The 55,417-nt window shown below is 55.8% G+C and carries 56 protein-coding genes, 2 tRNA genes and 1 pseudogene (2 of these 59 cut by a window edge); 32 read left to right on the forward strand and 27 right to left on the reverse strand.

The annotated features are described in order from the left end of the window. Positions 1-960, forward strand: the 3' portion of a protein-coding gene (locus ACFIO0_RS02300; protein ID WP_390913206.1) for an AMP-binding protein. Its footprint begins 525 nt before the window's first position; the window shows 960 of its 1,485 coding nt (coding positions 526-1,485); its start codon lies off the left edge, out of view; the stop codon is at positions 958-960. A 6-nt stretch (positions 961-966) separates the two neighbouring features. On the opposite strand, the gene ACFIO0_RS02305 is transcribed toward ACFIO0_RS02300, so the two are convergent. Next, on the reverse strand, positions 967-3,954 hold the full coding sequence (locus ACFIO0_RS02305) for a hypothetical protein (RefSeq protein WP_390913208.1): 2,988 nt from the start codon (positions 3,952-3,954) through the stop codon (positions 967-969). Positions 3,955-4,200: 246 nt separating this feature from the next. On the opposite strand from ACFIO0_RS02305, the gene ACFIO0_RS02310 reads away from it, so the two are divergent. After that, positions 4,201-6,792 carry a methyl-accepting chemotaxis protein gene (locus ACFIO0_RS02310; protein WP_390913210.1) on the forward strand — a complete coding sequence of 864 codons (2,592 nt, stop codon included), beginning with the start codon at positions 4,201-4,203 and terminating at the stop codon, positions 6,790-6,792. 39 nt (positions 6,793-6,831) lie between these two features. On the opposite strand, the pseudogene metG reads toward ACFIO0_RS02310, so the two are convergent. The 4 genes and pseudogenes from metG to ACFIO0_RS02330 form a co-directional block, all read right to left on the reverse strand. Further along, a pseudogene (gene metG / locus ACFIO0_RS02315) lies at positions 6,832-8,589 on the reverse strand (methionine--tRNA ligase); the annotation flags it as partial. Positions 8,590-8,642: 53 nt separating this feature from the next. After that, complete coding sequence (locus tag ACFIO0_RS02320) at positions 8,643-9,866, reverse strand: MFS transporter (protein WP_390913212.1); 1,224 nt, start codon at positions 9,864-9,866, stop codon at positions 8,643-8,645. A gap of 70 nt (positions 9,867-9,936) precedes the next feature. Beyond that, positions 9,937-10,524, reverse strand: coding sequence for a YceI family protein (locus tag ACFIO0_RS02325; RefSeq protein ID WP_390913214.1), 588 nt, complete (start codon positions 10,522-10,524; stop codon positions 9,937-9,939). Positions 10,525-10,581: 57 nt separating this feature from the next. Further along, the gene (locus ACFIO0_RS02330) at positions 10,582-11,211 is read right to left on the reverse strand and encodes an ImuA family protein (protein WP_390913216.1); all 630 of its coding nucleotides are present in this window, start codon (positions 11,209-11,211) and stop codon (positions 10,582-10,584) included. A 113-nt stretch (positions 11,212-11,324) separates the two neighbouring features. Here ACFIO0_RS02330 and ACFIO0_RS02335 point away from each other — a divergent pair, with 113 nt between their 5' ends. Further along, positions 11,325-12,368: an aldo/keto reductase gene (locus ACFIO0_RS02335; protein WP_390913218.1), complete on the forward strand. Its 1,044-nt coding sequence runs from the start codon at positions 11,325-11,327 to the stop codon at positions 12,366-12,368. A 4-nt stretch (positions 12,369-12,372) separates the two neighbouring features. Here ACFIO0_RS02335 and ACFIO0_RS02340 read toward each other — a convergent pair whose 3' ends face one another. Then, positions 12,373-13,338, reverse strand: coding sequence for a helix-turn-helix domain-containing protein (locus ACFIO0_RS02340; RefSeq protein WP_390913220.1), 966 nt, complete (start codon positions 13,336-13,338; stop codon positions 12,373-12,375). 66 nt (positions 13,339-13,404) lie between these two features. On the opposite strand from ACFIO0_RS02340, the gene ACFIO0_RS02345 reads away from it, so the two are divergent. The 4 genes from ACFIO0_RS02345 to ACFIO0_RS02360 are packed head-to-tail and all read left to right on the forward strand — an operon-like array spanning position 13,405 to position 17,034. After that, positions 13,405-14,316: a 3-keto-5-aminohexanoate cleavage protein gene (locus ACFIO0_RS02345; protein ID WP_390913222.1), complete on the forward strand. Its 912-nt coding sequence runs from the start codon at positions 13,405-13,407 to the stop codon at positions 14,314-14,316. A gap of 50 nt (positions 14,317-14,366) precedes the next feature. Then, positions 14,367-14,813: a hypothetical protein gene (locus tag ACFIO0_RS02350; RefSeq protein ID WP_390913224.1), complete on the forward strand. Its 447-nt coding sequence runs from the start codon at positions 14,367-14,369 to the stop codon at positions 14,811-14,813. Then, positions 14,810-16,282, forward strand: coding sequence for a carnitine 3-dehydrogenase (locus ACFIO0_RS02355; protein ID WP_390913226.1), 1,473 nt, complete (start codon positions 14,810-14,812; stop codon positions 16,280-16,282). The genes ACFIO0_RS02350 and ACFIO0_RS02355 overlap by 4 nt, the downstream gene beginning before the upstream one ends. A 44-nt stretch (positions 16,283-16,326) precedes the next feature. Continuing rightward, positions 16,327-17,034, forward strand: coding sequence for an SDR family oxidoreductase (locus tag ACFIO0_RS02360; protein ID WP_390915276.1), 708 nt, complete (start codon positions 16,327-16,329; stop codon positions 17,032-17,034). Here ACFIO0_RS02360 and ACFIO0_RS02365 read toward each other — a convergent pair. Next, positions 17,031-17,891: a helix-turn-helix domain-containing protein gene (locus ACFIO0_RS02365; RefSeq protein ID WP_390913228.1), complete on the reverse strand. Its 861-nt coding sequence runs from the start codon at positions 17,889-17,891 to the stop codon at positions 17,031-17,033. The two genes, ACFIO0_RS02360 and ACFIO0_RS02365, sit on opposite strands and share 4 nt — an antisense overlap. A 147-nt stretch (positions 17,892-18,038) precedes the next feature. Here ACFIO0_RS02365 and ACFIO0_RS02370 point away from each other — a divergent pair, with 147 nt between their 5' ends. Beyond that, complete coding sequence (locus tag ACFIO0_RS02370) at positions 18,039-18,926, forward strand: fatty acid desaturase (RefSeq protein WP_390913230.1); 888 nt, start codon at positions 18,039-18,041, stop codon at positions 18,924-18,926. Between the two features lie 19 nt (positions 18,927-18,945). Beyond that, positions 18,946-19,848 carry an EamA/RhaT family transporter gene (locus tag ACFIO0_RS02375; RefSeq protein ID WP_390913232.1) on the forward strand — a complete coding sequence of 301 codons (903 nt, stop codon included), beginning with the start codon at positions 18,946-18,948 and terminating at the stop codon, positions 19,846-19,848. 10 nt (positions 19,849-19,858) lie between these two features. Here the strand turns inward: ACFIO0_RS02375 and ACFIO0_RS02380 are convergent, their stop codons facing one another. Together ACFIO0_RS02380 and ACFIO0_RS02385 are read right to left on the reverse strand one after the other, a co-directional pair. Further along, a complete protein-coding gene (locus ACFIO0_RS02380; RefSeq protein ID WP_390913234.1) occupies positions 19,859-20,554 on the reverse strand; it encodes an NUDIX domain-containing protein in 696 nt (231 codons plus the stop codon). Between the two features lie 33 nt (positions 20,555-20,587). Beyond that, positions 20,588-20,989, reverse strand: a complete 402-nt coding sequence (locus ACFIO0_RS02385; protein WP_390913236.1) for a DUF983 domain-containing protein — start codon at positions 20,987-20,989, stop codon at positions 20,588-20,590. A 189-nt stretch (positions 20,990-21,178) separates the two neighbouring features. On the opposite strand from ACFIO0_RS02385, the gene ACFIO0_RS02390 reads away from it, so the two are divergent. From ACFIO0_RS02390 to ACFIO0_RS02405, 4 genes are all read left to right on the forward strand, one after another. Beyond that, positions 21,179-21,637 (forward strand): EF-hand domain-containing protein, encoded by a 459-nt coding sequence (locus ACFIO0_RS02390; RefSeq protein ID WP_390913238.1) that lies wholly within the window; start codon positions 21,179-21,181, stop codon positions 21,635-21,637. A gap of 63 nt (positions 21,638-21,700) precedes the next feature. Continuing rightward, positions 21,701-22,291 carry an RNA polymerase sigma factor gene (locus ACFIO0_RS02395; RefSeq protein WP_390913240.1) on the forward strand — a complete coding sequence of 197 codons (591 nt, stop codon included), beginning with the start codon at positions 21,701-21,703 and terminating at the stop codon, positions 22,289-22,291. Further along, positions 22,278-22,649: a hypothetical protein gene (locus ACFIO0_RS02400; RefSeq protein WP_390913242.1), complete on the forward strand. Its 372-nt coding sequence runs from the start codon at positions 22,278-22,280 to the stop codon at positions 22,647-22,649. Before ACFIO0_RS02395 ends, ACFIO0_RS02400 begins: the two co-directional genes overlap by 14 nt. 3 nt (positions 22,650-22,652) lie before the next feature. Further along, positions 22,653-23,165, forward strand: a complete 513-nt coding sequence (locus tag ACFIO0_RS02405) for a periplasmic heavy metal sensor (RefSeq protein ID WP_390913244.1) — start codon at positions 22,653-22,655, stop codon at positions 23,163-23,165. On the opposite strand, the gene ACFIO0_RS02410 is transcribed toward ACFIO0_RS02405, so the two are convergent. Next, a complete protein-coding gene (locus ACFIO0_RS02410) occupies positions 23,162-24,571 on the reverse strand; it encodes a diguanylate cyclase (RefSeq protein WP_390913246.1) in 1,410 nt (469 codons plus the stop codon). The genes ACFIO0_RS02405 and ACFIO0_RS02410 overlap by 4 nt on opposite strands. Before the next feature lie 97 nt (positions 24,572-24,668). Between ACFIO0_RS02410 and ACFIO0_RS02415 the strand changes: the two genes are divergently transcribed. The 5 genes from ACFIO0_RS02415 to ACFIO0_RS02435 all read left to right on the forward strand — a co-directional run bounded on the left by ACFIO0_RS02415 (position 24,669) and on the right by ACFIO0_RS02435 (position 29,059). Continuing rightward, complete coding sequence (locus ACFIO0_RS02415; protein WP_390913248.1) at positions 24,669-24,953, forward strand: DUF3572 family protein; 285 nt, start codon at positions 24,669-24,671, stop codon at positions 24,951-24,953. After that, positions 24,950-25,663: an HAD-IA family hydrolase gene (locus ACFIO0_RS02420; protein WP_390913250.1), complete on the forward strand. Its 714-nt coding sequence runs from the start codon at positions 24,950-24,952 to the stop codon at positions 25,661-25,663. Before ACFIO0_RS02415 ends, ACFIO0_RS02420 begins: the two co-directional genes overlap by 4 nt. A 93-nt stretch (positions 25,664-25,756) precedes the next feature. After that, positions 25,757-27,343 (forward strand): trimethylamine methyltransferase family protein, encoded by a 1,587-nt coding sequence (locus ACFIO0_RS02425; protein ID WP_390913252.1) that lies wholly within the window; start codon positions 25,757-25,759, stop codon positions 27,341-27,343. Positions 27,344-27,437: 94 nt separating this feature from the next. Next, entirely contained in the window at positions 27,438-28,025 is a 588-nt protein-coding gene (locus ACFIO0_RS02430; protein WP_390913254.1) for a heme NO-binding domain-containing protein, read from the forward strand. After that, positions 28,022-29,059 (forward strand): diguanylate cyclase domain-containing protein, encoded by a 1,038-nt coding sequence (locus ACFIO0_RS02435; RefSeq protein WP_390913256.1) that lies wholly within the window; start codon positions 28,022-28,024, stop codon positions 29,057-29,059. Before ACFIO0_RS02430 ends, ACFIO0_RS02435 begins: the two co-directional genes overlap by 4 nt. 426 nt (positions 29,060-29,485) lie before the next feature. Here the strand turns inward: ACFIO0_RS02435 and ACFIO0_RS02440 are convergent. From ACFIO0_RS02440 to ACFIO0_RS02460, 5 genes are all read right to left on the reverse strand, one after another. Continuing rightward, positions 29,486-29,560 (reverse strand) — tRNA-Glu (locus ACFIO0_RS02440). Positions 29,561-29,638: 78 nt separating this feature from the next. Further along, positions 29,639-31,390 (reverse strand): single-stranded-DNA-specific exonuclease RecJ, encoded by a 1,752-nt coding sequence (gene recJ, locus ACFIO0_RS02445; protein WP_390913258.1) that lies wholly within the window; start codon positions 31,388-31,390, stop codon positions 29,639-29,641. A gap of 4 nt (positions 31,391-31,394) precedes the next feature. Further along, positions 31,395-32,360 (reverse strand): class II fructose-bisphosphatase, encoded by a 966-nt coding sequence (gene glpX, locus ACFIO0_RS02450; protein ID WP_390913260.1) that lies wholly within the window; start codon positions 32,358-32,360, stop codon positions 31,395-31,397. A gap of 78 nt (positions 32,361-32,438) precedes the next feature. Beyond that, a complete protein-coding gene (locus ACFIO0_RS02455; RefSeq protein WP_390913262.1) occupies positions 32,439-33,725 on the reverse strand; it encodes a homoserine dehydrogenase in 1,287 nt (428 codons plus the stop codon). An 88-nt stretch (positions 33,726-33,813) separates the two neighbouring features. Beyond that, positions 33,814-34,218 carry a hypothetical protein gene (locus ACFIO0_RS02460; protein ID WP_390913264.1) on the reverse strand — a complete coding sequence of 135 codons (405 nt, stop codon included), beginning with the start codon at positions 34,216-34,218 and terminating at the stop codon, positions 33,814-33,816. 3 nt (positions 34,219-34,221) lie between these two features. On the opposite strand from ACFIO0_RS02460, the gene ACFIO0_RS02465 reads away from it, so the two are divergent. Further along, positions 34,222-34,809: a TetR family transcriptional regulator gene (locus ACFIO0_RS02465; RefSeq protein WP_390913266.1), complete on the forward strand. Its 588-nt coding sequence runs from the start codon at positions 34,222-34,224 to the stop codon at positions 34,807-34,809. A gap of 30 nt (positions 34,810-34,839) precedes the next feature. Here the strand turns inward: ACFIO0_RS02465 and ACFIO0_RS02470 are convergent, their stop codons facing one another. From ACFIO0_RS02470 to ACFIO0_RS02480, 3 genes are all read right to left on the reverse strand, one after another. Further along, positions 34,840-35,751 (reverse strand): pirin family protein, encoded by a 912-nt coding sequence (locus tag ACFIO0_RS02470; protein ID WP_390913268.1) that lies wholly within the window; start codon positions 35,749-35,751, stop codon positions 34,840-34,842. A 331-nt stretch (positions 35,752-36,082) separates the two neighbouring features. After that, positions 36,083-36,493 (reverse strand): SRPBCC domain-containing protein, encoded by a 411-nt coding sequence (locus tag ACFIO0_RS02475; protein ID WP_390913270.1) that lies wholly within the window; start codon positions 36,491-36,493, stop codon positions 36,083-36,085. Between the two features lie 5 nt (positions 36,494-36,498). Next, the gene (locus ACFIO0_RS02480; RefSeq protein ID WP_390913272.1) at positions 36,499-36,816 is read right to left on the reverse strand and encodes a metalloregulator ArsR/SmtB family transcription factor; all 318 of its coding nucleotides are present in this window, start codon (positions 36,814-36,816) and stop codon (positions 36,499-36,501) included. A 97-nt stretch (positions 36,817-36,913) separates the two neighbouring features. Here ACFIO0_RS02480 and ACFIO0_RS02485 point away from each other — a divergent pair, with 97 nt between their 5' ends. Next, a complete protein-coding gene (locus ACFIO0_RS02485; RefSeq protein WP_390913274.1) occupies positions 36,914-37,369 on the forward strand; it encodes an MmcB family DNA repair protein in 456 nt (151 codons plus the stop codon). A gap of 156 nt (positions 37,370-37,525) precedes the next feature. On the opposite strand, the gene ACFIO0_RS02490 is transcribed toward ACFIO0_RS02485, so the two are convergent. Further along, positions 37,526-37,711: a DUF6324 family protein gene (locus ACFIO0_RS02490; RefSeq protein ID WP_390913276.1), complete on the reverse strand. Its 186-nt coding sequence runs from the start codon at positions 37,709-37,711 to the stop codon at positions 37,526-37,528. A gap of 77 nt (positions 37,712-37,788) precedes the next feature. Here ACFIO0_RS02490 and ACFIO0_RS02495 point away from each other — a divergent pair, with 77 nt between their 5' ends. Together ACFIO0_RS02495 and ACFIO0_RS02500 are read left to right on the forward strand one after the other, a co-directional pair. Continuing rightward, positions 37,789-38,271 carry a GNAT family N-acetyltransferase gene (locus ACFIO0_RS02495; protein WP_390913277.1) on the forward strand — a complete coding sequence of 161 codons (483 nt, stop codon included), beginning with the start codon at positions 37,789-37,791 and terminating at the stop codon, positions 38,269-38,271. Between the two features lie 60 nt (positions 38,272-38,331). Further along, positions 38,332-38,408: transfer RNA gene (locus ACFIO0_RS02500), tRNA-His, on the forward strand. A 45-nt stretch (positions 38,409-38,453) separates the two neighbouring features. On the opposite strand, the gene ACFIO0_RS02505 is transcribed toward ACFIO0_RS02500, so the two are convergent. Then, a complete protein-coding gene (locus tag ACFIO0_RS02505) occupies positions 38,454-39,947 on the reverse strand; it encodes a hypothetical protein (protein ID WP_390913278.1) in 1,494 nt (497 codons plus the stop codon). Between the two features lie 112 nt (positions 39,948-40,059). Continuing rightward, entirely contained in the window at positions 40,060-40,362 is a 303-nt protein-coding gene (locus tag ACFIO0_RS02510; RefSeq protein WP_390913279.1) for a DUF6476 family protein, read from the reverse strand. On the opposite strand from ACFIO0_RS02510, the gene ACFIO0_RS02515 reads away from it, so the two are divergent. The 3 genes from ACFIO0_RS02515 (at position 40,361) to ACFIO0_RS02525 (ending at position 43,160) form a co-directional block, all read left to right on the forward strand. Further along, complete coding sequence (locus ACFIO0_RS02515; RefSeq protein ID WP_390913281.1) at positions 40,361-41,398, forward strand: RluA family pseudouridine synthase; 1,038 nt, start codon at positions 40,361-40,363, stop codon at positions 41,396-41,398. The two genes, ACFIO0_RS02510 and ACFIO0_RS02515, sit on opposite strands and share 2 nt — an antisense overlap. A gap of 240 nt (positions 41,399-41,638) precedes the next feature. Further along, a complete protein-coding gene (gene rpoH, locus ACFIO0_RS02520) occupies positions 41,639-42,535 on the forward strand; it encodes an RNA polymerase sigma factor RpoH (RefSeq protein WP_390913283.1) in 897 nt (298 codons plus the stop codon). Positions 42,536-42,704: 169 nt separating this feature from the next. Next, positions 42,705-43,160 (forward strand): methylated-DNA--[protein]-cysteine S-methyltransferase, encoded by a 456-nt coding sequence (locus ACFIO0_RS02525; protein WP_390913284.1) that lies wholly within the window; start codon positions 42,705-42,707, stop codon positions 43,158-43,160. Here ACFIO0_RS02525 and ACFIO0_RS02530 read toward each other — a convergent pair. The 5 genes from ACFIO0_RS02530 to fsa all read right to left on the reverse strand — a co-directional run bounded on the left by ACFIO0_RS02530 (position 43,157) and on the right by fsa (position 47,251). Then, positions 43,157-43,861 (reverse strand): CDP-alcohol phosphatidyltransferase family protein, encoded by a 705-nt coding sequence (locus tag ACFIO0_RS02530; protein WP_390913286.1) that lies wholly within the window; start codon positions 43,859-43,861, stop codon positions 43,157-43,159. The two genes, ACFIO0_RS02525 and ACFIO0_RS02530, sit on opposite strands and share 4 nt — an antisense overlap. 105 nt (positions 43,862-43,966) lie before the next feature. After that, on the reverse strand, positions 43,967-44,554 hold the full coding sequence (locus ACFIO0_RS02535) for a cytochrome P460 family protein (RefSeq protein WP_390913288.1): 588 nt from the start codon (positions 44,552-44,554) through the stop codon (positions 43,967-43,969). A 131-nt stretch (positions 44,555-44,685) separates the two neighbouring features. Then, positions 44,686-45,606, reverse strand: coding sequence for a tyrosine-type recombinase/integrase (locus ACFIO0_RS02540; RefSeq protein ID WP_390913289.1), 921 nt, complete (start codon positions 45,604-45,606; stop codon positions 44,686-44,688). Further along, positions 45,603-46,310, reverse strand: a complete 708-nt coding sequence (locus tag ACFIO0_RS02545; protein ID WP_390913290.1) for a DUF484 family protein — start codon at positions 46,308-46,310, stop codon at positions 45,603-45,605. Before ACFIO0_RS02545 ends, ACFIO0_RS02540 begins: the two co-directional genes overlap by 4 nt. Before the next feature lie 290 nt (positions 46,311-46,600). Then, positions 46,601-47,251, reverse strand: coding sequence for a fructose-6-phosphate aldolase (gene fsa / locus ACFIO0_RS02550; RefSeq protein WP_390913291.1), 651 nt, complete (start codon positions 47,249-47,251; stop codon positions 46,601-46,603). Between the two features lie 121 nt (positions 47,252-47,372). Between fsa and ACFIO0_RS02555 the strand changes: the two genes are divergently transcribed. The 5 genes from ACFIO0_RS02555 (at position 47,373) to ACFIO0_RS02575 (ending at position 53,672) form a co-directional block, all read left to right on the forward strand. Further along, a complete protein-coding gene (locus ACFIO0_RS02555) occupies positions 47,373-49,580 on the forward strand; it encodes a primosomal protein N' (RefSeq protein WP_390913293.1) in 2,208 nt (735 codons plus the stop codon). 138 nt (positions 49,581-49,718) lie between these two features. Next, positions 49,719-50,951 carry an MFS transporter gene (locus ACFIO0_RS02560; RefSeq protein WP_390913295.1) on the forward strand — a complete coding sequence of 411 codons (1,233 nt, stop codon included), beginning with the start codon at positions 49,719-49,721 and terminating at the stop codon, positions 50,949-50,951. 1 nt (position 50,952) lies between these two features. After that, positions 50,953-52,338, forward strand: a complete 1,386-nt coding sequence (locus ACFIO0_RS02565) for an MATE family efflux transporter (protein ID WP_390913297.1) — start codon at positions 50,953-50,955, stop codon at positions 52,336-52,338. Then, positions 52,338-53,210 carry a 50S ribosomal protein L11 methyltransferase gene (locus ACFIO0_RS02570; protein ID WP_390913299.1) on the forward strand — a complete coding sequence of 291 codons (873 nt, stop codon included), beginning with the start codon at positions 52,338-52,340 and terminating at the stop codon, positions 53,208-53,210. Before ACFIO0_RS02565 ends, ACFIO0_RS02570 begins: the two co-directional genes overlap by 1 nt. Before the next feature lie 114 nt (positions 53,211-53,324). Then, complete coding sequence (locus ACFIO0_RS02575) at positions 53,325-53,672, forward strand: hypothetical protein (RefSeq protein ID WP_390913300.1); 348 nt, start codon at positions 53,325-53,327, stop codon at positions 53,670-53,672. 172 nt (positions 53,673-53,844) lie between these two features. On the opposite strand, the gene ACFIO0_RS02580 is transcribed toward ACFIO0_RS02575, so the two are convergent. Further along, positions 53,845-54,054, reverse strand: coding sequence for a DUF1127 domain-containing protein (locus ACFIO0_RS02580; RefSeq protein ID WP_390913301.1), 210 nt, complete (start codon positions 54,052-54,054; stop codon positions 53,845-53,847). A gap of 352 nt (positions 54,055-54,406) precedes the next feature. On the opposite strand from ACFIO0_RS02580, the gene ruvC reads away from it, so the two are divergent. Together ruvC and ruvA are read left to right on the forward strand one after the other, a co-directional pair. After that, positions 54,407-54,916: a crossover junction endodeoxyribonuclease RuvC gene (gene ruvC, locus ACFIO0_RS02585; protein ID WP_390913302.1), complete on the forward strand. Its 510-nt coding sequence runs from the start codon at positions 54,407-54,409 to the stop codon at positions 54,914-54,916. Beyond that, on the forward strand, positions 54,913-55,417 hold the 5' portion of the coding sequence (ruvA, locus tag ACFIO0_RS02590; RefSeq protein ID WP_390913303.1) for a Holliday junction branch migration protein RuvA. It continues 146 nt past the right edge of the window; only the first 505 of its 651 coding nucleotides appear in the window; it begins with the start codon at positions 54,913-54,915; its stop codon lies off the right edge, out of view. The genes ruvC and ruvA overlap by 4 nt, the downstream gene beginning before the upstream one ends.

Here is a 55,417-nt window from a genome sequence, read left to right on the forward strand (position 1 = left end):
GGCGGATGGACGTCAGCGATTGCCCATGACTTGAGTCCGCAGGATCGCGGGTTTTGCGTGCTGCCAATCTATCACATCAACGGGCTTTGCGTGACTGTGATGGGGGCGTTGGTGTCGGGTGGATCGCTGGGCATGACGGCAAAGTTTTCGGCCCGTCAGTTTTGGGATCAGGTTGATGCCGTTGGGGCCACGTGGTTTTCTGTGGTGCCGACAATCATCAGTCATTTGTTGCACGGGGCGGCGGACCCCTCGGCTGAGACGAAGGCGCGTTTACGCTTTGGTCGCTCTGCCTCGTCCGCATTGGCACCGGATGTTCAGAGGTCGTTTGAGACGCAGTTTGACGTCCCGATTATCGAGACGATGGGGCTGACGGAAACTGCGGCTCAGATCACATCGAATCCATTGCCGCCCGGTCTGCGCAAGATCGGTTCTCCTGGTGCAGCCTATGGAAATGAGGTTGGTGTTTTTGATGCTCGGATGGTGGCATGTGCGGTCGGTGTCGAGGGGGAAATTGCCGTGCGCGGCCCAAATGTCATGTTGGAATACCTCAAGAACCAAGAGGCAACCCAAGCCACATTTTCAGGTGACTGGCTGCGCACTGGCGACTTGGGTCGCATAGATGCGGACGGGTATTTGTTTGTTACCGGACGGTTGAAAGAACTGATCATTAAGGGTGGTGAAAACATCGCCCCCCGCGAGATCGACGAGGCGTTGTATTCGCACAGCGACGTGATCGAGGCCGCCGCTTTTGCGCGACCCTGTGACAGTTACGGCGAGCGGGTCGAGGCCGCTGTGCGTGTGCGCGAAGGATCGGATTTATCCGCAGCACAACTGATCGAGATTTGCGAAGCGCGTCTGGGGAAATTTAAATCCCCGGACACGGTGCATTTCATGGCGGAGCTGCCAAAAGGGCCTTCGGGCAAGATCCAGCGCCTAAAGCTGAGCGAGCTGACAGCCTAGCCCCCTTTAAGGGGCCGCCGCACTTGCCGTGTTGATCTTGAGCTTCCACCCCTCAATCAGTGTTCCTTTGGTTTTTAACCGGCTCGTCAGGTAATAAAGCCGCTGGGTCGCGGGCCCGTCAGGTGCCGTTTCAAAACGCTGTTTCAGGTAGTAAGGCGGGATCGCTTGCGAGTAGAGCGTCGCGGACACGTCAAGCCCGCTGATGTCCGTCCCTTTCGGCAATTTGATCCGATATTCGATTTGATCGGACCCGGGCACAAAAGTCGCGTCCATCTTGGCGCGCCCTTCGGGCAATGTTGCTTTCATGAACGCGGCGGTGACATCGCTGTCGCCAAATTTCTTCACAAACGCAGGCGTGCCAGGTTTCAGGGTGCCCTTGGGCGTCAGTCGATTGTCCTTTGGGTGGTAGACGCGGTGCACAAAACTGGTGGTGAATTCCCTTTCAGCGTTTTGGGTCAGCTCCTCGTAGATTTGCACCTGATCTTGGGCGTCGATCACTTCGTGATGTGGTTGATACAGGGCTTCGCTCGCACCTGCGGGGATGAAATCGAGGAACTCGGTTTTCAGAGGTTCCTTGTCGGCACCAACAATGACACCTGCATCATTGGAACAGCCCGAGCACCAAACGGTGTCGCCTGCCGCGTTGCTGACACGCACCTCAAGAAAGGCACGGCGAAAGCCGACGCCGGAGGGCAGCCGATGTCCGGTTTTGTTGGTGACGCCAACCTGTGCGATCAGGGTTTGCCCCTCGCGTTTTACGTCTAATGAAACATCGGACGTAAAGTTACGCGCTTGCAGTTCCATCGTATCGAGCGACAGCTGCGCGCCGTTCGTCGCATAGGTCATCGGGTCGGTGCGGCTCATGCCCATTTCGGTGGAAAACTGGCGCAACATTTCAACCATGTAGGCATTGAGGCCGACAAAATTGTGCCGCTTGTACCCTTCACGGAAGGGAATCGTGATGTCGTCGATGGGCAGCAGATTTTCGACATCGGGCAGCGTGCTGTCTTGGATCGTGGCGATCTGCGTGGTGATCGCGTCGATCTTGATGTCGGGGTCACTGACGCTTTGGAAGTCATTGTTCATGTGGCAATCTTGGCAGGACGCAGCCGTGCTTTTTTCGTTAAAGATCGAGTTCACCCATTCGAGATAGGTGGCCTGTTCCACAGAATGTTGAAAGTCGAGCAACCCTTCGGGAAAGGTTGTGCCGTATTCGGATTTTTGAAATGCAGCACCGTTTTTGGCGGCCTGATTGAACACGGCCTGGTCGGCTTTTGTGTATCCTTCGAGGGGCTCGTCGCGGGCCGCATCCACGTTTGGCAAGTTGATCGTGTGACATGCACCGCACAGCTGGCTGTCTTTGATGTAGGGATCAGCGACCGGTGTTACGCCCATGGCATGCTGCATCGGTTTCACTTTGACGCCTTCATAAGGCCCGATCAGTTTGTCGGCATCGGTCAGACGGAACACGCCTGTCGTACCGTTCATAAGGTAGGTATCAAGTCTGTTGTAATCGGGTTGGCCGGGCCCCTTTTCAGGGGGCGCAATGTGGTGGCAAACCCCGCATGAAATGCCCTCGCGCGCGAGGTTGCCATACTGGTGATAGTCGAATGTGCCGTCCGAAATTTGTTCGTCCTTTTCGGCGGCTGTCAGGGGGGCGTGCAACAGCGTGTAGTCAACTTTGAAATTGTTTGGATCCAACCCTTTGTCCGGTTGCGCATGCGCATCCAACGCCAGTTGTTTCTGACCCATAGCGCCGTGGCACGACAGGCAAGTGGTGCCAAGATTAGAAGATAAATCGCCGACGCCGGCCTGTTCCAGCAGCGCAAATTCGCTTTCCAATTGGGCAAAGAAGATCGGATCGCGACCCGCCAGCCCCATTGGCGACCAACGCCATTCGCCGTATTCGGAAATGTTGTAGCCTTCACCGTAATTCGGGCCTGTTTGCAGGAACATTGTGGTGCCGGATGGTGGGCCACCCAAGCCACCGTGACATCCGACACAGTTGTCAGAGGTCATAAAATGCTGCGTGTCGTTCGGGCGTGCAGGCACATGATCCAACCACTGGCTTGGCAGCGTTTGAACGGTGTCTGCACGAACATTGAGCGGTGGAAATGTCTTTGCAAACGTAGGGTTTATCTGTGTTGGCGATGTTTTCGCTTTGGCGTTTGATGTCTTCAATGCGGTCTCGTTGTGGAAATAATCTTCGATCAGTTTGGATTCTGACGCGCCGCGCGCTGGACGTTGCCATTCGGGCAGATTGAACGGTCCTTCTGGAAAATCAGCCAGCTTGCGCCAGCTTTCATCGACGCTAAAGATCAACGGCTCGCCGGGGTACCCTTCGACATTGTCGAGGGCCGAGAAAATCAGTTCTTCCGCAGCAGAGGCATGGCACCGCATGCACATACCATCGCCAGCCGAGCCCGATGGGGGTGAAAAGGGCGCGTCAAAATTCGACAGCGTCGCGTGTTGGTTGACTGAGGCAAAGAACCAGCCGCCATGAGATAACGCGCTGTCCTTGACCATCACGGTCCAATTCAGCCCGCTTTTCTTGAGATACGCGAGCATGTCTGCCTCGACCTTGGCGGGATTGTCGGGGTGCATGTAGGTCAACAGAGCGCGATACTCATTGTATCGCGCAGAGGGGGACGGAGCCATTTCCTTGATCACGATTGCGCCGTCGGGCACGACCCCTTTGCGCCCACCTTCAAGCCATGCGATCACTTCGGGTGAGTAATACATGCGCACTGCGGGGTGGATGCCGTAGTTGGTTTCAAGAACAAATGGTCCAGTGTCGCGCCACGATTTGTCGCGCTTCCAATCCAAACTGACAAAGTCGCGATCGGCGATGAACGGATACAATTGCGCTTCGTAATCCAGCAGTGGCAACTGCGAAGGCAGCACCAAATCCGCTTTGCGAGGTTCGGCAAATGTTGTGTTCGGTACTGTGGCGACCAAAATCAGGGCAAACGCCCAGGTGAAAATATGCTTCATCACAACGCTCCGAAAAATAAATGCAATCAATGCGTGTAGGGTGCGACACTCTGTCCGGTCTGGCAAGGAAATTTTGTCGAAATAGCGCGATCTGAAAGATTTTCATCAAATGGTATTTGTTCAAATCCCCAAGGTTCGGGACGGATTAAGCCAACTGTAACGCCTTGGCGCTACCACCGAACCAAGACGCACTCTTGAGCCGCAATTCGCAGCCCGGGTCGTGCGGCATGGAATAGGGCTTTCGATATGAAAAAATCCATCAAGCAGCGCAGCATGTTTCGCATAAACAGCATCTTTGTGAAATGTGCAGGTGTCGCAGCAATTGCCATTCTGCTGGTGGTTGGTTTTATGGATTACATGGTGCGCCACAACGCGATTGATTTGACCGCAGCCGGGCTGAGCCAACGTGCGAAAGATGTAAATGGCCTGCTTGCCATTCAACTTGGCGGGTCAATCAAATTTGGAAATTCCGTTGCCGTTCAAGAAATTTTGGACAGCGTTGTTGAAACTGCGCGACCCGATGCAATTGGTGGTTTGGTCGTAAACGGTAACAACATCGTATTGTACCAGTCTGAGGGTGCGGAATTTGACACCGATGTGATGAACGCTCTGATCGGACAGGTCCTGGAAACCGGGGTCGCTGCGACGACTGCTGATGGGCTTATTGTGGCGACGCCCTCTTTGTTTGGCGAAGGGAATGCAATCGCAGGTGTGGTTGTCAGCCAATGGACGGCGCAACATAGTATGGCGCTGGTGGACGAGGGTCATAAATCCATGATCAAATGGAGCGGGCTGGTATTTCTTATCGCGCTTTCCGGGTTGGTGTCGTTCCTGTGGCAAACTCTGTCCCGACCGCTTGTACGTATCGAGGCGGCCGTCGCCGAAGTGGAGGCTGGCAATTACAAGATCCAGATCCCCGCGACGAAACGAGGCGATGAAATTGGTGGAATCGCCCAACGATTGGATCACTTTCGCGCCGCCCTTTCCATTGCGCGGGATGCACAACGAGAAAACGCATTTCGCGGATCTGCATTTGAGGGCTCAACAGCTGCGATGATGATGGTGGATGAAGCATTCAAAGTAACGTTTGTTAACCCCGCATGTATCAATCTGTTGGACCATATCGGCAGCGAGCTGCGGAGCGAATGGCCAAATTTGAATGAACACGGTTACGAAGGCCATGATTTATCCGAAATGGCAGGCTTGTCCGAGGTGATTACCCGGGCAAAGGACAACCCAGAAAATGGGCTTCCAACAACCGTGAATTTACGAATTGCAGAAACCTATCTAAGTGTCAGCATCAATGCAGCACAGGACGATCAAGGCGCAGTCATTGGCGCAGTCATTGAGTGGAGCGATGAAACAAGTGCTCAACGTGATGCGGCCGTGTTACAAACAATCGAAAAGAAACAAGTGCGGCTAGAGTTTTGCGCAGACGGGCGTTGTGAATTGGCAAATGACAACGCGGTCAACTCCTTGAACGTAATGTTGCAGACAGGGGATACACTAACCTTTGCGGAGCTTTTCCCTTCTGCGCAACCTCAAGCAGGGGTATCTGGTGATCTAAAGGCGGCGGTTTTGTCCGGTAAAGAAGTCTATGGAAGCTTCAATATTAATGTCCTCGGTTCGGATGAAGTCCGGACATTTGATGGTAGTTTTGGGTCAATTTTTGCCCCCGACGGAAGTTTGGAGAGGGCATTGTTTTTGGGTACTGACGTAACCGAAGCAAACAGAGAACTTCGGGCAGCGGATGCACAAAGAGAGCGTATTTCCAAAGAACAAGAAAGCGTTGTTTCTGAGTTGGGTAAGGCATTACAAAAGCTGGCAGATGGCGCTTTGACGGCCCAGATCGAAACAACATTTCCAGTGGAATATGAAAAGCTTCGTGCCGATTTTAATGCTGCTACGATTGCTCTTAGTCAAGCGGTGGGCGTCGTCACAAAAAATGTCACGTCGATTAGATCTGAAACGACCAATATTTCAGAAGCGGCCGAAGATTTAGCTGCTCGCACTGAACGCCAAGCCACAACGCTAGAGGAAACAGCAGCGGCGATGGATCAGTTGACCAAGTCAGTCAGCGGGGCCGCACAAGGGGCTGATCAAGCGAGCAAAATTTCCGACGCTGCCAAACGAAACGCGGAAGAAGGTGGTGGCGTCGCCCGCAAAGCTGTAATTGCGATGGGCGAAATAAAAGCGTCGTCTCAAGAGATTTCTAAAATTACATGTGTCATTGATGACATTGCATTTCAGACTAACCTGCTGGCTTTAAACGCTGGCGTGGAGGCTGCACGTGCCGGTGAAGCAGGGCGCGGGTTTGCGGTTGTTGCAACTGAAGTTCGTGCTTTAGCGCAACGCTCTTCAGAGGCCGCGAGTGAGATAAATGCACTTATCGCTGCGAGTGAGGATCACGTGGACCAAGGTGTAGATCTAGTTGGACGTACTGGTACGGCCCTTGACGAGATTGTTGTTTCGGTCGCTGATATTTCTGAGCGCGTTGCCCAAATAGCGTGTTCGGCCCGCGAACAATCCGCTGGTTTGAACGAAATCAATGAAGCAGTTATCGAACTGGATCATGTGACACAGCAAAACACCGTAATGTTTGATAAAACCACAGCAGCGAGCCTTGCTATGACGCAAGAAGCTGATGCTTTAGCCTTGGCTGTTGCAAAATTCGAATTGGCCGAAGATCCGCCATTGGGAATGCAATTTGAAAAGGTTAGTCACTTTTCCCCCACGGTAGATGATGACCAACCGAAAGCCGTCGACAAGTTTGAGCATCGCGAAAACTTGGCAATTGCGAAAGTCGCGAACGGGACTTCCGGTTGGGAAGAGTTTTAACCCATGAAATAGCTGTTCATTCTGGATCGCAAAAAATTGTTAATTTGCCGGTTCGCGGGTCCCAGAAAAGCGCTCTTGCCATGCGGCGGTGTCCTCATCGCTGATCTTTGCAAACAATACTTCAGGAACGTCAAAAGCGTGACCAACTTCCAAAATTGAAAGAGCTGCTGCAACATCTTTAGGCCATTCGAATGCATCAATGTGCATAGTTTCCAGCAAGCTTTTTGCGGCGTCCGGAATGAAGGGTGCCGACAGATTTGCGTAAAAACCGATCAAATTTAAGGCCAGCCGGATTTGTGCTGCGGCCTGATCTGGGTCCGTCTTGAACGTGGTCCAAGGTGCTGTTGTTTGTAGATACTCATTACCAGCAACCCAAATTCCGCGAAGCTCTGCTGCCGCTTTGCGTACTTCGATTGCGTCCATGTGATCTTGATAACGCTCCAATCGCACCTGTAAGTCAGTGATCAAGTTGTGTTCCTCAGCACCGTATTCACCGCCCTCTGGAACTGCTTCGCTAAATTTTGACCGGCAAAATTTTGTCACACGAGACACAAAATTCCCAAGGACATCCGCGAGATCTTTGTTCGTCGATTGTTGGAAGTTTTCCCAAGTGAATTCGCTGTCCGAATTTTCAGGGCAATGGCTAAGCAACCACCAACGCCAATAATCTGGCGGCAATAGATTGAGCGCTTGATCCATAAATACTCCGCGACCTTGGCTGGTCGAAAATTGCCCACCGTCGTAGTTTAAGAAGTTGAAAGACTTTAGGTGATCAACCATTTTCCAAGGTTCCCCCGAGCCTAAGATTGTGGCGGGAAAGCTGAGAGTATGAAACGGTACGTTATCTTTGCCCATGAATTGGGTGTAAGTGACATCTTCTGCGCCTTTGTCGGTACGCCACCAACGTTCCCAAGCTGCATCATCTTTGCCGTTCGCTTTCGCCCACTCACCGGCGCAAGCGATGTACTCGATGGGCGCGTCAAACCACACATAGAATACTTTGCCTTCCATTCCAGGCCAATCTGCATCACCGTTTTTGACTGGAATACCCCAATCCAGATCACGCGTGATTCCGCGGTCTCGTAGGCCGTCGCCATCGTGCAACCATTTGCGCGCAATGGAAGTTGTCAGGATTGGCCAATCTTTTTTAGATTCGATCCAAGCGTCTAGTTGATCCCGCATCATGGATTGGCGCAGGAAAAGGTGTTTGGTTTCGCGAACTTCCAGATCTGTGGACCCCGAGATTGCTGAGCGCGGGTTGACCAAATCTGTCGGATCAAGCTGCTTGGTGCAGTTTTCGCATTGATCGCCGCGCGCCTTGTCATAATCGCAGTTTGGGCAAGTACCTTCGACATATCGATCCGGCAAAAACCGCCCATCGGCGTTAGAATAAATTTGCTTGTCGCTGACTTCCCGGATCAATCCTGCGTCTTGCAGTTTTCCGGCAAAATGCTGGGTCAGCTTGTGGTTTTCTGCGGACGATGAGCGTCCGAAATGGTCAAACGACATGCGAAACCCGTCCGCAATCTGCGCCTGAACATCGTGCATTTCTGCGCAGTATTCTGCGACCGGTTTGCCCGCTTTGGCTGCCGCCAGTTCAGCCGGCGTTCCGTGCTCATCCGTTGCGCACAGGAATAAAACCTCGTTTCCACGTGCGCGTTGATAGCGTGCGTACAGATCGGCGGGCAGTTGGCTGCCGATCAGATTTCCGAGATGTTTGATCCCGTTGATGTAGGGAATCGCTGAAGTGATCAGGTGACGGGTCATGGTTTCGCCTTTGGAACGGTTCGGGGCAAAAAGCCCACGTTTGTCGCAGCTTTAGCAGGGGGACGCAGGCGGGGGAAGACGCGCTAGTCGCGTTTGCGCGATTTGCCCGTCAGTCGCCCGATCAAAAAAGATGTGCGTGGTGCGTAAATGTAGCGTGTTTTGTCTTCGCGGGTGGGGCGTGCGCGCATGCGCGTTAACCCAAATATGATAAGCAACACATGCCCGCTTGCGATCATTATGAATAGCGCGCGGGGACCGAATGCGTCGATCAAAATCGATGCACCATAGGGTGCGGCGATGGCCCCAAGGGCAAAATAGAACATCAACGCGGCTGACAATTCGACCCTTTCTGAATCATCTGCAAAGTCGTGGGCATGTGCGGCCGCGACTGAATAAATCGGAAACGATGTCATCCCGAACAGGAATGCGGCCAGCATGATCCCGTTCACACCTAGCCCCGTGGAAAGGACAGTAACAGCGCAGCTGAGCATTGCGGCAACCGACAGCCAGATCAATACCCAGCGACGGTCGAATTTGTCGGCGAGCCAGCCAACGGGATATTGGGCGATGGCCCCGCCAAGGACGAACGCGGACAGAAAATAGGCGATTTGGCCGGCGCTCAGACCAACTTCTTGGCCGTAAAGTGGTCCGACCATACGAAAGGATGCGCTGGACAATGCGGCAACGACGACCCCTGCTGCGGCCAGTGGCGACCGCTCAAACGCCAATCTTGGACGTAGGCGTGGGGCTGACGGCGTGGCAGGTTGCGGTACTTTGGTAAGGGTCAAGGGCAACAAGGCAGCACAGCACAGAATTGCCAAAAGGTTGTACGAAACATAACTGGCGGGTGCCAACACCCCGATCATCATTTGTGCCATCAAAGACCCGCTCATGTCGACGATCCGGTAGACGCCCATGGCCCTCCCGCGCGTTTCGTTTGTGACTTTGGCCTGTAACCAAGCCTCGACCACGGTGTAGCAGCCGGCCACACAGATGCCGGATGCGATGCGCATTCCGGCCCACGCATAGGGGTTAACGATCAGCATATGCGCCAGCAATCCGATAGCTCCGGCGGCTGTGAATGCGGCAAAGGCACGTGAATGACCGACGCTGCCCATCAATCGTGGTGCCCACCAACAGCCGATGAAAAATCCTAAGAAATGCGACGACCCCAAAAGCCCGATTTGCTGATTTGAGAAACCCAGAGCCAAACCGGACAATGCGTCCAAGGGACCAACCCCGCCCGAGCTGAGTTGCAGCAAGAGGACGGACAAGAACAAAGCGGCAAATGAGATGAGCAAACGCATGTGCCAAGGTATGCGCGCGTTGCGGGGTTAGGTGTTAGGGTTTTTCGACAAAGTTGCGTCGTTTTTGTCCCTAGGTTGCGGCGCTGATGTCAGCGTCGATATCCATTTGCACCGTATTGGCGACCAATTCGGGGTATCCGATTGCGCCAAAGGCGGTGCGGTCCAGCTGACCGCGCAGACGCACGCTAAGCTGACGTAGGTCGCCTTTGGCGCTGCCTGTTGGGCGGAATATATTGGCGTCAAACCGGATAGGTTTTGTGACGCCGCGTAGGGTCAGTTGCCCGCTCATGACGGCCCCGTCCGAAATCCGCCCCTGTGGTCCAAGAGTGATCTTGGTGGATCGAAAACGGGCAAGCGGGTGGGCGTTTGCATCCAGAACTGCAGGTGATTTTAGCGCTTGGGTGGCGAACACCAACCCTGTGCGAGCGCGCCTGACATCAGCGCTGACATCCACGAAAGAATTGCTAAGATCGTTCGGATCAATGCGAATATCTGCGGTGCTGACGGGGATGCGGCCAGATTGTGCGACGCCATTTAGTAAAAATGTATAGGTTATGCGTGCCCCGTTTTTGCCCAAAACATAAGGGCGCTGGGCGGCGATGCTGGGGGTGGCGACACAGGCAGCGCTGGCGGCAATCATGAACGTGCGGCGGTGCATAGCAGTCCTCCTCTGGTCACGGGGATATTAGCGCGTTTTAAGCGGATTAGTAGCGCATCACGCGACTTTGATCGGAGTTGCGATCTGCGGCAGGTTCTGCCCACGTGGGGTGCGCAACGTCCAAACCTGTTGGGGGGCCATGCGTGCGCGCAAGCGTTCCAGCCGCCATTGTTGGCGTTTGGGGGCGTGATCTGACGTAAGGTGCCAACGGGTTTCGACCCCTTGCGCGCCTCCCATGCCGGGGGTCAAAAGCAGGCCCAGCGGCATGCGCCCACTGATTTGCCCGCCTTGTTCTGCGGCCAAATGCATGCGGCGTACTTCGGTCAGACCCGGAAGGCCGGGCAGGTCTGCAATGACAAGCGAGACAGTCCCCGAGCGCAAGGTTTCCTCGACGCACCACAAAACGTCCTCGGGACTGCGGGTGCGCACGAACAACAGGCGCGCAGGATCAAGGATTTCGCGCATGGCACAGGGCATCAGCTGTGTGGCGTGCCAACTGGGGGCGATCCACAGAATCGGGCCGGTGGTTTGTGCCCCCGCCCACAGCGCAAAACGATGACGTGCATTGCCACAGGCCTCGTGCACACGCCCCAAAGGCAGTTGCAAATCAGGGGCTTGAGGCAGCAGGGCAAGGCTGGGTGCGGTCCGTTTTGGCTGCCGCTTGAGCAGGGGATGGGTGACTGGCATGAAATGATTATGTTCATATTCACCTTTTGTTCTCAAGGCATTTTTAAACGTATTTCACTTGCAGTGGCGCAGGCGCACGGTAGGATCGCCGGAAATCAGTCGAAGGAATAGCCATGCGAATGAAGCCATTGGGCCGCACCAAGATCGAAGTATCGGAGTTGTGCTTAGGCTCGATGACGTGGGGCACGCAGAACACGGCTGAGGAAGGGCACGACCAGATCGATCGCGCCTTGGACGCAGGTATTAACTTTATCGACACCGCAGAAATGTACCCGGTGAACCCGATCAGCAAAGAAACCGTTGGTCGCACGGAACGGATCATTGGTTTGTGGTTCGAACGCGCGTCGCGGCGCTCTGACGTGGTTTTGGCGACCAAACATTCAGGGTCCGGTATGGGCTACGTGCGTGAGGGAGCCCCGATTTCGGCGACGTCAATCCCCGAAACCATCGAGGGATCGTTGCGCCGCCTCAAGACGGACTACATTGATCTGTACCAATTCCACTGGCCCAATCGCGGCAGCTATATGTTTCGCCAGAATTGGACCTATGACCCATCCAGTCAGAACCGCGCCGAGACGCTGGACAACATGGAAGAGTGTTTGGAGGCCCTGCAAAAAGAAGTCAAACGCGGTACAATTCGCGCCTTTGGCCTGAGCAACGAAAGCGCATGGGGCACGACGCAGTGGCTGGCCGCAGCCGAGCGCAAAGGCGGGCCGCGTGTGGCCTCGGTTCAGAACGAATATTCGCTGCTGTGCCGGTTGTATGACACCGACATGGCCGAGATGAGCATGAACGAAGACGTCGGCCTACTGGCATTTTCGCCGCTGGCGACGGGCTTATTGACGGGCAAATATCAGGGTAAAAAGATCCCTAAAAAGTCCCGTATGACCCTAAGTCCTGAAATGGGTGGGCGTCGCACTGACCGTGCATTCAAGGCTGTGGATGCATATTTGAAAATCGCGAAAAAGCACGGGTTGGACCCAACACAAATGGCGCTTGCGTGGTGCTGCACACGCCCGTTCATGGGCTCGGTTATTTTTGGTGCGACCACGATGGCGCAGTTGGATGTGGCGTTGGGAACAGTTGATGTGACCCTAAGCGACGAGGTGCTGAAAGAGATTGACGCGGCCCACCGTTTGCATCCGATGCCGTATTAACCGGCTAACGTGAACGCTGCGCACGCGCGTTTATCCCGAATGCTTTGACATAAGCCCGAGCAAAGCTGGATTGTGAGGTGAAGCCCGTCGCAAGCGCAATGTCATGCAGCGGTTGCGTGGTGGTGGTGACCTGCCGTCTGGCCTCTAGCAATCGCAACGACAGGTAATGCTGCTGCGCGGTTGTGTTCAGGGCGGCCCGAAATTGCAATTGCAGCGCGCGCGCACCGATCCCTAACTGCTTGGCAATCAGGGCAATAGGCAGCGGCTCATCCAGCGCATCCTCCATCAAGGCATGGGCCCGCGCAGTTGTCCGAGTGTGGCGCTGCGGATCTGGATTACGCAACTGCGGCGCTGCGGGCGACGGGCTGTGATCCAGAATGAAACTGGCCGCAATTTGCGAGGCCAACCGCGCGCCATGATCGCGCCGGATCAGCGCCAGCATCATGTCAATCGCGGGTGTAGCACCGGCACTGGTCAACCGATTACCGCTGATCTGATAACGCGAATTCACCACGTGCACTTGCGGAAAATCACTGGACAGGCTGTCGATGTCTTCCCAGTGGGTCGTGGCACTTTGCCCGTCCAGCAGCCCCGCGCGCGCCATCACCCATGGACCGCCGTCAATGCCGGCCGTGTTCTGCGCAACATTTGCCAGCCGGCGCAGGCTGGCGCGCAATGCAGGTGTGGTTTGTGCCTTTAGTCGAAACCCCGCAACGATCACGAACAAATCGCAACGGTCGACTCGCGCAATCGGGGCGGCAGGCACAATCAACCCCGAGGTCAACTGAACATCCTGACTGGTCGGCGTCGCGAATTGCCACCGGAAAACCTCGCGCCCGGCATGTCGATTGGCAGCGCGCAAAGGATCGACGGCCGCAGCAAAGCTGAGCGTGTTGGTTGCATCCAGCACCAGAATTGTCGCTTTGGTGATTTTATCGGATTGCGGCAAGTAAGATTCGCTTTGTGGCAAGTGTTTTGAACAAGCCACCGCATTATGGCAGGCAAATCAAGTAATATCGCTAAAGGGAGTGTGCACATGCCACTGGAAATGAACAAAGAGGTTTTTATCACGGCGGCCATCACCGGGTCAGGGGCCACTCAGGACCGTAGCCAACATGTGCCGCGCTCACCCAAAGAGATCGCCGAGAGCGCCATCGCTGCTGCAAAAGCGGGTGCCGCGATTGTCCATTGCCACGTACGTGACCCTGAAACCGGCGCGCCCAGCCGTGATTTGCGGATGTTTCGTGAAGTCACGGATCGCATTCGCGAGAGCGATACAGATGTGGTTTTAAACCTGACGGCAGGCATGGGCGGCGACATCGTTTTTGGCGATGTGGAAAATCCGATGACGCTAAGCCAGCAGGGCACCGACATGGCTGGTGCCTCTGAGCGGGTCGCGCATGTCGCCGAATGCTTGCCCGAGATTTGTACGCTCGACTGTGGCACTATGAATTTCGCCGAGGCCGATTATGTCATGACCAACACGCCCGGTATGCTGGTCGCGATGGGGCGGATGATGACCGAAATGGGCGTGAAACCTGAAATCGAAGCCTTTGATACGGGCCACCTTTGGTATGCAAAACAACTGGTTAAGGATGGGGTGCTGGAGTCGCCTGCGTTGGTGCAGCTGTGCATGGGGGTGCCGTGGGGTGCGCCGGATGATCTGAATACGTTTATGGCGATGGTCAACAATGTGCCGGATGATTGGACGTTTTCTGCCTTTGGATTGGGGCGCAACCAGATGGCGTATGTGGCCGCCGCCGTGTTGGCAGGTGGCAATGTGCGGGTTGGGCTAGAAGACAACCTGTGGCTGGACAAAGGCGTGTTGGCCGAGAATTATCAACTCGTGGAACGCGCCGGCACAATCATCGAAAATATGGGTGCGCGGGTGATCGGGCCTGCCGAAGTGCGCGAAAAACTGGGATTGGTCAAAAGAGCCCCCAAGTGAATTTGTGGACCGCTACGCGGACTGTGCGAATAGGGTGGATCCTTGGTGCAATGGCGGTTCTTGCCGCCTGCACGCCGCCACCGCCGATGTCTTCGTTTCGCGACGACACGATACGCCTAAGTGCGAGCACACGTTTCGATCCAACCTCGTTTGCAGGAACGTGGCACGTGCTGGCACATTTGGGCACCAAACCCGAGGGCACCTATCAGTTTGCGTATGACAAAACGGACAAAATCCTGACCCAAAGTACACCAACGAACGAACGCTACACGGTGCGCAGCGCAGGCGTTTTAGATGCAATCGGAACGCCGCAAACTTTGATCATCATGTGGGTGGACGAAGGATTTCGCACCGCGGCAATCGGAACACGCGACGGTACGTTCGGGGCGATTTTAGATCGCCAGCCACGTGGCTCAGCTGACCGTTTCAACGCGGCCATACAGATATTGAAATTCAATGGCTGGGACGTCAGCCAACTTAAGAAAGTGAAGAAATGACAAAAACAGCGGCGATTATTGGCGGTGGCGTGATTGGCGGCGGATGGGCTGCACGGTTCTTGATGAATGGCTGGGACGTGCGAATTTACGATCCAGACCCAGAATCCGAGCGTAAAATCGGCGCTGTGATGGACAACGCCCGCCGCGCGCTGCCTGGCCTCACAGATGTGGTGATGCCTGACGAGGGGCAGATGCAGTTTTGTAAAACCATCGCAGACGCCGCATCTGGTGCTGCGTTCATCGTCGAGGCGGTGCCTGAACGTGTTGAAATCAAACATGCCGTTTATGCCGAAATCGAAGCGGTCAACACCGATGGCCTGATTGCATCCTCGACCTCGGGTATCATGCCGACGGATTTGCAGGCCAAGATGACGCACCCCGAACGCCTGATCGTCGGGCATCCGTTTAATCCGGTGTATTTGCTGCCTTTGGTCGAACTCGTCGCAGGGCAACAGACCGATCCCGCACATATCGAAACCGCCCGCGAAATTTATGCGTCCCTTGGCATGCACCCGCTGCATTGCCGGGTCGAAATCGAAGGGTTCCTATCGGACCGTTTGCAAGAAGCCCTGTGGAGAGAAGCTCTCTGGTTGTTGAAAGACGGCGTTGCAACAGCCGAGGAATTAGACGCGGCAATTGCGTACGGTCCGGGGCTGCGTTGGGCGCAAATGGGAACAATGCAGACGTTCCATTTGGCGGGCGGCGAAGGCGGTATGCGCGCGATGCTCGCGATGTTTGGACCCTGCCTGAAATGGCCATGGACCAAGCTGATGGACGTGCCGGACCTAACGGATGACTTCGTAGAAATGGTTGGCGATCAATGTGATACACAGTCTGGCGATTTGGGACCACGCGATCTGGAACACATCCGCGATAGCAATTTGGTCGGTATCTTGCGCAGCCTAAAGGCCAACGGCTGGGGGGCTGGGGCCACGTTGATCGGTCATGATGCGCAGTTGCGCCAAGGGTCGGTACTGGGCGCGCGCGCCGCCGATTTGGCCGACCCAAGTCAGCCAATTGTCACAGTGCGTCGCGCTGTTCCTCTCGATTGGACGGACTACAACGGCCACATGAACGAGGCAAAATACCTACAGGCCTTTGGTGATGCGACGGACCGATTTATGGAAATGATTGGCTGTGATGCGGCGTATATCGCGACCGGCGGGAGCTATTTTACCGCAGAAACGCACATTCGCCACGTCGATGAGGCGCTGGCTGGCGCGTTGATCGAAGTGCGGACCCAAGTGCTGATGGGTGCCGGCAAAAAGATGCAGCTTTGGCATGAAATGTACGAGGGTGATCGCCTGCTTGCGACCGGCGAGCATTTCTTGCTGCACGTCAGTCTTGAAACCCGTCGCCCAACGGATCCGTCGCCAGCAATCGTTTCAAATCTGGAAACAATCGCAGCTGCACATGCGGCATTGTCTACCCCTGAAGGTGCCGGGCGCGCCGTTGGTCAGCGCCCGTGAAACGGGTATTGATTACGGCAGGTGGGTCCGGCATCGGGCGCGCGATGGGGCAAGCGTTTGACGCCGCCGGGTTCGAGGTTTGGATCACAGATGTGGACCAAACAGCCTTAAATGGGACCCCTTTGGGCTGGCATTCACACCTGTGCGATGCCTCAAACGAGGCTGAAGTGGCCTTAGTGTTTGATGCAATCGCAGCCGCTGGCGGATTGGATGTTTTGTGCGCCAACGCCGGGGTCGCTGGACCAACGGCATTGGTTGAGGATGTAGCCCTTGCCGATTGGCAGGCCTGCGTCAGTGTAAATCTGGAAGGCGCATTTTTGGCGTCAAAATACGCAGCGCCCTTGATGAAATCCGCTGGATGCGGCGCCATTGTCATCACGTCTTCGACGGCCGGCATCTACGGATACCCCAATCGCGCGCCCTATGCGGCGGCAAAATGGGGGATGATCGGGTTGACGAAAACGCTTGCGATGGAACTGGGCCCATTTGGTATTCGGTGCAACGCAATTTGTCCCGGCGCTGTCGAAGGTCCGCGCATGGAAGGCGTGCTGGAACGCGAAGCTGTGGCCAAAAACATGACACGGGATGCGGTGTATGATGGCTATGCAATCGGCACCTCGATGCGCTCGTTCGTAGAGGCGTCGGACATTGCGAATATGGCTGTTTTCTTGGGCTCGGATGGGGCGCGGTTGGTGTCGGGGCAGGTGATCGCCGTGGACGGGCACACGGAAAATCCCGACCCGAAAATCTAGGCGATCTGTGCACGCAAAATATGCAAATGTTCGGGCAAGTCGCGCGCGGTAAAGCTAGCTTGCCGGATCAATTCGTCAAAATGATGGGTCATGATTTCGATACGTTCACGGTCGCGAAATGCCATGTAATGCCCACCAGTATAAAACACCGACAGCAAGGGTCCAAAGATCGTGATGGGCGCTGAGTAAAGCTTGCGCGCGTCAAAAAGATAGATGCGCATGCGGGGATAAAGCTGATCAATCAAGTGCAACAGATGGTCGATCTGCTCTAGCCGCTGTGCAACGGGAAGCCCGCGATAATAGCCGGTGCCTGCAGCAAAGCTTTGCAGTTCAAACATGGGCATCGCGATTTCATAATCGGATTGTGCATTGCGCATCCAGTTCAAACGGTCGGCCGAAGCATTGATCGCTTGCGTCGTCGTGCGCCCAAGATGCGGGGAATATTCCCATTCCAAAAGCCGCTGCGTTTTCAACATGTCGGGTAGGGCGACGGGCACATGGCGAATTTTGTAACCTGCGGCTTCTTGGTGCCAGGCAAAGATGTGTTCATCGACAAGTGCGCGGGGGGCCTCGGTCAATGACAGCGACGCTGAAACAAGGGCCGCTGCACTTTCTGGTCTGTCCGACAGCCCTAACAACCAATCCGCAGACACGCCCAAAGCCGATGCGCAGGCCGCGATCACATGCGCACTAGGCAGGCGCGTTCCATCGTCTTTTAACGCCTGAGACAGGGTGGACCGATCCGTGCCGATGGCCCTTGCAAGCCCGCTTTGCGTGCTGTCTGCGTCGGTCATTGCTTGGCTTAGGCGCAGACGAAACTGAGCGGCTCGATCAATGCGTGATGGTAATTCTCTCATGTGTTTAAAATTATCACGGATTGAGAGTAATGTTAACAATTTTCGGAATGTTGACAGTTCTTGGCAGGAGGTAGGGTTTGGCAACAGTCAGAGGTCTTCTTGCAATCCACAAAAACTACAGCATTTCATCACTCTCGTCGGGTACCGTTGGTTCAGATCGGGGATTGGCCGACACTTGGCCTGTGGATTGCGTGTTACGTTGGGTGGGGCGCTGCGTTGTTTGTGCTGCCGCAAGTGTCGTTCTTGTTAGCCTGCATTGCGCTGGTCGTGGTTTTGGTTCTGCAATCGTCGCTGAGTCATGAAATCCTGCACGGCCATCCGTTTACGAACCTCAAAATCAACTCTGCTCTGGGCCTGCTGGCTGTCGGCCTGCTTGTGCCCTACATCCGATTTCGCGACACGCATTTGGCGCATCATGTCGACGAGCGGTTGACCGACCCCTACGATGATCCCGAAAGTAATTTTTGCGACCCTGCGGTTTGGGCGGCCAAGCCTGCGTGGGCGCGTGCGCTACTGCGGTTCAACAACACGATGTTTGGGCGCATGTTGGTCGGCCCTGCGATCTCGCAATGGGCGTTCATGTTGGCCGATGCGAGGGCGATGATCGCCGGAAATCGGACAATCGCGCGGGCGTGGGCGCTGCACATACCGGCAATTCTGGCGACGATTTTGATCGTGAGTTGGGCCGGTTTTTCAATGCTTGCGTATCTGGCTGCGTGCTACGCTGCGATGAGCATTCTCAAAATCCGTACGTTTTTAGAACACCGCACACAGGACGATCCAACAGCGCGTACCGTGATCGTAGAGGGGCGTGGCGTGTTGTCATTTTTGTTCTTAAACAACAACTTGCATGTCGTCCATCACCTGCACCCCAAAGTCGCTTGGCATGTCTTACCGAGGTTGTATCGCGAAAACAAAGCCAGCTATCAAACCTGCAACAACGGCTATGTTTACACCTCTTATGCGCAAATCTTTCGAAAGCACTTCTTTAAGGCGAAAGACCCCGTGCCGCATCCGCGCTGGCCTTTGGTCTAAAAAACCGCCATCAGCGATCATGAGCTTGTGGATCGGTATTTCAATTGCGGCGGCGGTGTTTCAAACACTGCGCTTTATGTTGCAAAAAATGATGGCCAAGCAAACGTTGTCTGCGGCCGGTGCCACCTTTGCACGGTTCCTGTATTCCGCGCCGTTTGTCGTTCTTTTCACCGCAATTTATCTGGCGCAAACCGGTCAAAGCTGGCCCACTTTGCCGCCGGTATTCTGGATTTACGCGGTGTGTGGCGGCACGGCGCAGGTTTTGGCGACTGTTTGCGTTGTCATGGTATTCAAAAGCCGTAATTTTGCGGTCGGCATTACATTCAAGAAATCCGAAGTCATCCTCGCCGTTGTGACCGGTCTTGTGATCTTGGGCGATCAGGTCACTGCTTGGGGATTGTGCGCGATTGTTTTGGGCGTGATCGGGGTTTTGGTGTTGTCCGCCTCGCCGGAGCAAGGGCGGTTCAAAATGCGTGACATTGCCAACCGCGCGGCGGGCTTGGGTCTGTTGTCAGGCGCGTTGTTTGCGGTGTCTGCGGTCAGCTATCGTGGCGCATCTTTGCAGATTGATATGGGTGATCACTGGGCGCGCGCTGCTGTGACGTTGGCGATGGTTACGTCTATGCAATTGATTGGAATGGCAATTTGGCTGGCTTGGCAGGATGCACCGCAGATTGGTGCCGTGTGGCGCGCACGGTGCGTGACGGCATGGATCGGGATGCTATCAATGGCGGGTTCGTTCTGTTGGTTTTCAGCATTTGCGCTGCAAAACGCGGCTTACGTCAAGGCCGTGGGCCAGATCGAGCTGATCTTTAGCCTGATGGTCACGGTGATCTTTTTCCGCGAGCGCATCTTGTTGCGCGAATGGATTGGCATGGCGATCTTGGGCAGTTCAGTGCTGATGTTGGTTTTGGTGATCTGATTTTTCGAAACTAGTCGGTGGGGGCGTGACCGCGCAGCCTGATGAACAGGCTTTCTTCGTCGTTGTTTCTGAAAAACGGCACGCTTTGCGGCGGCTCAGGATCAGTGGCGCGGGCCTCGATTTCGCTCAGCACGACTTCGGTGATGAACGGCATATCAAAGGCGCGCACGTCGGTTAATGACACCCATTGCAGGTGCGAAAGTTCATCCGAGGCGGCGGTGAAATCATCCGGATCAGTGGCCAAAGCATCTGCATCAACCAGAAAAAATCGCGCATCAAAACGGCGCGGACGGCCGGGTGGGGTCAGTGCGCGAAACACGAACTGCAAAGCAGACGCATCTGGCAAATGACCGGTGGCGGCGAAATCGGCCCAATCGGGATGCACGTCGCCGTGCCACGCGCCTTTTTTGCCCAAGACCTGACCGGTTTCTTCAAACAATTCGCGAATTGCAGCGACCGCCAACGGGTGCGACATATCAGGGGTTGCGTCTTCTTTTAGGCGCTCGCCACACAGATCAGACAGCTGTCCGGCAAGGGTGATGTTTGCGTCACCTGCATCGACAGCGCCCCCCGGGAACACGAATTTGTTGGGCATAAAAGCAGCTTTAGCACCGCGTTGACCCATCAAAATACGCGGCGTGGTCATGCGGTCGCGCAAAACAATAACGGTCGAGGCGTTGCGAATTTGGGTTTTGTCGATGGTCATGCGCGCCCCTAAACGGTGTTCGGGGCGCTTGTTTTAGCGCTGTTCGCCAAAACCGCCCATGTATCGCGACCATTGAAAGCCGATCACAGCCCCCTTCAGTCTAGGAAGAAGGTAAAGCGAGAGGCCGACACTTCCAACCGCAAAGATGGTAAAAAGCGTCAAAGGCTCAGGACGCCACGTCACAAAAGCATAGTGCAGCAGCGGTATCATCAGGTGCCCAACGATCAGAATTGTCAGATAGGCTGGCGCGTCATCCGCGCGGTGGTGCTGCAACTCTTGGCGACACACAGTACAAGTGTCGTTCACCTTGAGATAGCTTTTTAGCAGCGCACCACTGCCACAATTGGGGCATTTACAGCGCCATCCACGCAACATTGCACTGCGCAACGGGCGTTCGGGGGCTTCAATAGTGATGTCTGTATCAGTGCTGGCCATCATCGATATCCTTTGTGATGCACCCTACATGCGTTGGGTTGATCATGAATTAAAGGTGACAGGATGTCCTTGCGGCGCGTTGTCGCGCAGAAAAAATTGAAATTTATGCGACGGAACCGTCTGAGTGCTCCGTTTTACTTGTGAACCGCCTAAACAATAGGCGGTCCCACGAGTAACTGGAGTAACAATATGAATATTCGAATGACACTTGTCGCAGCAGCTTTGACGGGTTTGGCCATCGGTGGCGCAGCTTATGCCAAAGGCGACAAACCACGCGGACCCAAAGTCACGTTTGAACAACTGGACACAAACCAGGATGGTCAGGTGACCGAGGCCGAAATGCAGGCACATGGTGCTGCACGTTTTGCCCAAGCGGATACAGATGGTGACGGTTTTCTTACAGAATCCGAGATCGAGGCCGCTGGCCAAGAGCGTGCGAAAAAGAAATCAGCCCGCATGATCAAACATTTGGACGCTGACAAAGACGGCAAATTGTCCGTCGAAGAAATGGGCAAACGTGGTGGCAAAGGCGACCGTTTCGCCAAACTTGACACCGACAACAGCGGTGGTCTGTCGAAAGAAGAATTCGACGCTGCGCATAAGAAAATGCGCAAAAACCGCGGTGAAGACAAGCCTGCTACTGAATAAGGCAACGGTGCGCGCGGGTGACACACTTGTTTCTCGCGCGCGGTCTCAGTAACGCTGATCGGTATGAGTATGCCCTTGGATGCAGAAATAGACACTGGCGATGATGTGCTGTTGGCGCGGTATGCACGTGGTGACGCGGCGGCGGCCCGTTTGTTGGTTGCCCGTTTGACACCCGTTGTTTTCCGCCATGCCGCCCGCGTTTTGGGTGACACAGCAGAGGCCGAGGATGTGACGCAAGAGGCCTTGGTCCGGCTCTGGAAGATCGCTCCTGATTGGGAAGCGGGCAGGGCCAAAGTCACAACGTGGCTCTATCGGATCACGGCAAATCTATGCACGGACCGTCTGCGCAAGCGGCGCGGTGTTGCGCTGGATGACATCGCCGAGCCGACGGACCCGACCCCGGGTGTTGAGGCGCAATTGCAAACGCAAGCGCGCATGGACGCCCTACAAGCCGGTTTGATGCAACTGCCGGAACGTCAACGCCAAGCGGTGATCCTTCGCCACATTGAAGGCTTGGCGAACCCGGACATTGCACAGATACTAGATATTAGCACTGAGGCCGTGGAGAGCCTGACGGCGCGTGGAAAACGCGCGTTGGCAACCATAATGGCCCCGCAACGTGACACTTTGGGATATGACGATGACACAGCCTGATCCAGATAACGCCGAAATGGCACAGCTTGACGCGCTATTTGCGCAAGCCTCGCAGGGTTCAGACATGGCCCCGAGCGAAGCATTCATGGCGCATATCTTGCAGGACGCGCTGGAACGTCAGCCTGTTGCGGTGATCGCGCAGCCTGCGTGGTGGCGTCAGATTTTGTCTGCGCTGGGGGGCTGGCAAGGTATGGGCGGTCTGGTGGCTGCGACTTGCGCGGGCTTCTGGATCGGGATCAACCCGCCAGACACAATGCCGGCGTCGTTTGAAACATTGTTAAACATGGACGCGGTTTACAGCGACACCGTAGACACCGCCGACTTGCTTGGGTTCGGCTGGGATTTGGAAGAGGGATAAGGGATGGCGCAAGATATGGATACGACAGGGCCGCCCAAATCGGGGCGCATGCCACGCTGGATCAAGATCGCTTTTGGGCTTTCGCTGGCGGCGAACCTTGCGGTGATTGGCATCGTTTCTGGCGTTGCGTTTCGAGGTGAGCCCAAAGGCCCGCGACCGGGTGGCGTTAGTGGCTATGCGGGTGCCTATATCAAAGCCCTACCGCACGAGGACCGGCGTTCAATTTTGGACGAAGTGCGCAAGTCTGGCGACGCGCGTGGCCTAAGCCGCCCGGAACGGCGCGCCTTGTTTGACGATATGCTTGCCGCCTTACGTGCGCCTGAACTGGATCGTGCCGCGGTGAATGCGGTGCTGAGCAAACAGCAAGCTGCCTCGCTTGGTCTGCAATCAAACGTGCAAGAAGAATGGTTAAATTTGGTTTCAAAGATGAATTTGGAAGATCGGCGCGCTTACGCAGACGCGGTTCAGGGCGAATTAGATCGCAAACGTGGGCCGAAAAAGGGCGGCAAGCCCTAGGCCGCAGGCTGGCTGAGCGTGACTTGATTGCGGCCATTGTTTTTGGCACGGAACAAGGCTTGGTCCGCACTTTCTAACAACAGACGCGAAGCGGTGATGTTACATTTGTTTTCAGGCGCTTGCGGATCACCAACAGCCAAACCAATCGAAACCGTGGCATGCAGAGCGGTGTTTTTGTGAGGCAATTTATAAGGCGTTTCGCCGATAATCTGGCGCAATCTACCGGCGGCCGTACGCGCAGCGGCCAAGGTCACGCCGGGCATGACAATCAGAAATTCTTCGCCGCCGATCCTTGCGATCATGTCCACAGCGCGCAGGTTTTCACGCAGCCGCCGTGCGGTTTCGATCAACACGGCGTCGCCGGCTGCATGCCCGTACACATCGTTGATCTGCTTGAAATGATCCATGTCTGCGACCATCACGGCAAACGGTTTGCCCGTCTTGGCCGCGGTTTGGGCAATTCTGTCGAGATGCGGCATGGCATATCGACGGTTATGGAGACCCGTCAATGGATCGCAAATCGCCGCTTCGAGCCCGGTGCGGACTGTCGCACGCAACTGTTCGCCGATCTTTTTACGCTGCACCAAACTGCGCAGGCGTAGGGCCAGTTCCTCGGGGTTAAAGCCATGAAACATCAGGTCATTTGCGCCCAAATCCAACGCTTGGGCAGCCACTACCGGATCGGGCGTGATCAACAAAATCAACACCCCACAGTGGCGCGTATCGCTGTGTGATCGGATGCAGGCCAGCAGGCGCATCATGTCGTTGGGGTCACCCTCCTCGATCACCAGCACGAACACATCCGGGCTTTGTCCGGCTGCGAGTTGTCCATACGGGCTGAGCGCCTTTTTGGTTGTGACCATACTCAGTTGTGTGGGCAGCAATTGACGCAGTTTCGAAAGCCAGCCGTGCATTTTTGGGGCATCATTGCTGACCAAGACGGCGCTGCCAGTCGCATCTTCGGCGTCAATGGCCGTGCTCGACAATCCCAACGCGCGAGTTGTATCGTCGCGCAGTTGCCATTCGGAACTGGATGAAAACGCGCGTACCAGGCTGCGGATGCGCGCCAGTAACAAAGTGTCATCCAAAGGGGCCGCCAGCACATCGTCTACACCTGCCTCAAGCAATGCGTGGCGGGTCGATCTGGCACCCTCGTTGTCCAGTGCGATGATCGGAACTTCGCCAATCGCGGCCTCGTCACGCAACGCACTTGCTAAGGCACCCGCGTCTCCGTCGGGCATTTGAGCTGCTGAAATAATCACGTCCGGGCAGGTTTCCAACGCGATCGCGACGGCTTCCTGGATCGTTCCAGCCTGAGAAACATCATAATATGCAGTTGATAATTTTACTTTTAGAACAATACGGTTGGTTGCAATAGGCTCGACGATCAAGATTTTGCCGTGCATCCTTCACCCTCCAATTCCGCTAGTGTTCATTCCTGTGTAAGGTTTTGTCTTTTTAGGTTAACAAAGTGTTTCTATTTATCAAAAAACGGATCGATTGATGTCATTAACGCGAGAATCCGCCGAAACGACGGCTTTGCAGGCTCTGGCTTGGTTGGCTGGAAACGAAGATCTTTTGCCTGTGTTTCTTGGGGCTACGGGGGCCAGCGAGGCTGATGTGCGCTCTGGTGCCAGCGATCCGGTGTTTCTAGGGTCCGTTTTAGACTTCTTAATGATGGATGACGCTTGGGTGATGCAGTTTTGCGATCAGGCTCAGGTTTCATACCATACCCCCATGCACGCGCGACAAATGTTGCCGGGCGGAGAGCAGGTGAGCTGGACATGACACAAACGCCCGAATTGAGCCTTCAGGGCATCATTTTTGACAAAGACGGTACACTCTTTGAATTCGCCGCAACATGGGAGGCATGGGCGCAAGCGTTCTTGCTGCGCATGACAAACGACGATCGCGCCAAGGCTCGCGAATTCGGTGCGCTGATCGGCTTTGACATGGACAGCCGCAGTTTTGCGCGCGACAGCGTGGTGATCGCGGGAACGCCGGGCGAAGTTGCAGATGCGCTGGCCCCTTGTTTTCCGGGCCGCTCGCAGGCGCAAATCCTGGACACCCTGAATGAAGAAGCCGCGATGGCCCCTCAGGTCGAGGCGGTGTCCTTGGTGCCATTCTTTGCCAGCCTGCACGCGATGGGGCTAAAAGTCGGCGTTGCAACCAATGACGCCGAAGAACCTGCCATGGCCCACCTAGGCAAAGCGGGTGTTCTGGACAGTCTGGATTTTGTTGCAGGGTTTGATAGCGGCCATGGTGCGAAACCGGGGCCCGGTCAGCTGCTGGCGTTTTGTGCCGCAACGGGCTGTGATCCGGCGCGTGTGGCGATGGTTGGCGACAGTACGCATGATCTGCGCGCGGGCAAAGCCGCCGGAATGTTACGCATCGCGGTGTTGACGGGCATGGCGGATCAAGACGATCTGGCCCCGCACGCAGATGTTGTGTTGCCTGATGTCGGGCATATTCCGGCGTGGTTGGTCGCCAACGCCTGAACCGCTGAAAACGACGTAAGCTGTCGCTAACAAGCTGGCGCTCTTGCGGGTGTGCGGCTTGGATAGGGTGAAACCTATTGGCGGAGCACACCGATGTCTGATGATACAAAACGCAAAGCACGTACGGGACCAAAAGCACGTACGGGGCGCTCTGGTGGTCGGGCAGGGGCTGCGGCGCGTCGTGGATCAGCGGTGATTGAACAGATGCCGTGGAATCCGCCAATCATGGTGGACAAACCGGTCGAGCCTTTGACGCCCGAAGGGGTGGCCGCGATCCACGACGGTGCGATGCGCATTCTCGAGGAAATCGGGATCGAATTTTTCCACCCCGAAGCGGTCGCTTTGTTAAAAGAAGCGGGCTGCACGGTGGACGGCGAAAACGTCCGCATGCGCCGTGAGTGGGTTATGGAAATGGTGGCGCTCGCCCCTAGCCAATTCGATATTACCCCACGCAATCCGGATCGCAAAATCACCGTTGGCGGCAATCACCTGAACTTTGGCAACGTGTCTTCGCCCCCGAATTACTGGGACATGGAAATCGGCACCAAGGTTCCGGGTACGCGGGAAATGTGCAAGGATTTGCTGCGCTTAACCCAGTATTTTAACTGCATCCACTTTGCGGGCGGTTATCCTGTCGAACCTGTGGATATTCACGCGTCGGTCCGGCATTTGGACGTGCTGTTCGACAAGCTGACGATTTGCGACAAGGTGATGCACGCCTACAGTTTGGGCAAGGAACGCGTTGAAGACGTGATGGAAATGGTGCGCATCGCAGGCGGGCACACGGTTGAGGAATTCGAAGCCAGTCCAAAGATGTACACCAACATCAACTCGACCTCGCCGCTAAAGCACGACTATCCGATGATGGACGGCTGGATGCGCCTTGCGCGCGCCAATCAAGCGCTGGTGGTGACGCCGTTCACGCTGGCGGGGGCAATGGCCCCTGTGACCATGTCCGGCGCTGTGGCGCAGTCGTTGGCAGAAGGTCTGTGCGCGATTGCGTTGGCCCAGTACATTCGCCCAGGCGCGTGCTGTGCGATTGGCACCTTCACATCGAACGTCGACATGAAAACCGGCGCGCCCGCGTTTGGCACACCCGAATACATGCGCGCGACGCAAATGACCGGCCAGATGGCGCGGTTTTATGGATTGCCGATGCGATCCTCGGGCGTGTGTGCGGCAAACGTGCCGGACGGGCAGGCGATGTGGGAAACGTCCAATAGCCTCTGGGCGGCTGTGCAATCGGGCACCAACATGGTGTATCACGCTGCTGGCTGGCTTGAGGGTGGATTGATTGCGTCCCCCGAAAAATTCATTATGGATTGCGAAATTTTACAACAAATCCAACGTTATTTGGACCCTGCGTTGTGGGCCACTGGCCCAGACGAGATTGCGCTGGACGCGATTAAATCGGTTGGCAACGATGGCCACTTTTTTGGCATTCAACACACCCAAGACCGCTATACTACTGCCTTTTACCAACCCTTCCTAAGTGATTGGAAGAACTACGAAGGTTGGGAAGTCGCAGGTGCTGTTTGGACGCCGGAACGCGCACATATGATGTTCAAAGAAATCGTTGCAAATTTCGAAGAACCGCCAATGGACCCGGCCATTCGTGAAGAACTAGCTGCATTTGTCGCGCGGCGCAAAGAAGAGGGCGGCGCGCCGACGGACTTCTAAAACCTTTACCTTTTTAACGATGACGTCATCGTGTTTGCACTATTTTAACGCTTTTTCGCGCATGCTTCCTCTTGGACATAAGGGCGAGACAGGTATGCATGGATTAACAAATCGCGCGATTCAGTGCTTTGTCACAGACAGCTACGGCGCATCCAAATGGGTGGAATGCGCGCAGATGGCCGACCTGGGATTCATCGATTTTGAATCGATGCTGATTTATCCAGATCAAATGACCCAAGACATCTTGAACGCGGCCAGTGCGGTTCTGGAACGGCCACGCGTGGACTTGATGGAAGATATCGGCACATATTTGGTCTCTCATACCAATACCGAAGCATTGCGGCGCTTGTTGCGTTTCGGCGGTGTTACCTTCGTTGAATTTCTACATTCTCTTGATGATTTGCCCGGCCGAACGCATCTCGCGGTTCCCGATCTGGATATGCCGCAGATCGAATTGTTGGATCATTCCGAAAGCCAGTTTTCACTGGTCTGCAAAAGCCCGGTTGAGGGGTTTGGGAACGTGATGATGGGGATCTTGCGTGCGATGGCTGATGACTACGGCGTTCTGGCGCTGTTGGAACATACAGGCAGCGGGCAGGGGGTCGAAACGATTTCGATAAACTTGGTGGTTACCGAATTTTCGGCCGGACGTAGTTTTGATTTGGGGGCACGTGTCGGATGAGTGCAGCACAAGCAATGGAACGGGTTTTGGATGTGTTATGCCCGATGCACCTCGCGTTGGATGCAACAGGGCACATCGCGCATGTGGGTCCGACGCTTAGAAAGCTGCGGCCTGACGTCGAACTGGTTGGGCAGCGTTTTTTAGAAGTGTTCATGTTGAAACGCCCGCGCGCGATCAAATCCGTCAATGACTTGCGTGCAAGTTCTGGCATGAAATTGCATTTGCAAATGCGTGACGATCCACAAACCGAACTAAAGGGTTTGTTGATTGACGGGATGGACGAACACAGGAGTATCATCAACCTGTCGTTCGGCTTTTCAGTTGTCGAAGCAGTAGGAGAGTACGGGCTGACCAGCGCCGATTTCTCATCAACTGATCTGACTATCGAAATGCTGTACCTTATCGAGGCCAAATCCGCCGCGATGGAAGCGTCGCGCAAGCTGAACCAGCGCTTGCAAGGGGCCAAGATTGCGGCAGAGGAACAAGCATTTACGGACACATTGACTGGCCTCAAAAACCGCCGCGCAATGGATCACGTTTTGGCGCGCCACTTGGAATGGGACCGGCAGTTTGCACTGATGCATCTTGATCTCGACTACTTCAAAGACGTGAATGATTCCATGGGCCATGCCGCAGGTGATCACGTTTTGCAGACGGTCGCACGCGTGATGGTCGAAGAAACTCGGGATTCGGATACGGTTGCACGTGTTGGCGGCGACGAATTCGTCATTCTATTGCCTGACATCCGCGATCAAGAGTCATTGGTCGGGATCGGAAAGCGGATCATCAAGCGACTTGAGGTGCCCATTGCGTTCCAAGGTCAAGAATGTCGTATTTCAGCGAGTATTGGAACAGTGTTTCATGAGCCAGACAGTGGGTATTCTGCCGAACAGTTGTTCGACGATGCAGATGTCGCATTATACGCCTCTAAACATGCCGGGCGCGCTCAGCAGACGTTTTACAGCCCAAGCCTTCGAAACGACGCAAGGAATACTGCGCCACCAGTTGGGCGCGAATTACCAAAATCCGCTTGACTGAATAGGGCTCGGAAAAGTTTCCGTTAAGATTCGCTGTCGCACCCCAACAAGCGGTATCCTTCAACCACACTTTGCTAATTATGAAGAGAGCAGAGCCGCTATACTTGGGGTGGGTGTGACGCCGTGAGCGTCAGATTGGATTCCGAACTACAGACAAGTGTGTTGAAAAACGCGTTAGGTGACATGTGTGAACTACGACTAGATTTCTTTTTCGTAGAATGTCGCATTCTTGTGAATTTGCGTCCTCAATGAAAGAGGCCTCAGAACAACGAAAAGAACGATCTAGACGATACATGAAAAATAATATGACGTGTCTTTCGCACAAATAGTAATATTAGCTTCCGCTATTCTGGACAGTCAGATTCAAAGTGGCAGTCACCAAATCGCGCCCATCATCAGTCATCGAAACTAGAGGGAGTACCATGGTAGCCCGTAGGGGAGTTGAACCCCTCTTTCCTGGTTGAAAACCAGATGTCCTAACCGATAGACGAACGGGCCACGCTTGGTGAGGGGTTCATAAGACAATCATGGCCAATGGCGCAACCCAAAAAAACATCATTTTAGAGGATTTTTTTCTCAAGCGCGTGCGGCGTCCTCTAGACGCAGCTGTACGCTCTGGCGTCCACGGAAAGTATTGATGTCCAACCGTCCTGCCAAATGAAAGCGCGCACCGCCATGTTGTTCAATTGCAGGGCCTAGGTTTGTGTCAAAAGCACCGAATGCAATGGCCTCCATGCGCGTGCCGCCAGCGTCACCAAAGCTAACTTTTAGGTGGTTTTCGCCGACTCTCTTGGCAAAAAACACCTGCATATCGGCAAATGCGTAGCGCGGCCCGGAGGCACCTGCACCATATGGGCCTGCTTGTTCGATGTGTTCGCACAGGGGCACGGTGGCCGCTGCAGGCATCAATGTTCCGTCCAGTCGCAGGTCTGCGGCTCCGATCGTGTCGGCGCCTTGTTTGGCAAGCAATTCGCCCAAACGTTCCATCGCAGCGTCAATTTTATCTTCGGCGACAGTTAACCCGGCAGCCATTTTGTGCCCACCGCCTTTGATCAGCAGCCCTTCGGATGCCAATCGTTGAATCGGGGCACCTAAATCGATTCCCGAAACGGACCGACCTGACCCTTTTCCGATGCCGTCTTCGACGCCGATGACGATTGCGGGACGGTTGGCTTTTTCTTTGAGGCGAGAGGCAACGATGCCGACGACGCCGGGATGCCAGCCCGCGCCCGAGGCCCAAGCCAGCGGTGCGTCAAAGCCACGTTCGCTGGCTTGTTCAAGGGCGGCGGCGCGCACGGCTGCTTCGATGTCGCGCCGTTCTGTGTTGAGCATGTCGAGGCGTTCGGCCATGGCGGATGCTTCGTGTTCATTGTCGGTTGCGAGCAAGCGCGCGCCAAGGTCGGCTTTGCCGATGCGCCCACCTGCGTTCACGCGCGGTCCAAGCAAAAAGCCAAGGTGGTAGGAGGACGGTGCGGTGTCCATCCGTGCGACATCTGCCAACGCGGCCAATCCGGGGCGGTCGCGGCGCGCCATCACGCGCAACCCTTGGCGTACAAATGCGCGGTTCACGCCAACCAACGGGGCAACGTCGGCCACAGTTGCCAGGGCAACAAGATCGAGCAACGCCATCAGGTCAGGGCCCTTTGCGCCTGCTTCGCGCATTTGACGCCCCGCCTCGACCAGCATTAGAAATACAACGCCAGCTGCGCAAAGATGCGCCAACGCGCCGTCTTCGTCTTGACGGTTTGGGTTCACGACAGCGAGCGCTTCGGGCAAAGTTTCGCTGCCCAGGTGGTGATCAAGAACGATCACGTCGGCACCTTTGGCTGCGGCAATCGGACCGTGCGATAGGGTGCCGCAATCGACGCAGATGATCAAGTCATGTTTGGCGGCCAGCGCTGCCATTGCCTCGTCGTTGGGGCCATAGCCCTCGTCGATGCGGTCAGGAATGTAAAGGGTTGCCTGCATGCCAAGGGTGCGCAGCCAAACGATAAGAAGGGCCGCAGAACTACCACCGTCGACGTCATAATCTGCAAAGATTGCAATGCGCTGGCGTGACCGAACAGCCGCTAAAAACCGGCCTGCCGCCTTTTCCATGTCGCGCAAACTGCGTGGATCAGGCAATAAATCGCGCAAGGACGGTTCTAAAAATGCTGCTGCATCTGCGGCGTCTACCCCGCGGCGCGCCAAAACTTGGGCGACGGGGCGCGGTAGATCGGTTTGCTGTGCAATCGCTTCGGCGGCGCGGTCAACCTCGACAGGCGGGCCAACCCAGCGCCGCCCCGTCAAAGATGCTTCAACCCCCAGAAACGCCGCAGAAACTGACATTTTCCTAGTCTTCGATCGGGGTGCGGTAGTTCATGCGACGGACCGATCCGGTGCGCGAACGCATCAGCAATGTTTCGCAGGTCAGCCACCCGACTTCGCGTTCAACCGCTGGCAGCAATGATCCGCCAGTCACGCCTGTCGCGGCAAAGATCACGTCTTGGGTGACCAGTTCGTCGCGGGTGTAGACGCGGTCGAAGTCGGTGATTCCTGCTTTGGCGGCGCGCCCACGTTCGTCGTCGTTGCGAAACACGAGGCGACCGTAAAATTGCCCACCCATGCATTTCAGAGCTGCTGCAGCCAAAACACCTTCGGGTGCGCCGCCTTCGCCCATGTACATGTCGATGCCCGTGCCCGGTTCGGAACAGTGCATGACGCCTGCAACATCGCCGTCGGTGATCAGGCGGATCGCTGCACCCGTGGCGCGGATTTCAGCGATCATTGTTTCGTGGCGCGGGCGTTCCAGAACGCAGACAGTGATGTCGGACGTGGTGCAACCTTTGGCCTTGGCCAGTGCCTCGACCCGCTGTGTCGGCGTCATTTCCATCGTGACGGTATCAACATCATAGCCCGGCCCGATCGCCAGTTTGTCCATGTAGGTGTCAGGCGCGTGCAGCATGGATCCGCGTGGACCCATCGCAATGACGGTCAGCGCGTTTGGCATGTCTTTGGCCGTCAGCGTGGTGCCTTCGAGCGGGTCCAGCGCGATGTCGACGCCAGGGCCATTGCCGGTGCCGACCTCTTCGCCGATGTACAGCATCGGGGCTTCGTCACGTTCGCCTTCGCCGATGACCACGACGCCTGCGATGTCCAGCAGGTTCAGCTGTTCGCGCATGGCGTTCACGGCCGCCTGATCCGCGGCTTTTTCATCGCCGTGTCCGACCAGTTTGGCCGAGGCCAAAGCAGCGGCTTCGGAAACGCGGGCAAGGCCCAGCGACAACATACGATCTTGAAATTGCGAAGAAGCATCCATGCCAGAAATCCTTAGTGGGTGTGTTTGTTTGGGCGTGTGTAGCGAGGCGGGTGGCCTCGCACAACTATGGTAGCGCTGTCACAACTCTTCGATGCGCAATGCAACCGGTGCTCCGGCCAGAACGCCCGTGGTTTCCATCGCTTGCAACGCGTTTTCGATTGAGGCACTTGCCGTCTTGTGCGTGACGATCAAAACGGGGGCGGCGGTGTCGGCGTGTCCGTACTGGCGCATGCGGTCGATGCTGACGCCGGCCTCGCCCAGAACGGTGGCGATTTTGGCCAATGCACCTGGTTTGTCGACCAAACCCATGCGCAAATAGTAGGGCGCAGGGGCGGTGGACACGGCAGGTTGGCTGGTGGTCAACGTGTCGGCAGGAACGCCAAAGACTGGAATATTCAGGCCACGTGCGATGTCGCAAACGTCTGCCATCACAGCACTTGCGGTTGGCCCCATGCCGGCACCGGGCCCGCGCAGCACAACTTGCTCAATCGAGTCGCCCTCGATCACGACCATGTTCGTGCCGCCCTGAAGCTGCCCTAGCGGTGAAGACGCTGGCACGAGGCACGGCTGCATGCGCTGTTCCAGCCCACGACCGGTCATTTGGGCGACGCCCAGCAGTTTGATTTTGTAACCCATGTCGGCGGCGGCGGTGATGTCTTCGATGCTGACACGTTCGATCCCCTCTAGGGTGATGCCGTCGAAATCGACCTTGGTGCCAAAGGCGATGGACGACAGGATCGCCAATTTGTGCGCGGCATCGATGCCACCGACGTCCAGCTGCGGATCAGCCTCGAGGTAGCCAAGCCCGTCGGCTTCGGCAAAAATTTCTTGGTAATTCAGGCCCGAATCTTCCATCCGCGTCAGGATGTAGTTGCACGAGCCGTTCATCACACCCATCACGCGGGTGATGTCGTTGCCTGCTAGGCCTTCGGTCAGTGCTTTGATCACGGGGATGCCGCCACACACTGCGGCCTCGTAACGCAAGGATACCTTAGCGGTTTCAGCGGCTTCGGCCAATGCTTGGCCGTGCATCGCCAGCATCGCTTTGTTCGCTGTGATCACGTGTTTGCCTGCGGCGATGGCGGCCTCTGTTGCGGCTTTGGCCGGTCCGTCTGATCCGCCCATCAGTTCCACAAATACATCGACATCGTCGCGGGTGGCCAATGCGACTGGGTCATCTTCCCACGCGTAGCCTGACAATAGGACGCCGCGGTCTTTGTCTTTGGAACGCGCTGACACGGCGCTGATCGAGATATCGCGGCCTGTGCGTGCTGTCAGCATCGCTGCATGTTGGCGGATGATTTTTACTACGCCGACACCAACTGTGCCCAATCCTGCGATCCCAAGACGAAGAGGCTGCGACATATCAGTTATCCTTAGACAAATAGGGCAAATCGGTGGTTATTTGACTGCCGCGTGTAACGGGTTCGCGGCCCCCATGCAACGGAGCAATTCAGGTGCCATCAACGCCGTTTTGCATGCGTCTGCGGGTCGAGGCATCAACAACCGTTCCGCGCAGGCGATCAGCGCGATTGCGCAAATTGGCAAGGCGCGCGTTCAGCGTATTAACGGTGTCTTCGGGCGTGCCATTTCGCGGTTCTGTTTGGGCCAACAAGCCTTGCACAGGCACCAAATCGGGATAATCCGCGTCCTGTGCACCCGTTGACAATGCACTGTCCAGCTCTGGAAACTGGGTGCATCCGGCAAGGGACAAGATCATGGCAAAGGCAAATGGGCGCATCTGGGCAGGGTCCACGTTGGGCCAGAGAAATTGCTCGTCTGGTGCTATCTTGATGCACGAGGTGTCGTGTGCGTGCAAGTCATGCTTGGTTCTGAACATCTGTTCAGTTAAGAGCATGGCATGGCGCGCACAGCAGGATCACATTCGGGCATCACTGGCCCAAAAGTACGACAAACGGCTTTGCGTCTGTTTGCCGAGCACGGTTATGCCGCAGTGTCGATGCGCCAAATCGCAGGCGAAGTTGGCGTGCAGGCAGGGGCACTTTACAACTACACCCCTGATAAACAAAGCCTTTTGTTTGATCTGATGCAGGCACACATGGTGGAATTGATGGCCGCGATGCCACAGGATTCCAGCCTTGCCCCGATCGACCAGCTAGAAGCATTTGTGCGCTTTCACATTGCGTTTCACCACGATCGCCCCGATGCGGTGTTCATCGCCTACATGGAACTGCGCAATTTGTCAGAACCGAATTTTGCTGTGATCGAGGACATGCGCCGCAGCTACGAAGAACGCCTGCGCGCGATTTTGACCGCCGGGCAGGGCATAGGGGCGTGGGATGTGGCGGACGCCCAGATCGCGAGCTTTGCCGTAATTGCCATGCTGACCGGCGTGAATACGTGGTTTCGCAGCGGCGGGCGGCTGCGTCTTGATCAAGTCCAAGATCAATATTGGCACATGGTGCGCAACGCGGTTGGTGCCAGCTAAGGGATGCCCCAGCTGGCTGATTTCAGGACGCTAATGTGCAGGTTTGATGAACGTCCCGTTCTGTAAATCGCGCATCGCCTGTTGCAGTTCGGCCTGCGTGTTCATCACAATCGGTCCGTGCCACGCGACAGGCTCATCGATGGGCGCGCCTGAAATCAGCAAGAACCGCAGCCCATTTTCGCCAGCCTGAACCGTGACTTCGTCGCCGGTGCCAAAGCGGATCAGCGTACGATCCCCTGACATGTCGCGGATGTTGACCTCTTGGCCGCCGACTTCTTTTTCCAACAAGACACCCGTGGGTGCAGAGGCATCGGCGAACGCACCGGCCCCTTCGAACACATACGCGAACGCGCGGCGGTAAGTGTCGATACGGAATGTCTTTTTCACGCCTGCAGGCACCGAGATGTCCAGATACTGCGGGTCTGCCGCGATCCCGTCGACAGGCCCGGTTTTTCCCCAAAACGCGCCGGTGATGATGCGCACGTGCACGCCGTCGTCGTCCGTGACTTCGGGAATGTCAGCGGCCGTGACGTCCTGATAACGTGGTGCCGTCATCTTTTGCGCGGCAGGCAGGTTGCCCCACAACTGAAAGCCATGCATTTGACCGCGTGCGTTTCCATGCGGCATTTCTTGGTGCAAAATTCCTGATCCGGCGGTCATCCATTGCACGTCACCTGCCCCCAGACTGCCATCATTGCCCAGCGAATCTGCGTGATCAACGGTTCCTGCTAAAACATAGGTAATGGTTTCAATCCCACGGTGGGGGTGCCACGGAAAACCTTTTTCGAAATCGCGCGGGTGTTCGTTGCGAAAATCATCGAACAGCAGGAACGGATCCAATTCTGACGGGTCTTGAAAACCGAATGCGCGGTGTAATTTGACGCCTGCGCCTTCCAGTGTCGGCTGGGCGGCGCGGGTTTCGAGAGTGGGCCTAAGGGACATGTGGAAAACTCCTGATCGATGGTGCGTTGATCGATAGATAAACGACACATGCGCGCCCACAATTGGCGCTTACGCAGGACGTCTGTGCATCTATGCGGCGAAGGAGTGACGGGAACCACCGCAGCCGGTTGGTTCTGTGTTCCCGAGGACCTGTATGTACAGGTGGGTGCCAGGTAACTAGGCCAGGGCCAGGACAGAGCCAGCTCCCTCGGAAATGCTTAAGGCCACTGGAACGTAACCAATGATCGAGAAGGGCAGAACCCGTCCCGTCCAAGTTAAGGTGCCGCCCCGCTTAGGGCAAGGGCGGCATCATAAATATCAGCTGTTTATCTTACGCCACTTGGGCATACAGCGCGCCCAAAAATCCGTGCCAACCCTTATCGAGCGCATAAAGCAGCCCAACGGCCTCGGCGCTATCGAGCAATCCGTGGTGTTCCAGCGTCAAGCGCGTGCCGCCTTGAATGGGGGTCAGATGCCAATCCACATCGGTCATGCGCCCATTCAGCGGCCCAACACTAAACGCCCATTTCATATGGCTGTGTGGCGTTGCGGTTTGCACGGAACCATAGCACATGCGTTCGCCGTCTTTTGCGCTGACAAGGGTGAATTCCTGTCCTTCGACCAGATCGGCCTTGGCAGGATGAAACCACGTGCCCAGCAGTTTGGCGTCTGTCAGATGCGCCCAGACGGTTTCGGGATCAGCGGCGACAAAGATAGATTTGCGGATTGTTGTGTCGGTCATTGGCTTCAGTCCTTTGATTCGATTGCAGATTTAAGGCTGCTCAGTTTTTCGTCCCAGAATTGTTCGAAGAAACCGATCCAGTCGCGCAGGGGTTCAAGCCCATTGGGATCAAGCGCGTTCAAACGTTCGCGCCCTTGTGTGCGCGTGGTGATAAGCCCGCCGTCGCTGAGCACGGTCAGGTGCTTTTTCACGGCGGCGCGGGTCATATCAAAGTGGGTTGTGAGGCCGGCGATGGTTTGTTCGCCACCCGCCAGCAGGTGCAGAATGTCGCGCCGCGTGGGGTCGGCCAGTGCGCGAAATCCGGTTTGGATGTTTGGGGGCATTTGATATCCGATACTTCTTGGTATCTCTTTTATAGGATACCTTTTGGTATCACTTCAAGCTCTTGATTTTTGTTCTGCCTTTGTTCATGCTTGATCAATGGAATTGAACACACTTGAAACCCTGGCCCCCGGTCAAAAACTGGCACGTGGTGTCGCGCGTCACTTGTCCAGCTTAGGCCTTGTTTCTATAGAAGAATTTGTGCCTGCACGCGGGCTGCGTGTAGACGTCATCGCCCTAACACCCAAAGGCGAAATTTGGGTTGTGGAATGCAAATCCAGCCGCGCTGATTTCCAGACCGACAACAAATGGCAAGGCTATCTGGAATGGTGCGACCGGTTTTTCTGGGCCGTTGATTCGGAGTTTCCAGTAGACTTGTTGCCTGATGAAACTGGCCTGATTATTGCGGACGCTTACGACGCAGAAATCATTCGCATGTCCCCGACAGACAAAATCGCGCCAGCGCGTCGCAAGGTGATGGTGCAGAAATTCGCCACCCATGCCGCACGACGATTGCAGGCACTACGTGACCCGGGTGCCGGGATCAGCTTTTGATTCGGAACAAAATGGTGAATAATTTTGGGGGCTGAGGCGTTTACGTGATGCACGACACCGGCGTGCCGGTCGTTTTGCACCACCAAAGCCTTGGATGCCGCCCCCAAAGCAGGCATTCAAGGCGACTGATGCCTCGTCAATGACGTTCGAAATGAACTATTTGACCACGCGTGCGGCGGCCGCCGCAGCTAGGATTTCTTCAGCGATTTCTTCGGCTTCTTCAGGTTCAAAATCCATCGGGACTTCGACGCCTTGGGATTCGATAAAGATGCGCACCATGCCTTGATCGGTTGGCCCGATTTGCATGTTTGCTTCGATGTCGCGTTCGCTGTTGATACCCATGGCGGTCCCCTTTGTTGATAAGGATGGGTAGCGATTGAGCCGTTGAAACGCAAGCGACGCTGGGGCATTCTGCACGTATGAGTACTGCGAATGTCCGACGCTTTAGACCCGATGACACCGATTGGCTGGTAGAACAACACGGGCTGCACTATGCGCGCGACGAAGGGTTCGACGACACATTTGGCCCGCTTGTTGCGTCAATTCTGGCTGAGTTTAATCGCGACCATGATCCGGTTTGCGAACGTGGCTGGATTGCTGAAATGGATGGGGTTCGCTTGGGATCTATCTTTTGTGTGCGTTTGAACGATGACACCGCAAAGCTGCGGTTGTTCATGTTGACCCCGGATGCGCGTGGGCAGGGATTGGGCAAACGCTTGCTTGCGCAGTGTATGGGGTTTGCTGAAAACACCGGATATGCGGGAATGCAATTGTGGACCCACGAAAGCCACCGTGCTGCTTGCGCGCTTTATGCCGCGAAAGGTTGGACGCTAACGGCATCTGAACCCGTCCATTCGTTTGGTTGCGATTTGGTCGAGCAGACATGGATCTATCGATTTTGAAAATTATCGCTTTTGATGCACTTGCATTTGGTGAAAGAGGCAGTTAAATCCCCACGAAGTGCCGCCTTAGCTCAGTTGGTTAGAGCGCCTGATTGTGGATCAGGAGGTCCCTGGTTCGAGACCAGGAGGTGGTACCACTATAACCAAAGCCCCGGCATTCACGTGCCGGGGCTTTGTTTGTTTTAAGGGGCGTAGGGTTTCATACCCTGAAAGATGTGGCTGACGCTGACACCCAGATTGTGTTCGGGGGCTGACGCATTGTCGCCAGACACGCTGTGGCAGTCAAAACAGTTCCTTGGGGTAAAGTCGGCCGGTTTTTGTGCGCCAAACTGGTGAAACGATTCCATCGTGGAATTGGCCAGATCCAGGCCGCCGACCTCAATGTCGTAGTCCTGATATTTTGGCAGTGTGCCATCCGTCCAAATACCGCCGACTTGAAAATACTTGTCGCGCGCGTTTTCATCAGCGCCCAACAACGCGATCAGGCTTGCATTCAGCGACACAAGATCGGTGTTGTTGGCCAGATCATTGGCGGTCATCGGCGCAAGCCCCCACGGGTTGAACAGTACTATATCTTGGGCAGAAACGGTTTTTCCCTCGGCTGCTTGAATGTCGCCTGCCGCGTTCACGCTGGCATTAGGCACCATGTTGCCTTGGCCGGATGCGCCGCTTTTTGCGAATGTCCACGTCCCGTCGCTGTTGTAATCATACGTCGCCGTCGCGCCCGAGGTATCGGTATAAAGATACGCGCCGATCGGGGTGTTGGACAGATGCTCGTAGGTGATCCAAGCCAGTTCAGGATGGCCGGTCACGGGGGCCGCAATGTGCATGCCGACCATCGCCAATTCCATCGATTCCGTCCCATCAGCGGTCCAAACGGTATCCAAAGATGTATCGAATTTCGGCACCTGCGCTGTGACAATCACAAACGCGTCTCTGTCGACCGTATCGGCTTTGACCCAAGAGGTTTTGACCTCGAGCGTGCCTGCCAACTGTGCCACAGATCCATCGCCGTCAATGATCCCACTGGCGCGCCCGTATTTCACGATCCGGGTGATGGCTTCGGCGGTGGATGGAAATTGGAATTCTTGTGTGTTCTTGGCGTCGGTGAAATTGAAAGCCTCTGGGTCCTCGGACATGCCATTGCGAAATGCGACATAGGCATCGTTCACGTGCATGCCGTAGTAGGTCAGTGACCCTTTTTGACTGACCAATGCACCGCCGCCGCCTGCCTGACCTGATCCACCGCGGATGTCGGGTTTGACCCCGCGCAAGGCAAAGATATTTGGGTGGCCCTGACCGTTTGGTGTGACTTTGACCTTTGCGATCTTTTCAGTGCCCTGTTCGTCATGCACGACATCGAAGAACCCCGATTGATCAAAGACATAATCATCTTGGGCGGAGGACGTCAGCCACAAGAACGTCTGCGCGCCCCATTTGAAAAACTGGCAAGGTTCGGTGAATTGCGCACCGAAACCGTCAGGGGCCGCAAACACAGGATTGGCGTTTGTGCCGCCAGCGCGCCACCCTTCAAATTCTGATTGCGAAACAGCGCAGCTAGCATCCGCATCCGCAGGAATTGTGTTTTGGGAAGACGCCGGTGCGCCCGTAAACAGCAGCGCGGCAACGCAAGAGCTTGTAAGAAATATTGCAGCAAAATTATGGGAAATACGCACAGAAAATTCTCCGGTGTTAAAAAATTAGATCAAAAATTTGATTTTCGTAATATCTGCAAGATTAGGCGCAAGTGCGGCACCCTGTCATCACTATTTTAGCCGCAGGTCTGTATTAGTTCGAAAGGACAGAATCCGAGATTTGCACCGTTTGGCGCAATTGCCCGTCGGTGCGATTGTAGATCAGAATTTCATTGTCCGTTGTCACAATCGCAAACCATCCGTCGCCTTGGGTGAACGCGGTGGCGGTTTTTCCGTCCGGCAGCGTGACAATTTCGGGCAAGCGTGGCCCTTTGTTTGACAGTCGCGTGACAAGCAGGCCAACCACCACTACAACGCCCACCAACATTGTGGCCGTCAACACGGTTACCAACCGCCGCAAGAACTTTAGGTTCGCCGGCTCAACAGGATCTGTCATGTCCACCACTTCCGTTCGTTTTCGTATTGATGAGGCTCCGCCCGCACGTCTTGATAAGGCGGTTGCGCGCGATGTGCCAGTGGACGCGTCATTGTCGCGCTCGCGTCTGAGCAAATTGATCATCGATGGTGCTGTGACGGTCGACGGCGTTGTTGTCACCAACCCCAAGGCCAAAGTGACCGAAGGTGCAGACGTGCTGATCACGGTGCCTGTGGCCGAAGACAGCCACATCTTGCCCGAAGATATCCCGCTAGAGGTCGTCTACGAAGACGATGATCTTATCGTGGTGAACAAACCCGCCGGCATGGTTGTGCATCCAGCCCCCGGCAGCCCGTCGGGTACCTTGGTGAACGCGTTGCTGCATCACTGCGGCGATAGCCTGTCCGGTGTTGGTGGCATGAAACGCCCCGGCATTGTGCACCGCATCGACAAGGAAACCTCGGGCCTTTTGGTCGTCGCGAAATCGGACAAAGCGCATCACGGGCTGGCGGATCAATTCGCCGATCACTCGACCGAACGCTACTACAAGGCGCTGGTCTACGGCGTGCCAGATGCCAACGACCCGCGCCTGCGCGGTATTCGGGGGGCCAGCTTTGAATCCTCGAACATCTTGCGGATGACCACACAATTGGCCCGTCACAAGACAGATCGCCAACGTCAGGCCGTGCTGTTTCAAGGGGGTCGGCATGCCGTCACCCGCGCCCGCACGGTGGATCGTTACGGTCAGCCGCAAGTCTTGGCGCTGATGGAATGTTGGCTGGAAACTGGCCGTACGCACCAAATTCGTGTACATATGTCCCACGCTGGGCACGGTTTGGTCGGTGATCCGACGTATGGCGGCAAGCGCAAACTGCCGAAAAAATCCCTGAGCGAAGCAGGATTTGCAGCGTTGGATGGCTTTAAACGTCAAGCATTGCATGCGGCCGTTTTGGGTTTTGTTCATCCGATTTCCGGTGAAAAGATGCGGTTCGAAGCACCGTTGCCTGCAGACATGGCGGATCTGATCACCGCACTTGAGCGGCCAGCAGAGGCATAAAAACGCCCAATTTGTACGATTTGTTCACAAAACATTAATATCCGTTTGTCACCTACAGCACAGATGCGTGAGGCGCGTGACACAGATATGGCTTTGAACGATTTGCATGCAATATTAAAGGTATCGGTGAACGCGCCTCTTGAAACGGCTCAAAACGTCACCCATATCGAATGTTAAGCCCATAAACATCAAGTGGGCCTCGCGACAACCGCGAGACACAAAGACCGGAGGGAACAGACCATGGCAAATTATGCAAATCTTCCAGCACCAACGCCAGAAGGCGGCCTAAACCGCTATATGCAGGAAATCCGCAAGTTTCCGCTGCTGGAACCTGAAGAAGAATATATGGCCGCCAAAGCGTGGGTCGAAAAAGAAGACACCGTCGCGGCCCATAAACTGGTCACGTCGCACCTGCGTTTGGCGGCGAAAATCGCCATGGGCTACCGCGGCTATGGTCTGCCCCAAGCCGAGGTGATTTCGGAGGCCAACGTGGGCCTGATGCAAGCGGTCAAACGCTTTGATCCGGAAAAAGGGTTCCGCCTGTCAACCTACGCGATGTGGTGGATTCGCGCGAGCATTCAGGAATACGTTCTGCGCTCGTGGTCCTTGGTCAAATTGGGCACAACGTCTGCTCAGAAAAAACTGTTCTTTAACCTGCGCAAAGCCAAATCCAAGATCGGCGCGCTGGAAGATGGCGATTTACGCCCCGAAAACGTCAAACGGATCGCGACAGATCTGGGCGTAACCGAGGCCGAAGTCATTAGCATGAACCGCCGGATGAGCGGTGGTGACGCGTCTTTGAACGCCACAGTCGGGTCTGAGGGCGAAGGCACGATGCAATGGCAGGACTGGCTCGAGGACGAAAGTGCTGACCAAGCGGGTGACTACGAGGCCAATGACGAATTGTCGGTCCGCCGCGAGATGTTAGCCGAGGCAATGGACGTGTTGAATGATCGCGAAAAAGACATCCTGACCCAACGTCGTCTTAGCGACGAGTCGATCACGCTTGAGGATCTAAGCGGTCAATACGACGTCAGCCGCGAACGTATTCGTCAAATCGAAGTGCGTGCATTTGAAAAACTGCAGCAGCGGATGCGCGAATTGGCAAAAGAAAAAGGTCTGTTGGCCACAGCCTAACAGCGTTTTCCCAACTTGAAATGAAGTGCCTCGCCTATAAATGGGCGGGGCATTTTTTTGTTTGATGGGTATCTGCTTGGTCGAATTGAAACGATGACCTTCGAAAAACGATCCGCATTTTCCGCAAGGATCGGGTTGTCTTAAGCGTACATCGGTTTAGGGTTTGGCCATGTTCACACGTGATGTTCATACCCAATTCGGCCAGTTGTGCCTGACCCAAGAAAACGACGCGATCACCCGTGTCGATTGGGGACATGCGCCGCGCCAAGACGCGTCTGCTGTGTTGGACGAAGCCGTTCGCCAGTTGCAGGAATACGACGCTGGCACGCGGGAAGTCTTCGATCTGCCGTTGCACGTCAATGGATCAAAACTGCAACGGGATGTGTGCGATCTGATGTTCGCAATTCCCTTTGGATACACGCGGACTTATGGCGAAATCGCAAAGGATCTGGGTGTGCCTGCCCAGACAATCGGGCAAGCCTGCGGTGGTAATCCGATCCCGATTATCATCCCGTGTCACCGCGTTATGGGGGCCAAAGGATTGACGGGATTTTCAGGTGCAGGAGGGGTGGAAACCAAGGTCGCGCTGCTGCTTCACGAAAAAGCAGCTGGTTTGCTGATCTAGGTGTTCTGAGCCGAAGCTTGCGGAATGATCTGTTGCGCGATGCCCGCGCCAAGCAAGTAAATGCTGGTCACAATCAACCCCCAGTGCGCCCAGCTTTCGGCGTGGAAATCGACCCAAGCGGCCCAGCCTGCAAAGAATGTCCACGCCAACGCCATAGGCAGTGTCAGCGCACGCCAGCGTTCCGTGCGCACCGGGTGCACAAATTTAAGCGGCAGAAACATCGTGATGCTGAGGAACGTAACCAGTATCAGGCACACCCACCACGGCGGGTTCAGTGCGAACAACACAATGATCAACATGTTCCAGCATCCTGGAAAACCGGAAAATGAGTTATCCTTTGTTTTCATGCGTGTATCTGCAAAATACATAGCGGATGCAAAGGTGACGATGATGATCATGACCCAACCGCTCCACCCGTCCATGATGCCTGATTTGAACAAGGCAAAGGCGGGGATAAACACGTAGGTGAGATAATCGATGATAAGATCAAGAAGGACGCCGTCAAATTCGGGCGCGTTCTTTTTGACATCAAAGTGGCGCGCTAGCGGTCCGTCGATCCCGTCCACAAAAAAGGCCACGACAAGCCAAAGGAACATCAGATCCCATTTGCCGTCAACCGCAGCAAGCATTGCAAGCATCGCAAACACGGCACCCGTAGCAGTGAGTAAATGGACGGAAAGTGCGCGTAATTTATCAGTCATTTGGCGTACATGGCCCAAGATTGGCCCAGATGCAAAGCAAAACCCGCCGAACACTCCACAAGGCAGTGTCGACGGGCTTTTTATACGTCAGTTTTAGGCGTTGGGTTACTGCCCCAAACGCACCTCTTCGACTGGATAGGCAAGGAAATCGCTGTCCTCATAGGCCGCGTGGCAATCGTGGCAGAAAGACTGTTTAACTTTCATCACTTTACCGTTTGGTTGCAGGCCGGCATACAGCCAGTCACCGGTTTCCGGGATGGATCCGGCTTCCATTTTGGTCATGATAAACAGCGGGCCGGGGCGGGCCTTTTTCTTCTTGATCGACAGGCTGATCGATTCTTTGGCCAGAATCGAACCAACGGGCATATTGACGCCTTCGTCAGCGAATTTCAGATATTGCTCGGCGGCGATGTCATTGGCGAAGGTGTTCAAAATGCGGGTGCCATGCGCGCCTTGGATCGCGCCGCGTGTCGCGGTGGGGGCCCAAGAGCGGAAATTTGAACCGATCTCGTCACCTTCTTTTGCGTAGCCTTCGGCCATTTTCGCCTCGAGACATTCGTAAAGCGTGACGATCTGGTCTTCTTCGAGGTCAAACCGGTCTTCGACGGTCAGATCAGCACAATCGGCAAAAGCAGCTGTAGAACTAAGAGCGAGGCCAAATGCGGCGGCGGTCAAGCGCGTGGTAAGTGTCATGAGTATTCCCTGTTGTTCGCAGAATCATTTGGCATGCCTGTTGCACGCCTTGTGCGACAATTTGTCAGATCAGGGATGAAATAGCCCTTAACAGTGTTGCACGATTGCGTGAGAGAATATGTCAGAGCGCTTTAGGCTTTTGGGTGGGCGCGATCGTAGACTTCCATCAGACGGGCGGTGTCGACGGCGGTGTAGGCTTGGGTTGTGGACAGCGATGCGTGGCCCAGCAACTCTTGGATCGCGCGCAAATCACCACCGGCGTTTAGCAAATGCGTGGCAAAGCTGTGGCGCATTGCGTGCGGGGTTGCTGTTGCCGGTAGGCCCAGTTGCATGCGCGCAGAGGCCATCGATTTTTGGATCGCGCGCGGTGACAATGCCCCGCCACGCACACCGCGAAACAGCGGCCCATCGTCGTCCAAATTGTGGGGGCAAGCCCGCATGTAGGCATCAACTGCATCACGCGCAGCATCAACTACAGGCACGATCCGTTCCTTGCCGCCCTTGCCGATAATCCGCATGACTTGGGGCAGGGGCGCGTCGCCGCCTTTGATCCCCAAAGCCTCGGAAATCCGCAAGCCACAGCCCCACAGCAAGGTCACAACCGCGACATCGCGCAGGGCAACCCAAGGGGCGAGCGATTGCAGCTCAACCGCTTCGATCAAATCGCGCGCGGCGTCTACGGCCAAGGGGCGCGGCAATTTGTTGGTGAATTTCGGAGAGCGTGTCGACAAAACGGCAGTCGGTTCAAACCCTTCGCGTGCGGATAACCAGCGATAGAACGCTTTGACCGCGGATAATTTGCGCGCCAGTGATCTGGGGCCAACGCCTGCGGATCGACTGTTTGCCATCCACCCGCGCATGTCGCTGATGGTGATTTTAGCCAACGCGCCCAGACCCTGAGGCTGGCCTTTGTGCGCCGAGATAAACACGAGGAATTCGGTGACATCACCGGTGTAGGCGGTCAGCGTATTTTGCGCTGCGCCCTTCAGTGATTTCTGGTGATCCAGCCACGCTTGCAGTGCATCGCGCGCCGCAGGCGAAATCAGGCTCACGACAACCAGCGCCGCATCGCGCGTTCAAAGACGCCGGTGAAAAACGCTAACAAATCAGTGCCTTGCTGTGGGCCAAACATGTGCGGATCTTCTGCCCCCATGACCAACAAGCCGGGCAAACGGCCTTCGCCAAAGTCCAGTTTCAGGCAGGCCTCGGAGCGGACCCAGTCGGCCTGATCGCCGTAAATAGTGTCTGATGCATCTTGGACCTGACGCAAAGTGACTTGGCGGACTTGGCCACCGCGCCCTTGGCTTAGATAGTCGTCGATAAACCCCGGCTCAGCGACGCTTAGGACTTCGCCCAAGCGTTTGACGGCTGGGTCATTGTCGTTTTGCACGGATTCCAGAACCAGCTTTACAGCATCGACGCGCAGGATTTCAGCAACTTCGCCAGACAAATCGCGTAAGAAGGATTCAAATTCGATCGGGTCCAGCATTCGCAGGATTGCACGATGCACTTGATTGGTGCCGGCAAGGTTTTCATAGGCGGCAGCAATCACAGAGCGGTGGGTGTCCTCGAGCCGGTCCAGACGGCTTTCTAAACGGTCCATCGCGATGCCGCGCAAGTCAACGATATTGCCACCCATCGCACGCTCATTGGCGGCGATAAGGGCGCGCATCACGTCCTTGTCGTCCAGAATCACGCCTGGCTGCGAAATGATCGCTTCGCGCAATGTATCTTCGATTTTGGGGCTACTGCTCATTTCAGCCTCTATATATTTGCGTCTTTATATCACGCGCATTTTTTCAAATCTTCACTTTTCTTAAGCGAATAGCGGTGTTTTGCTCATTTTTGTTGCTAATTCGCGTCAAAGTGGGGAAAGGGGCGGTTTTCTCCCCCTGACTGATGCAAAAATGCGTGCATGATGCCCGACATGGTAGAATTTACATCAAACGTTAACGGATCACCCACAACGGCCAGCGATCTGTTCCCGCTTAGCCCATCAGAGCTGCGGGCGTTGCTGGCGCAACAGGGTACGCCAGCGCGCTAATCTTAGATAGATTGACCGGTTTTGGCCCAGTCTTTCATAAACTGGTCAAGACCGGCTTGGGTCAGCGGATGATCGGCCAGTTTCTTGATGACGGACGGGGGTGCGGTGATGACGTCGGCACCAACCATGGCACAGTCGTGGATGTGGTTCACGGACCGGATCGACGCGGCCAAGATGTTGGTTTGGAAGCCATAGTTGTCATAAATGTTGCGAATGTCTTCGATCAGATCCATGCCATCCAGGTTGATGTCGTCCAAACGGCCGATGAACGGCGAGATGAATGTGGCGCCCGCTTTTGCGGCCAACAGCGCTTGGTTTGCAGAGAAACACAGCGTCACGTTCACCATTTTACCTTCGGACGACAGGACTTTGCAGGCCTTCAGGCCGTCCCAGGTCAGGGGCAATTTCACGGTCACGTTTTCCGCGATTTCGGCCAGCTTGCGGCCCTCGGCGATCATCGCATCGGCTTCTAACGCCACAACTTCGGCAGACACCGGACCGTCGACCAAATCACAGATTTCTTTGGTCACTTCCAGAATGTCGCGACCGGATTTCAGGATCAAGGACGGGTTGGTTGTGACCCCGTCAACCATTCCCAGATCGTTCAGTTCGGCGATTTCTTCAACTACGGCTGTGTCGACAAAGAATTTCATGAATCGTTTCCTTATGAGTTTCCTGCCCGAAACAGAGGTGTTCAGGCTGTGGTGTATTCCTTGATTTGCGTGTACCCCAAGGGGGAGAAATCATCAAACCCTGAAATAGGCGGAGTGGTGCGTGAGCGGTCCAGCTTTTGTTCCGGAATTTTACGAGGCAGGCGCGCTGATTGGCGTGCTGACGACACAGCCGCTGAACCGGATGCTGGATTACAAGGCACCCGAAGGTGGCTGCCATCTGGGTGCGTTTGTCGAAGTGCCTTTGGGGCCGCGCAAAGTGATCGGCGTCGTTTGGGGCCCGGGTGCCGGCAATTGGGATATCAAAAAGGTGCGCAGTGCCTACCGCGTGCTGGATGCCGCACCGATGCGTCTGGAAATGCGCGATTTTTTGCGCCGTGCTGCGGACTACACTCTGACCCCAATGAACGCGATGCTGCGTCTGGCGACCCGCGCACCGGGGCTGGGTGATCCGCCATCAATGCGCAAGATTTACCGACGGGGTGCGGGCGAACCATCGCGGATGACCGACGCGCGGGGGCGTGTTCTGGACACGTTACAAGAATACGGTGACTTGTCTTTCACGCTCAAAGAACTGGCCGAACTGGCTGGCGTGACGGCCCCCGTGATCAAAGGGTTGGTCGAACAGGGCTGCGTGTCTGAGGAAGACAGCCCGCGCGATTTGCCGTTTCAGCGCATGGACCCAAGCCTGCCGTCCAAAGAACTGACCGAGGATCAGGCGACCGCCGCGGCGTATTTGGCGACAGGTGTCGCGTCTGGCAATTACGGCACAACCTTGCTGCGCGGGGTGACGGGATCGGGCAAAACCGAAGTCTACCTCGAAGCCGTCGCCGCCGCCTTGCGCGCTGGACGTCAGGCGCTGGTACTGCTGCCCGAAATCGCGTTGACGGCTGAATTTCTGAAACGGATCCAGGAACGATTTGGGACGCGCCCAGCCGAATGGCACTCAGGCGCCACAATGACCGAGCGCCGCCGGATTTGGCGCATGGTTGGGCATGGCCAAGCGCAAGTCGTGATTGGTGCGCGATCAGCGTTGTTTTTGCCTTACCAAAATCTTGGATTGATCGTGGTCGATGAAGAACACGACACGTCGTACAAGCAAGAAGAGGGCGTGCTGTACAACGCCCGTGACATGGCCGTTTTACGCGCCTCGATCTGTGGTGCGCATGTGGTTTTGGCCAGTGCGACCCCCAGCCTCGAAAGTTGGGCGAACGCAGAAAGCGGTAAATACAAACGGCTAGAATTAACCTCGCGGTTTGGTCCTGCGGTGATGCCGACGATGAAAACGATAGACATGCGGGATGCAAAACTGCCCTCGGATCGCTGGGTGTCAGAGGTGCTGAAGGCCGAAGTCGACAAGCGCATCGAGGCGGGCGAACAGGCGATGTTGTTCATCAACCGCCGTGGTTACGCGCCGATCACGCTGTGTCGTGCCTGTGGTCATCAGGTCGGATGCGACGATTGTGATGCGCGCATGGTTGAACACCGGTTTCAGAAACGCCTTGTTTGCCATCAGTGCGGCGAAAGCAAAGAGATGCCGGAAAAATGCCCGTCCTGCGGGGTAGAGGGTCGGATGGCCCCCGTTGGTCCGGGCGTGGAACGGCTGGGCGAAGAGGCCACAGCATTGTGGCCCGACGCACGGATCGCGACCCTAAGTTCGGACATGTACGGGTCTGCCCGCGCGCTAAAAGCCGAGATTGAATCCATCGCGGCAGGTGGCGCGGACATCGTGATCGGCACACAGTTGGTGGCCAAAGGGCACAACTTTCCGAATTTGACGTTGGTCGGCGTGATCGATGCGGATTTGGGTCTGCAAGGGTCGGATTTGCGGGCGGCTGAACGCACGTTTCAATTGATGCGCCAAGTCGCCGGACGGGCAGGGCGCGCGGAAAAACCAGGCACGGCGATGTTGCAGACGTATCAGCCCGACCATCCGGTGATCCGGGCAATCCTTGCTGGTGACGAAGAAGGGTTCTGGCGGGCCGAAGCGGCCGAGCGCGAGCAAGCAGGCGTGCCGCCATTCGGGCGTATGGCTGGTATCATCGTGAGCGGTCCGGATGTCGCGCAGGTCTTTGATCTGGCAAACCATTTGGCCCGCAATGACGCGCCGTTGCGCCGCGTCGGGGCGCAGGTGTTTGGACCAGCCCCTGCGCCAATTGCGCGTGTGCGAGGGCGTCATCGTGTGCGCATGTTGATCAAGGCGGACAAGAGCGTTGCCTTGCAAAGTGCGATTTCCAGTTGGTTACGGCAGGTTCAGATCAAGGGTGATGTGCGGCTGGCTGTCGATATCGATCCGCAGAGTTTTTATTGATTCAGAAACAGGTTTGCGTTGCGCGCGCGAGTATTTTTGATCAAAACAAGGGCTTTGGACTTTAGCTTGCCGATGAGCGCATGGCTGCTATGCGTCTGGGCTATATCTCTTGTCAGGCTTTGGGCGTATTGCAAGAATATGTCTGATCCTATCCCTTTGGCGCAAGCCGTTCATTTGCCGCGTTGGCAACGCCCGTTGGTTCTGTTGTTTTTGATGGCTGTGGCCATGCCGATTGCGTTCAACACGTGGGCGGCGTTGCTGAATAATTTTGTGATCGAGGTTGCTGATTTTGACGGCTCGGACATTGGCTTGCTGCACACAGTGCGCGAGATCCCGGGGTTTCTGGCGATTGGCGTCATCGCCATCATCATTTATGTGCGTGAACAGGTTTTGGGGATGGTCTCCCTGATTTTGCTGGGCGTGGCGACGGCCGTGACGGCGTATTTTCCCAGCTTGGGCGGGATTTTGACCCTGACGATGCTCAGCTCGATCGGATTTCACTACTATGAAACCGTCAATCAATCGCTGCAATTACAGTGGCTTCCCAAAGACCGCGCACCCAAGGTTTTGGGATGGCTTGTGGCAACAGGGTCGGCTGCGACCTTTGTCGTCTATTTGATCATTCTGCTACTTTGGGAACCTTTGGGCCTGACTTACAACGTGGTCTATATGGTGGGCGGGTTGGTCACGGTTGCCATCGCCGTGTTCGCAATGGTGGCGTATCCGCAGTTTGACGGGCCAACGCCGCAGCTGAAAAAGATGGTGCTGCGCCGCCGCTATTGGCTGTATTACGCCCTGCAATTTATGGCCGGTGCGCGCCGTCAGATTTTCATGGTGTTTGCTGGTTTCATGATGGTCGAAAAATTCGGCTACGAGGTGCACGAGCTGACCGGTTTGTTTCTGATCAATTTGGTGATCAACATGTTCATCGCACCCGTTCTTGGCAACGTCGTTCACAAATTTGGTGAACGTAACACGCTGGTTTTTGAATATACCGGCTTGGTTGCTGTATTTCTGGCCTACGGCGGGGTGTACTATCTGGGCTGGGGCGTGGCGATTGCGGCGTTCTTGTATGTTGTGGATCACATCTTTTTCGGGTTGGCGCTGGCGTTGAAAACCTACTTTCAAAAGATCGCGGACCCCCAAGACATTGCGCCCACGGCTGCCGTTGCATTTACGATCAACCACATTGCCGCTGTGGCGTTGCCTGTCGTGCTGGGTTTGCTGTGGTTGGTGTCGCCGTTGCTGGTGTTCCTGATTGCGGCGGGCATGGCTGGCGTGTCATTGATGCTTGCGTTGTTGATCCCGCGCCACCCGGCACCTGGGCACGAAACCATTTTCAAAATCCGGCTGACGGCTGCGGCCGAATAGCATGCAAGAAGGACGCTTTCTGACCGGGTCCACTCTGGGTCATGTGGTGCGGATGACGGCGACGGGTGCGTTCGGAATTACGTTTGTGTTTCTGGTGGATGCTGCAAATTTGCTGTGGCTGTCACAACTGGATCAGCCTGAATTGGTCGCCGCGATCGGTTTTGCCTATGCGATCCAGTTCTTTTCCGTGTCTATCGGCGTGGGGTTGATGATCGCGACCACAGCGATGGTTTCGCGCAGTATTGGACGCGCAGAGGCAGAGCTTGCACGCACGCAATCAGGGGCTGCCGCTGCGATTTCAACGATGATCCAAGGGGGCGTCGCGCTGGCGATTCTAACCTTTCGCCACGATCTGGTGGCGATGGCCGGGGCCACTGGTGAGACGGCGGACAATGCGGCGGGGTATCTGGCGCTGACGATCATGTCGCTGATCCCGATGGCAATTTCGCTCAGCTGTTCAGGCACTTTGCGTGCTTATGGGTATGGCAAAGAGACGATGTATGTGACGCTGACGTCTGGCCTTGTTTTGATGGTGATTGACCCGATCCTGATCCTGTATCTGGAATGGGGGTTGGAGGGGGCTGGAGTTGGCCTCGTGCTGTTCCGGTTCTGTCTGATGGGGCTGGCGCTGTATTTCGCGGTCTATCGTTTTTCACTGCTCGCGCGCCCGACGTTGCGCACAGTTCGCGCCGTCTGGATCCCGTTCATGATCGTGGCTGGACCTGCGATTGCCACGCAAATGTCGACGCCTGTTGGCAACTACATTCTAACCATCGTAATGGCCCCGTTTGGCGACGATGCCGTTGCTGCGTGGGCAGTGGTTGCGCGCCTGACTGTGCTGACCTTTGGCGGCATCTTTGCGCTGTCGGGCGCCATTGGTGGCATTTTTGGCCAGAACTTTGGCGCAGGTTTTTATGACCGTGTGCGCAGCACCTATCGCGACGCGTTGATCTTTTGCCTCTTTTACACACTGCTGATGTGGGCCGTGTTGGCCAGTGCGACAAACCTGATCATCGCAGCATTCGGACTGTCAGGGCAGGGCGAAGACGTCTTGCGCGCGTTCACATCCATTGGGGTTGGTGGCTTTGTGTTTGTCGGTGCGCTGTTTGTGTCGAACGCGGCGTTCAACAATCTTGGTAAACCGGGACGCAGCACGTTGGTGAACTGGCTTAAGGACGGGGTGATCAGCTGGCCAGCAGCCGCATTCCTATCTGCCAGTTTCGGCGCGGCTGGCGTGATTTACGGCCAAGCCGTCGCGGGCGTCATCATGGGCACCCTTGCGGGACTGTGGGGGTGGCGCTATGTGGCGGGCTTGAACGCTAATGTCGGAACCAAAGTGGCCAAACCGCGCCCCTATCCAAATCCCGACAGATACAGGAGCCGCTGATGCCGACCTTTACTGCACTCACGACACTTATGGGCAAAAAGCCGGGTGAAGCTTTGGGCGAGGCGATGGAACGGCTGGTGCCCGAACCCACAGGCATTGGCGTGTTCGAGGTCGAAGACGGATCGGGCCTGTGGGAAGTTGGCGGCTATTTCACCGAAAGCCCGGATGAAACGGCGCTGGCGTTGCTGGCCGCCGCGATGGGCGCAAAACCGTTTGTGATCTCGGAATTGCCGGAAACCGATTGGGTCGCGCACGTGCGCCGCGAATTGGCTCCGGTCGAGGCGGGGCAGTTTTTTGTCTACGGATCACACGACGCAGACAAGGTGCCAGAGGTATGCGAACCCCTGTTGATCGAAGCGGCAATGGCATTTGGCACGGGTCACCACGGCACGACGCTGGGCTGCTTGCGGGCGGTTGATCGTTTGGACACAGAGGGTTTCGTCGGTCACAACGTGGCTGACATCGGCTGCGGCACGGCCGTTTTGGGCATGGCGGCGGCGCGCATCTGGCCAAATCCGGTGCTGGTGTCGGACATTGACCAAGTCGCGGTTGACGTCGCCATGGTTAATATTGCTGCCAATGATCTGGTCGGACGGGTCATCGCGGTTGAGGCCGCAGGCTTTGATCACCCCGACCTTTTGGCCGCTGCACCCTATGATTTGGTGTTTGCGAACATTTTGAAAGGTCCTCTTGTGGCGCTGGCCCCTGATATGGCCAAACACCTAGCCCCCGAAGGCTATGCGATTCTTTCTGGCATCCTGAACGAGCAAGCGGACGAAGTGATCGCTGTTTATGCACATAACGGCATCAATCTTGTCCACCGCGAAGAGATTGTTGAATGGACGACGTTAACGCTTCGTAAAAAGCCTTAATTGCTGCCTGTTTTTAGACGCATTTGAGCGAAATGCCACGTTTCTGCCACATTCTGAGGGCATAAATAATCTCATGAGATTGGTGGGGGCACTGATCTTTTTGCGGAGGCTGCCATGGTTAATTCCAAGCTTCAATTTAACAATCGACTGCACCTGTTAGGGCGCAAACATTCCAAAATGGCCAATGGCTATACGACGCAAATGCGTGCTGACGGTTTGATCGTCGTGAAGCCGCGTCATGTCGCGCGCCGCGGCTTTCCACTAAAGGGTTTGGTTCTGCTGGCACTTGGCCTGTTCGCGTTCAAAGCGCTGATTTTGGCATCTGTCGGGCCTGATGGCTACGGCGAGCGGGTGGCAAAGCTTGAAACCGGTACATTTGTTGAACGCGGTGGTGCTTGGGTCATGCAAGCAGACCCTGCAACTCAGGTTCTTGCCCAATTGATGGGTCCGGTGCTGCGCTAAGGCGCGCCACCACATTTCCCTTCGAAAATTCTAAGCTCGCTTTATGCAGGGCACAAAAAAACCGCGCGGCCCATGAGGCACAGCGCGGTTTTTCTATTCAAACAAAGTGGCAACACCGAGGGAGGACGTTGTTGCCAACCAATTCGTTTGAGATCGTTGTTTTGTCGCGGCCTTAGCGGCGGCCGGCGACTGTTTCGATGTCCGCGTAGGACAGGCCGATGTCTTCGAGTTCGCGTGCAGACAACGCAGACAAAGCGTTGCGTGTCATGCGTGCGTCGTTCCAGGAAACGGCCGCGTCAACGATCGCGTGTACGGTTGCGGAAATACGGGCTGCAACTGGGGCAGTGCCGGTGGTTGTGCGGTTTGTTGTGAAAGTTGCCATTGAAGCAGTCCTTTTAAATGTTGGCCGGGATCGTCCGGTCTTGATGAGTGGCATTTAGGTCTTGCACATTTTTTCAGCAACCACCGTTTGCGCATGTTCGATATGCACTCATTGCATAGGTGCAGAATCAAGGTTAACGCACGGTAAAGTAAGGCAAAAATGAGGCACCCAACGTGTCGATTTTGCTTTGGGTTCTGTCGGAAATGACCTGTGCGTGTCGCGTTTTGATGGCGATTGCCGCTTTCACGCTGCATTGCAGCATGCCTATGGTTAACGCAAACCCTCTTGGCGGATGTTCGCGTTTCGTGCTACTTGGTAAAAAAAGATTTAACAAAGCAGGCAGGAGCAGCACATGGTGCGCGTTTTGGGCATTGATCCCGGTCTACAAAACATGGGTTGGGGAATCATTGACGCTGATGGACCCCGTCTGAGCCACGTTGCCAACGGTATTGTGCATTCCTCGCCAAAGGACGATTTGGCGCAGCGATTGTTGTCGCTGTACTGGGGCCTGACGGATGTGATCGATACCTACGGTCCCAAAACGGCCGCTGTCGAACAGACATTTGTGAACAAAGACGGTGCAGGTACGTTAAAGCTGGGCCAAGCGCGCGGCATCGCGATGCTGGTACCTGCCCAAGCTGGCCTGAGCGTTGGCGAATACGCCCCCAACAAAGTCAAAAAGACGGTTGTAGGGGTTGGTCACGCCGACAAAGGCCAAGTCGAACACATGGTCAAAATCCAATTGCCGGGCGTCAAGATCGAAGGCCCTGATGCGGCAGACGCCTTGGCCATTGCCATTTGTCACGCGCATCACGGCGGGGCCAGCGGTTTGGCCGAAGCGTTAAAGAAAGCAATCGCATGATCGGAAAACTTACAGGCCGCATTGATTATCGCAGCACCGACCACATTCTGATCGACGTGCGCGGTGTTGGTTACATCGTCTTTGTGTCGGATCGCACGATGGCCGGTTTGCCCGGTGTGGGCGAGGTCTGCGCGCTGTTCACCGATTTGGTGGTGCGCGAAGATTTGATGCAGTTGTATGGGTTTCCAACACTGGCCGAGAAAGAGTGGCACCGTTTGCTGACGTCCGTGCAGGGCGTTGGGGCGAAGGCGTCATTGGCGATTTTGGGTGCGCTGGGCACAGACGGAGTCAGCCGTGCGATTGCGTTGGGTGATTGGAACGCGATCAAGGTGGCCAAAGGCGTAGGCCCCAAGATCGCGCAACGGGTCGTGTTAGACCTAAAGGACAAAGCGCCGTCAGTGATGGCGATGGGCGGCACGATTGCCCAAGCGATGGGCGATGCCGACGCCGAGGTCATCGAAACGCCAAGCGCGCCGGTGATCCAAAACGTCTCGGCGCAGG

The organism is Pseudosulfitobacter sp. SM2401, assembly GCF_042932805.1.
In the GTDB taxonomy this organism is placed as follows: Bacteria; Pseudomonadota; Alphaproteobacteria; order Rhodobacterales; family Rhodobacteraceae; genus Ascidiaceihabitans.

Excerpts from the sequence above, each read along its gene's own strand:
- ACFIO0_RS02305 (WP_390913208.1), bottom strand. The coding sequence starts at position 3,954 with ATGAAGCATATTTTCACCTGGGCGTTTGCCCTGATTTTGGTCGCCACA.
- ACFIO0_RS02310 (WP_390913210.1), top strand. The coding sequence starts at position 4,201 with ATGAAAAAATCCATCAAGCAGCGCAGCATGTTTCGCATAAACAGCATC.
- ACFIO0_RS02320 (WP_390913212.1), bottom strand. The coding sequence starts at position 9,866 with ATGCGTTTGCTCATCTCATTTGCCGCTTTGTTCTTGTCCGTCCTCTTG.
- ACFIO0_RS02325 (WP_390913214.1), bottom strand. The coding sequence starts at position 10,524 with ATGCACCGCCGCACGTTCATGATTGCCGCCAGCGCTGCCTGTGTCGCC.
- ACFIO0_RS02330 (WP_390913216.1), bottom strand. The coding sequence starts at position 11,211 with ATGCCAGTCACCCATCCCCTGCTCAAGCGGCAGCCAAAACGGACCGCA.
- ACFIO0_RS02335 (WP_390913218.1), top strand. The coding sequence starts at position 11,325 with ATGCGAATGAAGCCATTGGGCCGCACCAAGATCGAAGTATCGGAGTTG.
- ACFIO0_RS02345 (WP_390913222.1), top strand. The coding sequence starts at position 13,405 with ATGCCACTGGAAATGAACAAAGAGGTTTTTATCACGGCGGCCATCACC.
- ACFIO0_RS02350 (WP_390913224.1), top strand. The coding sequence starts at position 14,367 with ATGGCGGTTCTTGCCGCCTGCACGCCGCCACCGCCGATGTCTTCGTTT.
- ACFIO0_RS02355 (WP_390913226.1), top strand. The coding sequence starts at position 14,810 with ATGACAAAAACAGCGGCGATTATTGGCGGTGGCGTGATTGGCGGCGGA.
- ACFIO0_RS02360 (WP_390915276.1), top strand. The coding sequence starts at position 16,327 with ATGGGGCAAGCGTTTGACGCCGCCGGGTTCGAGGTTTGGATCACAGAT.
- ACFIO0_RS02365 (WP_390913228.1), bottom strand. The coding sequence starts at position 17,891 with ATGAGAGAATTACCATCACGCATTGATCGAGCCGCTCAGTTTCGTCTG.
- ACFIO0_RS02375 (WP_390913232.1), top strand. The coding sequence starts at position 18,946 with ATGAGCTTGTGGATCGGTATTTCAATTGCGGCGGCGGTGTTTCAAACA.
- ACFIO0_RS02380 (WP_390913234.1), bottom strand. The coding sequence starts at position 20,554 with ATGACCATCGACAAAACCCAAATTCGCAACGCCTCGACCGTTATTGTT.
- ACFIO0_RS02385 (WP_390913236.1), bottom strand. The coding sequence starts at position 20,989 with ATGGCCAGCACTGATACAGACATCACTATTGAAGCCCCCGAACGCCCG.
- ACFIO0_RS02390 (WP_390913238.1), top strand. The coding sequence starts at position 21,179 with ATGAATATTCGAATGACACTTGTCGCAGCAGCTTTGACGGGTTTGGCC.
- ACFIO0_RS02395 (WP_390913240.1), top strand. The coding sequence starts at position 21,701 with ATGAGTATGCCCTTGGATGCAGAAATAGACACTGGCGATGATGTGCTG.
- ACFIO0_RS02400 (WP_390913242.1), top strand. The coding sequence starts at position 22,278 with ATGACACAGCCTGATCCAGATAACGCCGAAATGGCACAGCTTGACGCG.
- ACFIO0_RS02405 (WP_390913244.1), top strand. The coding sequence starts at position 22,653 with ATGGCGCAAGATATGGATACGACAGGGCCGCCCAAATCGGGGCGCATG.
- ACFIO0_RS02410 (WP_390913246.1), bottom strand. The coding sequence starts at position 24,571 with ATGCACGGCAAAATCTTGATCGTCGAGCCTATTGCAACCAACCGTATT.
- ACFIO0_RS02415 (WP_390913248.1), top strand. The coding sequence starts at position 24,669 with ATGTCATTAACGCGAGAATCCGCCGAAACGACGGCTTTGCAGGCTCTG.
- ACFIO0_RS02420 (WP_390913250.1), top strand. The coding sequence starts at position 24,950 with ATGACACAAACGCCCGAATTGAGCCTTCAGGGCATCATTTTTGACAAA.
- ACFIO0_RS02425 (WP_390913252.1), top strand. The coding sequence starts at position 25,757 with ATGTCTGATGATACAAAACGCAAAGCACGTACGGGACCAAAAGCACGT.
- ACFIO0_RS02430 (WP_390913254.1), top strand. The coding sequence starts at position 27,438 with ATGCATGGATTAACAAATCGCGCGATTCAGTGCTTTGTCACAGACAGC.
- ACFIO0_RS02435 (WP_390913256.1), top strand. The coding sequence starts at position 28,022 with ATGAGTGCAGCACAAGCAATGGAACGGGTTTTGGATGTGTTATGCCCG.
- recJ (WP_390913258.1), bottom strand. The coding sequence starts at position 31,390 with ATGTCAGTTTCTGCGGCGTTTCTGGGGGTTGAAGCATCTTTGACGGGG.
- glpX (WP_390913260.1), bottom strand. The coding sequence starts at position 32,360 with ATGGATGCTTCTTCGCAATTTCAAGATCGTATGTTGTCGCTGGGCCTT.
- ACFIO0_RS02455 (WP_390913262.1), bottom strand. The coding sequence starts at position 33,725 with ATGTCGCAGCCTCTTCGTCTTGGGATCGCAGGATTGGGCACAGTTGGT.
- ACFIO0_RS02460 (WP_390913264.1), bottom strand. The coding sequence starts at position 34,218 with ATGCTCTTAACTGAACAGATGTTCAGAACCAAGCATGACTTGCACGCA.
- ACFIO0_RS02465 (WP_390913266.1), top strand. The coding sequence starts at position 34,222 with ATGGCGCGCACAGCAGGATCACATTCGGGCATCACTGGCCCAAAAGTA.
- ACFIO0_RS02470 (WP_390913268.1), bottom strand. The coding sequence starts at position 35,751 with ATGTCCCTTAGGCCCACTCTCGAAACCCGCGCCGCCCAGCCGACACTG.
- ACFIO0_RS02475 (WP_390913270.1), bottom strand. The coding sequence starts at position 36,493 with ATGACCGACACAACAATCCGCAAATCTATCTTTGTCGCCGCTGATCCC.
- ACFIO0_RS02480 (WP_390913272.1), bottom strand. The coding sequence starts at position 36,816 with ATGCCCCCAAACATCCAAACCGGATTTCGCGCACTGGCCGACCCCACG.
- ACFIO0_RS02485 (WP_390913274.1), top strand. The coding sequence starts at position 36,914 with ATGGAATTGAACACACTTGAAACCCTGGCCCCCGGTCAAAAACTGGCA.
- ACFIO0_RS02490 (WP_390913276.1), bottom strand. The coding sequence starts at position 37,711 with ATGGGTATCAACAGCGAACGCGACATCGAAGCAAACATGCAAATCGGG.
- ACFIO0_RS02495 (WP_390913277.1), top strand. The coding sequence starts at position 37,789 with ATGAGTACTGCGAATGTCCGACGCTTTAGACCCGATGACACCGATTGG.
- ACFIO0_RS02515 (WP_390913281.1), top strand. The coding sequence starts at position 40,361 with ATGTCCACCACTTCCGTTCGTTTTCGTATTGATGAGGCTCCGCCCGCA.
- ACFIO0_RS02510 (WP_390913279.1), bottom strand. The coding sequence starts at position 40,362 with ATGACAGATCCTGTTGAGCCGGCGAACCTAAAGTTCTTGCGGCGGTTG.
- rpoH (WP_390913283.1), top strand. The coding sequence starts at position 41,639 with ATGGCAAATTATGCAAATCTTCCAGCACCAACGCCAGAAGGCGGCCTA.
- ACFIO0_RS02525 (WP_390913284.1), top strand. The coding sequence starts at position 42,705 with ATGTTCACACGTGATGTTCATACCCAATTCGGCCAGTTGTGCCTGACC.
- ACFIO0_RS02530 (WP_390913286.1), bottom strand. The coding sequence starts at position 43,861 with ATGACTGATAAATTACGCGCACTTTCCGTCCATTTACTCACTGCTACG.
- ACFIO0_RS02535 (WP_390913288.1), bottom strand. The coding sequence starts at position 44,554 with ATGACACTTACCACGCGCTTGACCGCCGCCGCATTTGGCCTCGCTCTT.
- ACFIO0_RS02545 (WP_390913290.1), bottom strand. The coding sequence starts at position 46,310 with ATGAGCAGTAGCCCCAAAATCGAAGATACATTGCGCGAAGCGATCATT.
- fsa (WP_390913291.1), bottom strand. The coding sequence starts at position 47,251 with ATGAAATTCTTTGTCGACACAGCCGTAGTTGAAGAAATCGCCGAACTG.
- ACFIO0_RS02560 (WP_390913295.1), top strand. The coding sequence starts at position 49,719 with ATGTCTGATCCTATCCCTTTGGCGCAAGCCGTTCATTTGCCGCGTTGG.
- ACFIO0_RS02565 (WP_390913297.1), top strand. The coding sequence starts at position 50,953 with ATGCAAGAAGGACGCTTTCTGACCGGGTCCACTCTGGGTCATGTGGTG.
- ACFIO0_RS02570 (WP_390913299.1), top strand. The coding sequence starts at position 52,338 with ATGCCGACCTTTACTGCACTCACGACACTTATGGGCAAAAAGCCGGGT.
- ACFIO0_RS02575 (WP_390913300.1), top strand. The coding sequence starts at position 53,325 with ATGGTTAATTCCAAGCTTCAATTTAACAATCGACTGCACCTGTTAGGG.
- ACFIO0_RS02580 (WP_390913301.1), bottom strand. The coding sequence starts at position 54,054 with ATGGCAACTTTCACAACAAACCGCACAACCACCGGCACTGCCCCAGTT.
- ruvC (WP_390913302.1), top strand. The coding sequence starts at position 54,407 with ATGGTGCGCGTTTTGGGCATTGATCCCGGTCTACAAAACATGGGTTGG.